Annotated in this window: 42 protein-coding genes, 4 tRNA genes and 3 pseudogenes (2 of these 49 only partly in view); 23 read left to right on the top strand and 26 right to left on the bottom strand. The window is 74.3% G+C overall.

Annotated elements, in window-relative coordinates; genetic code table 11:
* Positions 1-99: the 5' end (the start) of a 3-oxoacid CoA-transferase subunit B gene (locus RMN57_RS15035; RefSeq protein WP_313763905.1), read on the bottom strand. Its footprint begins 639 nt before the window's first position; the window shows 99 of its 738 coding nt (coding positions 1-99); the start codon lies at positions 97-99; its stop codon lies off the left edge, out of view.
* Positions 100-103: 4 nt separating this feature from the next.
* Positions 104-865, bottom strand: a complete 762-nt coding sequence (locus tag RMN57_RS15030) for a CoA transferase subunit A (protein ID WP_313763904.1) — start codon at positions 863-865, stop codon at positions 104-106.
* 445 nt (positions 866-1,310) lie between these two features.
* On the opposite strand from RMN57_RS15030, the gene RMN57_RS15025 reads away from it, so the two are divergent.
* The 6 genes from RMN57_RS15025 (at position 1,311) to RMN57_RS15000 (ending at position 7,197) form a co-directional block, all read left to right on the top strand.
* Positions 1,311-2,585 (top strand): substrate-binding domain-containing protein, encoded by a 1,275-nt coding sequence (locus tag RMN57_RS15025; protein WP_313763903.1) that lies wholly within the window; start codon positions 1,311-1,313, stop codon positions 2,583-2,585.
* Between the two features lie 5 nt (positions 2,586-2,590).
* Positions 2,591-3,367, top strand: a complete 777-nt coding sequence (locus tag RMN57_RS15020) for an ABC transporter ATP-binding protein (protein ID WP_313763902.1) — start codon at positions 2,591-2,593, stop codon at positions 3,365-3,367.
* Between the two features lie 41 nt (positions 3,368-3,408).
* Entirely contained in the window at positions 3,409-4,158 is a 750-nt protein-coding gene (locus RMN57_RS15015; RefSeq protein ID WP_313767831.1) for an ABC transporter ATP-binding protein, read from the top strand.
* The gene (locus RMN57_RS15010; protein ID WP_313763901.1) at positions 4,158-5,024 is read left to right on the top strand and encodes a branched-chain amino acid ABC transporter permease; all 867 of its coding nucleotides are present in this window, start codon (positions 4,158-4,160) and stop codon (positions 5,022-5,024) included. The genes RMN57_RS15015 and RMN57_RS15010 overlap by 1 nt, the downstream gene beginning before the upstream one ends.
* A 164-nt stretch (positions 5,025-5,188) precedes the next feature.
* The gene (locus tag RMN57_RS15005) at positions 5,189-6,280 is read left to right on the top strand and encodes a branched-chain amino acid ABC transporter permease (RefSeq protein WP_313763900.1); all 1,092 of its coding nucleotides are present in this window, start codon (positions 5,189-5,191) and stop codon (positions 6,278-6,280) included.
* Positions 6,277-7,197, top strand: coding sequence for an alpha/beta hydrolase (locus RMN57_RS15000; protein ID WP_313763899.1), 921 nt, complete (start codon positions 6,277-6,279; stop codon positions 7,195-7,197). The genes RMN57_RS15005 and RMN57_RS15000 overlap by 4 nt, the downstream gene beginning before the upstream one ends.
* Before the next feature lie 109 nt (positions 7,198-7,306).
* Here the strand turns inward: RMN57_RS15000 and RMN57_RS14995 are convergent, their stop codons facing one another.
* Both RMN57_RS14995 and RMN57_RS14990 read right to left on the bottom strand, forming a co-directional pair.
* Entirely contained in the window at positions 7,307-8,599 is a 1,293-nt protein-coding gene (locus tag RMN57_RS14995; protein WP_313763898.1) for a hypothetical protein, read from the bottom strand.
* Positions 8,600-8,914: 315 nt separating this feature from the next.
* Complete coding sequence (locus tag RMN57_RS14990; RefSeq protein ID WP_313763897.1) at positions 8,915-9,511, bottom strand: VTT domain-containing protein; 597 nt, start codon at positions 9,509-9,511, stop codon at positions 8,915-8,917.
* A gap of 526 nt (positions 9,512-10,037) precedes the next feature.
* Between RMN57_RS14990 and RMN57_RS14985 the strand changes: the two genes are divergently transcribed.
* A complete protein-coding gene (locus RMN57_RS14985; RefSeq protein ID WP_313763896.1) occupies positions 10,038-11,138 on the top strand; it encodes an LLM class flavin-dependent oxidoreductase in 1,101 nt (366 codons plus the stop codon).
* Between the two features lie 142 nt (positions 11,139-11,280).
* On the opposite strand, the gene RMN57_RS14980 is transcribed toward RMN57_RS14985, so the two are convergent.
* Positions 11,281-13,569: an EAL domain-containing protein gene (locus tag RMN57_RS14980; RefSeq protein ID WP_313763895.1), complete on the bottom strand. Its 2,289-nt coding sequence runs from the start codon at positions 13,567-13,569 to the stop codon at positions 11,281-11,283.
* A 392-nt stretch (positions 13,570-13,961) separates the two neighbouring features.
* Positions 13,962-14,387, bottom strand: coding sequence for an OsmC family protein (locus RMN57_RS14975; protein WP_313763894.1), 426 nt, complete (start codon positions 14,385-14,387; stop codon positions 13,962-13,964).
* Between the two features lie 239 nt (positions 14,388-14,626).
* Here RMN57_RS14975 and RMN57_RS14970 point away from each other — a divergent pair, with 239 nt between their 5' ends.
* On the top strand, positions 14,627-14,989 hold the full coding sequence (locus tag RMN57_RS14970) for a chorismate mutase (protein ID WP_313763893.1): 363 nt from the start codon (positions 14,627-14,629) through the stop codon (positions 14,987-14,989).
* A 475-nt stretch (positions 14,990-15,464) separates the two neighbouring features.
* Complete coding sequence (gene lepB / locus RMN57_RS14965) at positions 15,465-16,292, top strand: signal peptidase I (RefSeq protein WP_313763892.1); 828 nt, start codon at positions 15,465-15,467, stop codon at positions 16,290-16,292.
* Here the strand turns inward: lepB and RMN57_RS14960 are convergent.
* From RMN57_RS14960 to RMN57_RS14950, 3 genes are all read right to left on the bottom strand, one after another.
* On the bottom strand, positions 16,255-17,403 hold the full coding sequence (locus tag RMN57_RS14960; RefSeq protein WP_313763891.1) for an EamA family transporter: 1,149 nt from the start codon (positions 17,401-17,403) through the stop codon (positions 16,255-16,257). The two genes, lepB and RMN57_RS14960, sit on opposite strands and share 38 nt — an antisense overlap.
* A 231-nt stretch (positions 17,404-17,634) precedes the next feature.
* Complete coding sequence (locus RMN57_RS14955; RefSeq protein ID WP_313763890.1) at positions 17,635-20,112, bottom strand: transglycosylase domain-containing protein; 2,478 nt, start codon at positions 20,110-20,112, stop codon at positions 17,635-17,637.
* 224 nt (positions 20,113-20,336) lie between these two features.
* Positions 20,337-20,410, bottom strand: a tRNA-Lys gene (locus RMN57_RS14950).
* Positions 20,411-20,597: 187 nt separating this feature from the next.
* On the opposite strand from RMN57_RS14950, the pseudogene RMN57_RS14945 reads away from it, so the two are divergent.
* Together RMN57_RS14945 and RMN57_RS14940 are read left to right on the top strand one after the other, a co-directional pair.
* Positions 20,598-21,362: pseudogene (locus RMN57_RS14945) on the top strand (DUF998 domain-containing protein); the annotation flags it as partial.
* 197 nt (positions 21,363-21,559) lie between these two features.
* Positions 21,560-22,480 (top strand): alpha/beta hydrolase, encoded by a 921-nt coding sequence (locus RMN57_RS14940; protein ID WP_313763889.1) that lies wholly within the window; start codon positions 21,560-21,562, stop codon positions 22,478-22,480.
* Positions 22,481-22,606: 126 nt separating this feature from the next.
* Here the strand turns inward: RMN57_RS14940 and RMN57_RS14935 are convergent, their stop codons facing one another.
* The 5 genes and pseudogenes from RMN57_RS14935 to RMN57_RS14915 all read right to left on the bottom strand — a co-directional run bounded on the left by RMN57_RS14935 (position 22,607) and on the right by RMN57_RS14915 (position 28,169).
* On the bottom strand, positions 22,607-23,449 hold the full coding sequence (locus tag RMN57_RS14935) for a GPP34 family phosphoprotein (RefSeq protein ID WP_313763888.1): 843 nt from the start codon (positions 23,447-23,449) through the stop codon (positions 22,607-22,609).
* A 118-nt stretch (positions 23,450-23,567) separates the two neighbouring features.
* Positions 23,568-23,641: transfer RNA gene (locus tag RMN57_RS14930), tRNA-Lys, on the bottom strand.
* A gap of 170 nt (positions 23,642-23,811) precedes the next feature.
* Positions 23,812-26,040, bottom strand: a complete 2,229-nt coding sequence (locus RMN57_RS14925; protein WP_313763887.1) for an ABC transporter ATP-binding protein — start codon at positions 26,038-26,040, stop codon at positions 23,812-23,814.
* 215 nt (positions 26,041-26,255) lie between these two features.
* Positions 26,256-27,173 (bottom strand): annotated as a pseudogene (locus RMN57_RS14920) (ABC transporter permease); the annotation flags it as partial.
* Positions 27,174-27,188: 15 nt separating this feature from the next.
* Positions 27,189-28,169, bottom strand: a complete 981-nt coding sequence (locus tag RMN57_RS14915; RefSeq protein WP_313763886.1) for an ABC transporter permease — start codon at positions 28,167-28,169, stop codon at positions 27,189-27,191.
* A 316-nt stretch (positions 28,170-28,485) separates the two neighbouring features.
* On the opposite strand from RMN57_RS14915, the gene RMN57_RS14910 reads away from it, so the two are divergent.
* Positions 28,486-30,192 (top strand): ABC transporter family substrate-binding protein, encoded by a 1,707-nt coding sequence (locus RMN57_RS14910; protein WP_313763885.1) that lies wholly within the window; start codon positions 28,486-28,488, stop codon positions 30,190-30,192.
* A 545-nt stretch (positions 30,193-30,737) separates the two neighbouring features.
* A complete protein-coding gene (locus RMN57_RS14905) occupies positions 30,738-31,928 on the top strand; it encodes a low temperature requirement protein A (protein ID WP_313763884.1) in 1,191 nt (396 codons plus the stop codon).
* A gap of 104 nt (positions 31,929-32,032) precedes the next feature.
* Here the strand turns inward: RMN57_RS14905 and RMN57_RS14900 are convergent.
* Positions 32,033-32,992, bottom strand: a pseudogene (locus RMN57_RS14900) (LysR family transcriptional regulator); the annotation flags it as partial.
* A 222-nt stretch (positions 32,993-33,214) separates the two neighbouring features.
* On the opposite strand from RMN57_RS14900, the gene snpA (RMN57_RS14895) reads away from it, so the two are divergent.
* The 4 genes from snpA (RMN57_RS14895) (at position 33,215) to RMN57_RS14880 (ending at position 37,700) form a co-directional block, all read left to right on the top strand.
* Positions 33,215-33,862: a snapalysin gene (gene snpA / locus RMN57_RS14895; RefSeq protein ID WP_313763883.1), complete on the top strand. Its 648-nt coding sequence runs from the start codon at positions 33,215-33,217 to the stop codon at positions 33,860-33,862.
* A gap of 91 nt (positions 33,863-33,953) precedes the next feature.
* Positions 33,954-34,571 (top strand): snapalysin, encoded by a 618-nt coding sequence (gene snpA / locus RMN57_RS14890; RefSeq protein WP_380233964.1) that lies wholly within the window; start codon positions 33,954-33,956, stop codon positions 34,569-34,571.
* A 224-nt stretch (positions 34,572-34,795) separates the two neighbouring features.
* On the top strand, positions 34,796-35,455 hold the full coding sequence (locus RMN57_RS14885; RefSeq protein ID WP_313763882.1) for a pentapeptide repeat-containing protein: 660 nt from the start codon (positions 34,796-34,798) through the stop codon (positions 35,453-35,455).
* 166 nt (positions 35,456-35,621) lie between these two features.
* Positions 35,622-37,700 carry a phosphocholine-specific phospholipase C gene (locus RMN57_RS14880; protein ID WP_313763881.1) on the top strand — a complete coding sequence of 693 codons (2,079 nt, stop codon included), beginning with the start codon at positions 35,622-35,624 and terminating at the stop codon, positions 37,698-37,700.
* A 114-nt stretch (positions 37,701-37,814) separates the two neighbouring features.
* On the opposite strand, the gene RMN57_RS14875 is transcribed toward RMN57_RS14880, so the two are convergent.
* Complete coding sequence (locus RMN57_RS14875; protein ID WP_313763880.1) at positions 37,815-38,621, bottom strand: phosphoribosyl-dephospho-CoA transferase MdcG domain-containing protein; 807 nt, start codon at positions 38,619-38,621, stop codon at positions 37,815-37,817.
* A 276-nt stretch (positions 38,622-38,897) separates the two neighbouring features.
* Here RMN57_RS14875 and RMN57_RS14870 point away from each other — a divergent pair, with 276 nt between their 5' ends.
* The gene (locus tag RMN57_RS14870; protein ID WP_313763879.1) at positions 38,898-39,164 is read left to right on the top strand and encodes a hypothetical protein; all 267 of its coding nucleotides are present in this window, start codon (positions 38,898-38,900) and stop codon (positions 39,162-39,164) included.
* Between the two features lie 155 nt (positions 39,165-39,319).
* On the opposite strand, the gene RMN57_RS14865 is transcribed toward RMN57_RS14870, so the two are convergent.
* The gene (locus RMN57_RS14865; RefSeq protein WP_313763878.1) at positions 39,320-42,562 is read right to left on the bottom strand and encodes a S41 family peptidase; all 3,243 of its coding nucleotides are present in this window, start codon (positions 42,560-42,562) and stop codon (positions 39,320-39,322) included.
* A gap of 366 nt (positions 42,563-42,928) precedes the next feature.
* Here RMN57_RS14865 and RMN57_RS14860 point away from each other — a divergent pair, with 366 nt between their 5' ends.
* Positions 42,929-44,479 carry a carbohydrate binding domain-containing protein gene (locus RMN57_RS14860; protein ID WP_313767829.1) on the top strand — a complete coding sequence of 517 codons (1,551 nt, stop codon included), beginning with the start codon at positions 42,929-42,931 and terminating at the stop codon, positions 44,477-44,479.
* Between the two features lie 122 nt (positions 44,480-44,601).
* On the opposite strand, the gene RMN57_RS14855 is transcribed toward RMN57_RS14860, so the two are convergent.
* The gene (locus tag RMN57_RS14855; RefSeq protein WP_313763877.1) at positions 44,602-44,964 is read right to left on the bottom strand and encodes a MerR family transcriptional regulator; all 363 of its coding nucleotides are present in this window, start codon (positions 44,962-44,964) and stop codon (positions 44,602-44,604) included.
* Positions 44,965-45,098: 134 nt separating this feature from the next.
* Here RMN57_RS14855 and hemC point away from each other — a divergent pair, with 134 nt between their 5' ends.
* Complete coding sequence (gene hemC, locus RMN57_RS14850) at positions 45,099-46,034, top strand: hydroxymethylbilane synthase (RefSeq protein WP_313763876.1); 936 nt, start codon at positions 45,099-45,101, stop codon at positions 46,032-46,034.
* A gap of 104 nt (positions 46,035-46,138) precedes the next feature.
* Here the strand turns inward: hemC and RMN57_RS14845 are convergent.
* Together RMN57_RS14845 and RMN57_RS14840 are read right to left on the bottom strand one after the other, a co-directional pair.
* Positions 46,139-46,212: transfer RNA gene (locus RMN57_RS14845), tRNA-Lys, on the bottom strand.
* 64 nt (positions 46,213-46,276) lie between these two features.
* Complete coding sequence (locus RMN57_RS14840; protein ID WP_313763875.1) at positions 46,277-47,185, bottom strand: NADP-dependent oxidoreductase; 909 nt, start codon at positions 47,183-47,185, stop codon at positions 46,277-46,279.
* A gap of 262 nt (positions 47,186-47,447) precedes the next feature.
* On the opposite strand from RMN57_RS14840, the gene RMN57_RS14835 reads away from it, so the two are divergent.
* On the top strand, positions 47,448-49,031 hold the full coding sequence (locus tag RMN57_RS14835) for a Na+/H+ antiporter (protein ID WP_313763874.1): 1,584 nt from the start codon (positions 47,448-47,450) through the stop codon (positions 49,029-49,031).
* A 201-nt stretch (positions 49,032-49,232) separates the two neighbouring features.
* Complete coding sequence (gene pgi, locus RMN57_RS14830; RefSeq protein WP_313763873.1) at positions 49,233-50,897, top strand: glucose-6-phosphate isomerase; 1,665 nt, start codon at positions 49,233-49,235, stop codon at positions 50,895-50,897.
* Between the two features lie 217 nt (positions 50,898-51,114).
* Here the strand turns inward: pgi and RMN57_RS14825 are convergent.
* The 6 genes from RMN57_RS14825 to RMN57_RS14800 all read right to left on the bottom strand — a co-directional run bounded on the left by RMN57_RS14825 (position 51,115) and on the right by RMN57_RS14800 (position 57,145).
* Positions 51,115-51,188: transfer RNA gene (locus RMN57_RS14825), tRNA-Lys, on the bottom strand.
* A 97-nt stretch (positions 51,189-51,285) separates the two neighbouring features.
* On the bottom strand, positions 51,286-51,837 hold the full coding sequence (locus tag RMN57_RS14820) for a bifunctional DNA primase/polymerase (RefSeq protein WP_313763872.1): 552 nt from the start codon (positions 51,835-51,837) through the stop codon (positions 51,286-51,288).
* A gap of 143 nt (positions 51,838-51,980) precedes the next feature.
* Positions 51,981-52,385: a hypothetical protein gene (locus RMN57_RS14815; RefSeq protein WP_313763871.1), complete on the bottom strand. Its 405-nt coding sequence runs from the start codon at positions 52,383-52,385 to the stop codon at positions 51,981-51,983.
* A 392-nt stretch (positions 52,386-52,777) separates the two neighbouring features.
* The gene (locus RMN57_RS14810) at positions 52,778-54,166 is read right to left on the bottom strand and encodes an AAA family ATPase (protein ID WP_380233957.1); all 1,389 of its coding nucleotides are present in this window, start codon (positions 54,164-54,166) and stop codon (positions 52,778-52,780) included.
* A gap of 7 nt (positions 54,167-54,173) precedes the next feature.
* Complete coding sequence (locus RMN57_RS14805; protein WP_313763870.1) at positions 54,174-55,823, bottom strand: hypothetical protein; 1,650 nt, start codon at positions 55,821-55,823, stop codon at positions 54,174-54,176.
* Positions 55,820-57,145 carry a hypothetical protein gene (locus RMN57_RS14800; RefSeq protein ID WP_313763869.1) on the bottom strand — a complete coding sequence of 442 codons (1,326 nt, stop codon included), beginning with the start codon at positions 57,143-57,145 and terminating at the stop codon, positions 55,820-55,822. The genes RMN57_RS14805 and RMN57_RS14800 overlap by 4 nt, the downstream gene beginning before the upstream one ends.
* A gap of 372 nt (positions 57,146-57,517) precedes the next feature.
* On the opposite strand from RMN57_RS14800, the gene RMN57_RS14795 reads away from it, so the two are divergent.
* Positions 57,518-57,671: the beginning of a histidine phosphatase family protein gene (locus RMN57_RS14795; RefSeq protein ID WP_313763868.1), read on the top strand. 497 nt of this gene lie beyond the right edge of the window; 154 of the gene's 651 nt are visible here — the first part of the coding sequence; its start codon is at positions 57,518-57,520; its stop codon lies beyond the right edge, outside the window.

The raw sequence follows: 57,671 nt of genomic DNA, 5'->3' as shown, positions 1-57,671 counted from the left end.
CACGGCGAAAGGCGTCGAGTCCGTGGTGTCGGTGGTGATGCCGCTGGTGGTGGTGCCGGTGGTGGTGCCAGTGGTGACCGTCGGGGCGGTGGTGGACATGGCGTCAGGCCTCCTGGGGTGCGGTGCGGACGGTACGGCGCTCGATCCGGCGGTCCCCGGGATCCGCCGCGACCACGCGGTCGACGTACACGCCGGGCAGGTGGACGGCGTCCGGGCCCAGCTCGCCCGGCTCGACGATCCGGTCCGCCTCGACCACGGTGACCCGGCCGGCCATGGCGCAGAGCGGATTGAAGTTCCGGGCGGCGGCGTGGAAGACGCAGTTGCCGTGCCGGTCCGCGACCTCCGCGCGGACGAGGGCGAAGTCGGCCGTGATGGCCTCCTCCAGCAGGTAGCGGCGGCCGCCGAACTCGCGGACCTCCTTCGGCGGCGAGGCGAGCGCCACCGAACCGTCCGCCCCGTACCGCCAGGGCAGTCCGCCCTCCTCGACCTGCGTGCCCACCCCGGCCGGGGTGAAGAAGGCGGGGATGCCGGCGCCGCCGGACCGCAGCCGCTCGGCGAGCGTGCCCTGTGGGGTCAGCTCCACCTCCAGCTCGCCGGAGAGGTACTGACGGGCGAACTCCTTGTTCTCGCCGACGTAGGAGGAGGTCATCCGGGCGATCCGCCCGGCCTGGAGCAGCAGGCCGAGCCCCCAGTCGTCGACCCCGCAGTTGTTGGAGACCACCCGCAGTCCGGCGGCGCCCGTGTCGACCAGGGCACTGATCAGCGTGCTGGGGATGCCGCAGAGGCCGAAGCCGCCGACGGCCAGCACGGCGCCGTCGGGAATGTCCCCGACCGCGGTGGCGGCGGAGTCCAGGACCTTGTCCAAGGGGTCACCTCGTGAGGGGGAGTCGGTGGGATCGGTGGGAGGTGGGTGCGGGGCGCGTGGGGTGCTCGGGGTGCACAGGGCGCGTGGGGTGCGCGGGTGGTCGGGATGCGCGGGGCGCGTGGGCTGGCGGGCGTGGTGGGACGGCCGTGCCACCGAGTGCGGCCGCCGGTACCCCGGCCGCCGCGGCGACCGCCGCCGCCCGGGCCCCTCCACCGTCGCCGGGCGCGGGTGGGCCGTGCCATGGCGGGGCGCGCCACGCGCAGGTCCGTGGGCATGGCGACCGCCCACACGCACGACCTCCCGAGGGGCCACCGACCCAGCGGTATGGCGGCCGCAGCCACATCCACGCGGGCTGATACGTCCCCCCGGCACATGTCGCGGCCTACGTGCCGCCCCTACGGTTCCGGCATCCACCCCCCGCAGCCCCCCTCAGGAGTCGGTCACCATGCGCAGCTCGACAGCCCCCACCAGGACCGCCTCCGGCGCCTCCGTAGGCGCGGCCGGGGCAGCCGGCCCGGCGCGCAGGCTCGCCGCCCTCGCGGCCTGCGTCCTCCTCGCGGCCGGCTGCGCCGAGGCCGGCACCGCGGGAACGAACGCGGCCGACGGCGGCGGTGCCAAGAGCCCGGTCAAGGTCGGCCTGGTGTACTCCAGGACCGGGCCGCTGGCCGCCTACGGCAAGCAGTACCTGGAGGGCTTCAAGGCCGGGCTGAGCTACGCGACCAAGGGCAGCGGCGCGGTCGACGGGCACCGGATCGAGATCGAGGAGCAGGACGACGCCGGCGACCCGGCCAAGGCGGTCTCGGCCGCCAAGGATCTCATCGGCAAGGGCCACAAGATCCTGGCCGGCTCGACCGCCTCGGGCGTCGCCCTCCAGGTCGGCCCGATCGCCGCCCAGAACAAGGTGCTCTTCATCAGCGGCCCGGCCGCCGCCGACAAGGTCACCGGCCTGAACAAGTACACCTTCCGCTCCGGCCGCCAGTCGTACCAGGACATCAGGACGGCGGCCTCCTTCATCGGCGACGCCAAGGGCAGCAAGGTGACCGTGCTCGCCCAGGACAACGCCTTCGGGCAGGCCAACGTGGCCGCCGTCAAAGCGGTCCTCGGAGCCCAGGGCGCCACGGTGGACGCCGTCCTCGCCCCGCCGAGCGCGACCGACCTGACACCCTTCGCCACCCAGGCCAGGACGGCCAAGCCCGACCTGCTCTTCGTCGCCTGGGCCGGCGACACCTCGGCCGCCCTGTGGACGGCGCTGAACCAGCAGGACGTGTTCGCCGAGACCAAGGTGGTCACCGGCCTGGACCTCGCCGCCTCCTACCCGCTCTTCGGTCCCGCCGGCGAGAAGATCTCCTTCCTGAACCACTACTTCGGCGGCGCCGCCGGCACCCCGGTGGAGAAGGCCATGGACGAGGCCGTCACCGCCGCCGGCGGCAAGTCCGACATCTTCACCCCGGACGGCTTCACCGCCGCCCAGCTGATCGTGCACGCCGTCGAGGCCAACCACGGCTCGGCTGACGACACCTCGGCCCTGGTGAAGGCGCTCGAAGGCTGGAGCTTCGACGGTGTGAAGGGGCGCACCACGGTGCGGGCCGAGGACCACGCCCTGCTGCAGCCCATGTTCCAGGTCAAGCTGACCGGCAACGGGGCCGCCGCCAGGCCCTCGGTGGCACGCACCCTCACCGCGGACGAGGTGGCGCCCCCGGTCACCCCGATGGCGGGGTGACCGCGGTGCCCCGTCCTGCCTCGCCCGTCGTGGCCACGCCGGTGCTGCGCCTCACCGGCCTCGGCTGGTCCGTCCGCGGAGTGCCGATCGTCGAGGACGTCTCCTTCTCGGTAGGGGAGGGCGAGTTCATCGCCTTCATCGGGCCCAACGGTGCCGGGAAGACCTCCCTGTTCAATCTGATCTCCGGCATCTGCCCGGCGAGTGCCGGGAGCCTCGAACTCGACGGCGCCGACATCACCGCCGAGTCCGTCCACGCCCGGGCGCGGCGCGGGCTCGGACGGACCTTCCAGACCTCCTCGCTCTGGCCGGCGACGACGGTGGCCGACCACGTCCGCCTGGCCGCGCAGGCCGCAGCCGGCCCGCGGGCCTCGTACCGGATCTGGCGCCGCGCCGACCGCTACGCGGACCAGGTGGCCGAGACCCTGGCGCGCACCGAACTCGCCCACCGGGCCGACACCCCGGCGAGCGCGCTCTCCCACGGGGAGAAGCGCAAGCTCGAACTCGCCGTCCTGCTGGTCTCCGACCCCCGGCTCATCCTGCTGGACGAGCCGATGGCCGGGGTCAGCGCGGAGGAGGTACCGGCCCTCACCGAGCTGATCCGCTCGGTGCACCGGGACCTCGGCCGCACCGTCCTGATGGTCGAGCACCACATGGACGTCCTGCTCGGCCTGGCCGACCGCGTGGCCGTGATGCACCACGGCACGCTGCTCGCCCTGGACACCCCGGACGCGGTGATGGCGGACGCCACCGTGCAGCAGGCCTACCTGGGCGAGGCGCTGTGAAGGGCTCTCCCCTGGACGGCGCCACCGTGAACGCATCTCCGATCCCTGCCGCTGCGCTCCTCTCGGTCCGTGATCTGCGGGTGGTCATCGACGGGCTGCACATCCTGCACGGGGTCGACCTCGACGTGGCGCCGACCGGGGTCACCGCGCTGCTGGGGCGCAACGGCGCCGGCAAGACCACCACCGTCAAGGCGGTGATGGGTCTCGTACCGCGCACCGGAAGCGTCCGCTTCGCGGGTACCGAACTGGTCTCCCTCCCGACGCATCTGGTGGTCCGCCAGGGCATCGGCTACGCCCCGGAGGACCGCGGGATCTTCGCCGGCCTCACGGTCGCCGAGAACCTGCGGCTCGCCGAGCGTGACCGCGACGCCGAGCCGGCCTACCACCTCGTCCATGAACTCTTCCCCGAACTCAAGCAGCGAGCCGGACAGTTGGCCGGAACCCTCTCGGGCGGCCAGCAGCAGATGGTGGCCATCGGCCGGACCCTGCTCAACCGGAACAGGCTGATCATCGCCGACGAGCCCACCAAGGGCCTGGCGCCGAAGATCGTCGCCGAGGTCGCCGACGTGCTGGCGCGGGCGGCCGAGGCCGTGCCCGTCCTCCTGGTCGAGCAGAACCTCGCCCTGGTCCGCCGGCTTGCCGGCACCTGCGCCGTCCTGGCCGACGGCCGCACCGCCCACCGGGGTGACACCGCCGAGCTGTTGGCCGACGAGGACGCCGCCCGCCGCCTGCTGGGCGTCGGCGGCCGCCGCCCCGGCCCCCCTGCCGTCACCGAGGAGGTGAACCCCTGATGGACACCGTCGTCCTCCTTTCCTGTACCGGACTCGGTCTGGGTGCGCTGTACTTCCTGGTGGCCTCCGGCCTGTCGTTGATCTTCGGCCTGATGGACGTGCTCAACTTCGCGCACGGCGCCCTGCTCTCGGTCGGCGCCTACGCGACCTGGTGGGCGGGCACCGAGGCCGGCCTCTCCTTCTGGCTCGCCGTGCCGTTCGGCACGCTGGTCGGAACGGCTGCCGCCGTCCTTCTGGAGCTCTTCCTGATCCGGCCGCTCTACAGCCGGCCGCGGGACCAGATCCTCGCCACCGTCGGCGTCGGACTGGCCGTGCCCGCCCTCCTGATGGGCGTCTGGGGCGCGGACGCCCGCCCCTTCCCCCAGCCGGCCCTGCTCTCCGGCACCTGGCACGTGCTGGGTGCGACCGTCCCGGTCAACCGCTTCGTACTCGTGGCCGCGGCCGGGTTGCTGCTGCTCGCTCTCCGGTTGTTCCTGGCCCGCACCCGCTACGGGCTGATCGTCCGGGCCGGCGTCGAGGACCGGGCGATGGTCACGGCGCTCGGCATCGACGTCCGCAGGGCGTTCACCCTCGTCTTCGCCATCGGCGGTGCCGCCGCCGCGCTCGGCGGTGCCCTCGGCGGCCTCTACTTCGGTTCGGTCAATCCCGGCCAGGGGACCGGGCTGCTCATCTTCGCCTTCGTCGTCGTCGTGATGGGCGGCATGGGCTCCGTCACCGGTGCCGCCGTCGCCTCCGTCTGCGTCGGCCTGGTCCAGCAGTTCGCCAACTACTACACCACCGCGGGACTCGGCGACCTCTCGGTCGTCGTCCTGCTGGCCGTTCTCCTCCTGGTGCGGCCGCGCGGACTCACCGGGAGGCTCGCGTGAGCACCGACACCTCGGACACGAGCACCGGTGGCACCGCCGCCGACCGCGCTGACGCAACCTCAGCACAGCGGACCGACAACGGAACCGGAATTCTCCCCGGACGGGTGATCGAGGCGGGAGTGATCACTCGAACTGGTGATTCATCGGCGCAGCGCTCGACATTCGTGCACGGATCACTACGCTGGTGGCCGATCGCCCTGCTGATCCTGCTCCTTGTCATCCCCTACAGTGCGCTTCCCGTCCCGGGACTGCTCGACGGACCGCTCGGCAGCCCGGGAAGCCTCCAACTCATCGCCCTGTGCCTGCTCTACGGGGCCCTCGCCACCGGTTACGACCTCCTGCTCGGGCGGACCGGACTGCTCTCCTTCGGCCACGCGCTCTACTTCGCGACCGGCCTCTACGCCACCAACCTCGGCATGCTGGAGCTCGGACTGCCGTTCGCCGCGGCGGCCGCCTTCGGTGTCGCCTGTGCCGTCGCGCTGGCCCTGCTGCTGGGCTCGGTCAGCCTCCGCGTCACCGGCATCGGGTTCTCCATGGTCACCCTCGCCTTCGCCCAGGCCGGGTCGATCCTCGTCCAGCGCAACCCCGGCGGCATCACCGGCGGGGAGGAGGGCCGGTCGGCGCCGGCCGGGCGGCTGCCCTCCGCGCTCCTGGGCATCGAGAACACCGCGAACCTCTACTGGATCGCCCTCGCCTACCTGGTGCTCACCCTCGCCGCCGTGCACTGGGCCGTCGGATCGCCGATCGGGCGGGTCTGGCAGGGCATCAAGGAGAACGAGCGCCGGGTGGAGGTGCTCGGGCTCCGTCCGTACGGCTACAAGCTGGTCGCCTTCGTCCTCGCCGGAGCCCTCGCGGCCGTGGGCGGGGTGGTCTACCTCCTGCTGACCGGCGGCGCCACTCCCCAGGCCGCCACCTCCGACGCCACCCTCTCGCTCCTGGTGATGGTGGTGCTCGGCGGCTCCGGCACGCGCTGGGGTCCGCTGCTCGGCGGTGTCCTCTACACCTGGGCCGGCCACCGCCTGGGCGACCTCGCCAACTCCGCGGCCGTCGCGGACCTGCCCGCCGTCCTGCGGGTACCGCTCTCCCAGCCGCTGTTCCTGCTCGGCGGCCTCTTCGTCGCCGTCGTCTACCTGCTGCCCGGCGGCCTGGCCCGGCTGCCGGCCCGCATCCGCGCCGCCCGATCCGTCCGCTCGGCCCGGTCCGCCGGCCCGGTCGGTGCGACGGGCGCCCGTCCCACCGGAGGGAGCCCCGCATGAGCCCGTCCATGAGCCCGTCCGTCCCGCAGCCCGAGCAGCTGACGGTCCCCGTCCCCGGTGGGGACCTGGCCGTGCTCCGCTGGCCCGCCGCCGCCCCGGCGGCGCCGACCGTCGTGGCGGTGCACGGCATCACCGCCAACGCCCTCGCCTGGTTCGAGGTGGCCCGCACGCTCGCGGGCCGGGCGACCCTGCTCGCGCCCGACCTGCGCGGGCGCGGGGCCAGCCGTGCGGTCGGCGGGCCGTACGGACTGGCCCGGCACGCCGACGACGTGGCCGCCCTGATCACCGCGCTCGACCTGGGGCCGACGGTCGTGGCCGGGCACTCGATGGGTGCCTGGATCACCGCGCTGACCGCGGTCCGCCACCCCGGGCTGGTCAGCCGGGTGCTGCTGGTCGACGGTGCGGTCAGCTTCCCGCTGCCCGAGGGCGTCGGTGAGGACGACGCGCTGGCCGCGGTGCTCGGCCCGGCGCTGGCCCGGCTGTCGATGACCTTCCCGGACCGTGCCGCCTACCGGGCGTTCTGGCGGCAGCACCCGGCCTTCGCCGCCGACTGGTCGGACGAGATCGACGCGTACACCCAGCGCGACCTCGTCGGTGTCGAGCCCGAGTTGCACTCCGCCTGCGTGCTGGAGGCGGTCCGGACCGACGGCGCCCAGGTGCTCCTGGACCGGGAGGCGGCGGCCGCCGTTCACCTGCTGCCCTGCCCCGGTGAACTGCTCTGGGCCGAGCGCGGGCTGTTCGACGAGCCGCAGGCGCTCTACGACGAGCAGCGGATCGCCCGGGCGGGGCTCGATCCGGGCCGGGTGGTCTCGGCCTCGCTCGTCCCGGACACCAACCACTACTCGATCCTCTGGGGCCGGACCGGAGCCGAGGCCGTGGTGCGGCGGCTGCTCGAAGCCGGCTCCGCCGCCGGATAGCGGTCGGCCCCGGTCGGGCGCCGGTCGCCCCAAGTCGGGCGGCGGCAGCCCGACCGGGGGCCGGCACCCGCCGCGGCCGGTGCGGTGGCCCCGCCGGTGTCCCGCCGTCTCAGCCGGCCGTGCCGAGGAAGGACTGCCACCCGCCGCTCGGCGCCTGCCCCACGTTCAGCGACCGAAGCTTGCGCAGGGTCGACTGGTCCTGCACCTCCAGCCAGTCGACCAGCTGCCGGAACGACACCAGCCGCACCTCGGGCTTGTCCGCGATGGTCTTGAGGGTCTCCTCGACGGCGTCCATGTAGATGCCGCCGTTCCACTGCTCGAAGTGGTTTCCGATGAAGAACGGCGCCCGGTTGCCGTTGTAGGCGCGGTCGAACCCGGCGAGGTAGGAGTCCCGGGCCTGGGTGCGCCAGTCGTTGTACTTGGCCGGGTCGCCCTTGGTGCCGCCGGGCGACTGGTTGGCGAGGATGTTGTAGTCCATCGAGAGCACCTGGAAGGTGTGGCCCGGGAACGGGATGCTCTGCAGCGGGAAGTCCCAGATCTTGCCGTCCTGCACCTTCTGCGGCCAGATCTGCTGACCGCCGGAGGAGCTGGCGTCGTACTTCCACCCCATCTTGACGGCGGTCGGCAGTAGCGCCTTCTGGCCCTCCAGGCACGGGGTGCGGCCGCCGACCAGCTCCTTCTTGTAGTCGAAGGGCAACGGGTCGACGTCGGTGAAACCGGTGTTGGTCCGCCACTGGGTGACGAAGGAGATCGCCTGGTCGATCTCGCTCTGCCAGTCCTCCGGCGTCCACTTGTTGACGCCGTTGCCGTCCGGGCGGGTCGAGCAGAAGTGCCCGTTGAAGTGCGTGCCGATCTCGTGGCCGGCCAGCCAGGCCTGGCTGATCAGCTTGAGCGTGGTCTTGACCGCGCCGTCCGAGAGGTAGGGGATGTCGGACGCGCCCACCGAGTGCTTCGGCGGGTGGTAGAGCTCCGACTTGCCCTTGGGCAGGGCGTAGATCCCGGAGAGGAAGAAGGTCATCGAGGCCTTGTGCTCCTCCGCCAGCTTGAGGAAGCGGGGGAACTGGCCGTCGTCGGTGCCGCCGGCACCGTCCCAGGAGAACACCACGAACTGCGGCGGCCGCTCGCCGGGCTTGAGCTTCTCCGGCTTGGGCTGCTTGGGCTGGGGACCGGTGTCGGAGGTGGAACCGTCTCCGATCGGAGTCCCCTTGGGTATGCCGGTGCCGGGGCCGGCGGTGCCCGGCTCACCGGTGCCGGTGCCGGTGCCGCTGCTGCCTCCCGAGCTCGGTGTGGTCCCGGAGTCGGATCCGGCCGTCGATCCACCGCTGGAACACGCCGCCACAGCACCGAGGGCCACGGTCGCGGCGGTGGCGCTGAGCACGGTCCTGCGCGAGATGCTGGTCATGGTCTCCCCTGGGTGCCGCGCTGGCCGGGTGTCGGTGGCGCCGAACGGCCCTACCGGTCAAATCGGGCAACTGATGATTATTCCGCCAATAGGATGTCATGAGGACGTAGCGGCACCAAGGGTGCCCGAGGTCCGTCCCACGTCAATACGCGGATCGGGAGCATTCGGGCTGCGGCAATCGGCGTTCTGTTGCCGTCCTGTGACGCTCGGCGCCTGTCGGCGTTTCACCTCGGATCGTTCACCGGGCGGTCGCCGGCGGTGGTCCGGCGACCGCCGCCCGTTCGTCGCCGGCTCGCCGGGCGCGCTACCGGTGTGTCAGAGAGCGGCGAGCCGGCGGTTGCGGCGGACGATCCGGGCGATGGCGGTGCTGACCGCCGTGGCGGCCGTGCAGGAGACCGCGAGGCTCAGCCAGGCGGTGTCGAACCAGTGGCTGTTGAGCCAGCCCAGCGTCACGATGTACGCGGCCCAGACCAGAGCGGCCACCGCCGACCAGCGCAGGAAGCGGTGCGGGTGGCCGGGGGAGTGGCCGATGGCCAGGTCGAGGACGGTCCGGCCGGCGGGCACGAACCGTGCCACCACCACCATCGCGGCCGCCGCCCCGGTGGTCCGCTCGTTGAGCGCCTGCTGGACCCGCGCCACACTCGCCGCCAACTTCGGGCGGTGTTCGAGCCGCCGCTGCACCGACGGGGCGCCGCGCCGGGCCAGCCGGAGCAGCAGCAGGTCGCCCAGGAAGGACGCCAGCGCCACGCCGAGGCCGAGCAGCACCGGCGCGCCGTCTATCTGCGACGTCTTGAGCACGGCCAGGATGACCAGCGTCCCGCTGGGGATGAAGGGGAGGAACGCGTCCCCGAGTACGGCGCAGAGCGCCAGGGCGCAGATCCATGAGGACCCGATCACCGCCGCGATGTCCACGACCTTTACTCCCTCCAAGCTGCCCGGAGGAGCAGACGCTGCAGGGGTCAACGCTAGCGCCTCGACTTTTCATGCCATGAAGCACCCCGGGTGTGCGGCGCCTCACAATGGCGCGAGCCCCTGGGGCGGGGTGCCGCTCCAGGGGCTCACGGGGATCGATCGGCGCTGGTCCAGCCCGACGACCTTGCTGGCGAGGCGAATCCGGTTGGCTGATCCGCTCTGGGAACCAGCCTGCCGGACGCCGCCCGCAGATCGCGAGACCTGCGGCTGGCGACTTCCCGCGCTGGCGTGAAGTCGCCACGCGTGTCCGCCCGCTGGCTCTGAGTCATCCGAACGGTCGGTAGGCGGCCCGCCGCGCACCGGAGCGGACCGCCGAGAAAGCAGCGAACTCCCGGGAACACCGGGAGTGATGGCGTGGTTGTCCTCCGTTGGCAGCCGCGGCCCCCGGCCATCGGCGCGGTCGCTCACGGCTGCCGACAGGACCACCACTACGCGAGCGACCAGGACTGCCAGGAGGGCGGACGGTATGACCACCGAGGAGCAGCAGAACAGCGGGCCCGAGCCGCAGGACACCACGGCGATACGGGGCGCCGTCCGCGGCACGGCGCCGGCACCGCTCTCCATCCTGGACCTGGCCACCGTCGGCGTCGGATACACCCCGGCGGAGGCCCTGGCCGCGACCACCCGGCTGGCCCGCAGCGCCGAGGAGTGGGGCTACCACCGGTTCTGGGTCGCCGAGCACCACGGCATGCAGGGTGTCGCCAGCTCCAACCCGGCCGTCCTGCTGGCCCATCTCGGTGCCCACACCACGACGCTGCGGCTCGGCTCCGGCGGCGTCATGCTGCCCAACCACGCCCCGCTGACCATCGCCGAGCAGTTCGGCCTGCTGGAGGCCCTGCACCCCGGGCGCATCGACCTCGGGCTCGGCCGGGCTCCGGGGACGGACCCCGCGACCGCCCGCGCGCTGCGGCGCGGCCTCGCCGAGGGCGCCGACGACTTCCCGCAGCAGCTCGCCGAGCTGACCCACTTCCTCGACGGCGACTTCCCGGCCGGCCACCCGTACGCGCGGCTGACGGCCGTCCCCCAGGGCGACGGGCGGCCGCCGATCTGGCTGCTCGGCTCCTCCGGCTTCAGCGCGCAGCTGGCCGGGCGGCTGGGCCTGCCGTTCGCATTCGCCCACCACTTCAGCAGCGCCAACACCCTCCCGGCGCTCGACCTCTACCGCTCCTCGTTCCGGCCCTCCGCGGTGCTCGACGAGCCGTACGCCCTGATCGGCGTGGGCGCCGTCGCGGCGGACGACGAGGCGGCCGCCCGCCGACTGGCGCGCTCGGTGGCGCTGGGAATGCTCCGGGTGCGGCGCGGGAACCCGACCCCGATCCCCACCCCCGAGGAGGCCGAGTCCTACCCGTACAGCCCGGTCGAGGCCGACTTCGTCTCCGAGTGGATGGGCAACATGGTCATCGGCTCGCCCGGTGAGGTGGCCGACGGCCTGGAGGCCCTGCGCAAGCGGACCGGCGTGGACGAGCTGATGGTCACCTCGCACATCCACGGCCACGAGGCGCGGCACCGCTCGTACGGCCTGATCGCCGAGGCCTACGGGCTGACCACCGGGGCTGCCACGGCCTGAGCCCGGCCGCGGTGCGGGGCTCGGCACCTCCGGGCCCCGCACCGGGCTCCGGCCCGCGGACGGCCCGGGCCCCGTCCGGGCACGAGCCGCCGGCCCGGGGTGACTGCGCCGCGCCGGTGGAGGCCTCCCGCGCGGGCCGCGCCTACCGGCTCTCCGCCCCGAGGCGGTTCTCCCGGAGTATGGCCGCGACGCGCTCGGCCTCGCCGGGCCGGGCGAAGTACCAGCCCTGGGCGGTGTCGCAGCCGGTCAGCCGCAGCCGCTCGGCCTGGGCGGCGCTCTCGATGCCCTCGGCGGTGACGGTCAGGCCCAGGGTGTGGGCCAACTGCACCATGGCGCCGACGATCTGCTCGTCGGCGTCGCTTCGCCGGGAGCTGAGCGCGGCGAGTTCGGGCCGTCCGGCCGGAGCCGGGTCGCGGAACCCCTCGATGAAGGTGCCGTCCAGCTTCAGCACGTGCACCGGCAGCCGGGAGAGGTAGGCCAGGTTGGAGTAGCCGGTGCCGAAGTCGTCGATGGCGATCCGGACGCCCATGTCGGCGAGGGCCTGCAGCGCCTGGAGCGGTCGCCCGCCGGGGCCGAGCAGCGCGCTCTCGGTGATCTCCAACTGCAGCAGCCGGGCCGGCAGGCCGGTGCTCTCGAGCGCCTGGGCCACGTCGGCGACGACGTCGGAGTCCCAGATCTGGCGGGCGGCCAGATTGACGCTCACGAAGGTCTCGGTGTCGGGGAATTCGGTCAGCCAGCGCTTGGCCTGGCGGCAGGACTCCTCCAGGACCCACTTGCCGAGCGGCACGATCGCGCCGGACTCCTCGGCGAGCGGGATGAAGCGGTCCGGCGAGAGCGTCCCGTAGCGGGGGTGGCGCCAGCGGACCAGGGCCTCCGCGCCGTGCACCGCCCCGTCGGCGAGACCGACCAGGGGCTGGTACTCGATGGTGAATTCGCCGCGCTCCAGCGCCGGTCGGAGCGCCGTGGCGAGCAGCTGGCGGGTCAGCTGGTGGGCACCGCGGTCCGGGTCGTAGAGCGTCCACCGGGCCCGGCCGTCCGCCTTCGACCAGTAGAGGGTCGCGTCGGCGTCCTTGACCAGATCGGTCGGCGTGGTCTCGTGCACGGACCGCTCGACGACGCCGACGCTGGCCGTCACCACCAGTCGGTGCCCGGCCACGTCGAAGGGACGTTCCAACGCCTCCAGGATCCGGGCGGCCAGCGCCGTGAGCTGGTCGCTGCCCTGACTGTCGGTCACCAGGACGGCGAACTCGTCGCCGCCCATCCGCGCCACCAGGCGGGCTCCGGGCTCGGAGAACCCGCGCCGCAGCCGGGTGGCGACGGCGATCAGCAGCTGATCGCCGATGTGGTGGCCGAGCGTCTCGTTGATCGCGGCGAACCCGTCGAGGTCCAGGTAACAGACGCCCACCCGGCGTTCGCCGGCCGTGCCGCCCGCACCCGCCTGTGCGTCCGCGCCGGTCGGCCCGCCCTCGACCGGCCGCCCGCCCTCGACCGGCTGCGCGGCGGGGACCGCAGCGGGGTCGGCGACCGTCACCGCGCCGTGGTCCGCAACGTCGAGCGCGACGTCGCCCGCAACCGGGCCGGCGATCGCGAGGCAGGCGGCGTCGAGGCGCTCGAAGAACAGGGTCCGGTTCGGCAGCCGCGTCAGCGGGTCGTGCAGGGCCTGGTACTCCAGGCGGTCGCCGAGCCGCCGCTGCTCGGTGATGTCCTCGACCATGGCGAGGGTGTAGAGCGGGTTGCCGGAGCCGTCCCGGATCAGCGAGATGGTCACCTTGCTCCAGACCGTGCGCCCCTCACGGTGCTTGAGCTGCTTCTCCACCCGCAGCCGCTCCCGCTTGCCGCGGACCAGCTCCGGGAAGAGCCGGTCCGGCATCCCGTCCGGGTCGACCACCTCGTGGATGTGCGTGCGGACCAGATCGCCGGACGTGCAGCCGATAAGGGCGGCGAAGGCGGGGTTGACCTCGATGATCCGGTCGTCGGGGTCGATCAGGGCCATCCCGATGCCTGCGTCGCAGAAGGCTGCCCGGAAACGGGACTCACTGGCGCTCAGGGCGGCGAGCAGGGGGTCGTTCCCCCCGGTCGGCAGCCCGGCCCCGTCGGTCGGCCGGTGCGAGCCGGTGGCGAGCGGGGCGGAGCAGGTCGGGCAGAGCAACGGGTCGGTGCCGACCGGACCGCCGGCCACGCCGACCGCGGCGGCGTCGTGGGTGCCGCGGAGGTCGAGAGCGCCGATGACGCCGTCGATGCCGAGTGCGCCGTCGATGCCGGGGATGCCGTCGACGCCACGCGAGTCGTCCAGGGCGAGACCGGTGGTGCCGTCGGCGGTGGCGCCGTCGGCCGGACGGCGGAGCGGGGACAACCGGTGGCCGTGCTGGTGCGGTTCCTCGTGCCGCACGCCCGAGTGGTGTGCGTCGGCCCCCTCGTTCTGGCCCGGCACGGCATACTCCCGTCCGCTGCTGACGCTTGATGCTTGACGCTGGTCCGGCCGATCGCCCGGGACTGCTGCGGCCGGCTCCCGCACTCTGTCGAGGTCCTCGCAGTCCGGTGGAACGCTCGCGTGGAACGTCCGCGTGGGACCCGCGTGAAGAACAGGGCGCTGCGGCCGATCATAAGACGCGGCGGCAACGCGCGGTGACCGCCGCCAGGGTGATTCGCCCGCTTTCAGACCCTGTGCGGTGATACATGCAGACGCCCCCGGTACACATCACATGATGTGCGCCAGGGGCGTGTGCCTCCGCCGTGCGCCCTCAGGCGCTGGCCGAGCGCCGGGACGCGCCGCGTCCGGGCCTGGCCCGGCCCGAACGGACGGGGCGTCGGGGCGTCGGAGCGTCAGGCCAGCTTGGCCGTCAGGGTGATGGTCGTGCCGGTGAGGGCCTTGCTGACCGGGCAGTTCGCCTTGGCGTCCTCGGCGGCCTTCACGAAGCCGGCCTCGTCGAGGCCGGGCACGTCGCCGGTGACGGTCAGGTGAATGCCCGTGATGCCGGTCCCGGGCTGGAAGGTGACGTCGGCCTGGGTGTCCAGCTTGGCGGGCGGGTTGCCCGCGCCGGCCAGGGCGTGCGAGAGGGCCATCGAAAAGCACGCGGAGTGGGCGGCCGCGATGAGTTCCTCGGGGCTGGTCCTGCCGTTCGGCTCCTCGGCGCGGGACGCCCAGGTGACCGGGTACTCGCCGATGCCGGACGAGGCGAGGGTCACCCGGCCCTTGCCGTCGAGCAGGTTGCCTTCCCAGGCGGTGCGTGCGGTGCGGGTGGTTGCCACGATCGGTACCTCCATCACTGAGGGACAGCTGATTCGTCACTTCCGGCCATGCCGCGCACCAGCCTACGGGCAGGCCGCCGCCGCGGGCGGCACACCGGTCCGCGGGTTGTCCGGATCGTGGGACGGCTGGGCCGAATGGTGCGGTTCTGCGACGTGTGCCCTGTTAGATTTGCCCGGGCCTGATCCCCGGCCCGCCGACGGCCGGGCGCCCATCACCAGAGAGCCGCGGAGCCGCCCCGATGACGGATCACCCCACGACCCCCGATGCCGGATCGCTCGACGGGATCGACGAGGCCGTACGCGCCGAGCTGACCAGCCTGCGCGAGAGCATCGACAACATCGACGCCGCGGTGGTCCACATGCTCGCGGAGCGCTTCAAGGCGACCCAGCGGGTCGGTCGGCTCAAGGCCGAGCACAAGCTGCCGGCGGCGGACCCGGCGCGGGAGCGGGACCAGATCAAGCGACTGCGGGAGCTGGCCGCCGGGGCGCACCTGGACCCGGTCTTCGCGGAGAGCTTCCTCAACTTCATCATCGCCGAGGTCATCCGGCACCACGAGAAGATCGCCAGCGACACCGTGACAGGCCAGAACGAGCCGGTCTGACTCTGCGCCGCGCCGGGCGGAAGACCGTTCCGGCGAATCCCGGGAGATCATCTCCAGACTCGTCGCCACCGCGCCGGGCCGGCCCGGCCGCCGTTCCGGGCGTCGCCCCGCCCGCCGGGCGCCCGCGCCGGGTGGCTGCCGGCCCGGGTGCCCGCGCGCCGGTCCGGCCCCCGGCCGCGCACGCCCACCGCTGCCGCGCCGCACCCCCGGACCCGTCCGCTCTCGCGCCCCTGTTCGCGCCCTCTTCCGCGCTCCCGGCCGTGCTCCCACCGGCGGCGGCTCGTTCATTGCGGCTCCGCCCGCCGTACCCTGGGTGGCATTGCCCTGAGCGCCGTCCCCCGACCGCCTCACGCCCGTCGCCTCCCCCGCGGCGGTGTCGGCGGTCGTGTCGGCCGCGGGTAAATGCCCGATTTCGTGAGGCTTCGCCGGTGGCGTAGCGTGCAGGTTTCCCGGCCGGAGAGGTGGAGCAGCGACGATGGCGGTGAACCTGCCCGACACGGACAGTGATGCCGGGGTCGGTCCGGTCCCGGCTGCGGGCGCCGGCCACGGCGGCCGCGCAGCGGCCCGGCGGGCGCGCTCGCGGAAGGCGGGCAAGGCGGGCAATGCGGAGAAGGCCGGCCGCGGTCCGGGCAGGGGGCTCCGGGTCCGGCGGGCGGGACGCCGCCAGCGGCCGTGGTGGGTCGAGATCCCCCTGATGGCGGCGGTCGGCCTGGTGGTCGCGCTGCTGATCAAGACGTGCCTGTTCCAGGTCTTCACCATCCCCTCCGGGTCGATGGAGAACACGCTGCGGATCGGCGACCGGGTCGGGGTGAACAAGCTCGCCCCGCTCACCGGCTGGGAGCCGGAGCCCGGCCAGCCGGTGGTGTTCAAGGACCCGGGCGACTGGCTGCCGCCGCAGCCGACCGACGGGAACCCGATCACCCGCGCGCTGAGCTCCGCGCTCGGCTTCATCGGCCTGGTGCCGCCGAAGGACGACAACTACCTGGTCAAGCGGGTCATCGCGACCGGCGGCCAGACCGTCCAGTGCTCGGGGACCACGCTCACCGTCAACGGGGCGAAGGTGGACGAGCCGTACCTCCACCCCGGGGACGACTCCTGCGCGGGGCTGGACTTCGGTCCGGTGACCGTGCCCGAGGGCTACGTCTGGGTGGAGGGCGACCACCGGAGCGACTCCGCCGACTCCCGGTACCACCAGCGCGGGCCGGGCGGCGGCGCCGTGCCGGTGGACAACGTGGTCGGACCAGTCTCGGGCGTCGTGTGGCCGCTCAACCACCTCGACTGGTTCGGCTGGGTCGGCCGCTGACTCCGGGCCCGGCGACCGCACGGTCCTCGGCGCCCGCCTGCCCGGCGGCCCGGGTCAGCCGCTCGCCCAGCGCCGCGGCCCCGGCGAGGTCCGCGGCGACGGAGCGGTCGTCCGCAGACCGGACGTCCGCAGGCCGGTCGTCCGCCACACCACCGCCCGCCGACCCGGCGGCTTCGGGTGCGGCTGCGGGCTTGCCGGCCTGGGCCGCGAAGGCGCCGGCCAGGACGAGCAGGCCGCCGGCCATCTGCGGCAGGCCGAGGTGCTCGCCGAGCAGGATCCAGGCGAGGACGGTGGCGACCACCGCCTCCAGGTTGGCGACCACCCCGGCGACCGGGGGCGACAGGTGCCGGACGGCGATCACGCCGGTCAGGTAGGCGAGCACGGTCGCGATCAGGACCATCCAGGCGGCCGGGAGGAGCGCCGGGATCGTGTGCCCGTTCATCAGGACGTCGCCGCCGAGCACGCCCCAGTCGGCGGTCCAGGGGCGGGTGAACGCGGTCAGCAGGACCGCGCCGATCAGCAGGCCGTAGGCGCTCACGGCGAGGGGGTCGATCGGGCGCTCGCCGCGGCTGCCGGCGTCGGCCAGGACGAAGTAGCCCACCTGGCAGTAGGCCGCACCGAGGGCGAAGACGACGCCCAGGGCGTCGAAGCTCAAGCCGTTCCAGACCTCGACCACGCAGGCCAGACCGGCCACGGCGACGCCGGCGCCGATCGCCGAGCCCCGGCTGATCGGCCTGCGCTGGACGAACCGCACGTAGCCGATGAGCAGCGGCGGTCCGAGGTACTCGATGAGCAGGGCGACGCCGACCGGGATCCGGGCGATGGCGGCGAAGTAGCAGGCCTGGACGCCGGCCACGGCGAGCAGGCCGAAGCCCAGCAGCAGGCCGGGCCGCCGGAGCACCGCGTCGCGGTGGCGGTAGGCGAGGGGGAGCAGGACCACGGCGGCGCCGGTCACCCGGAGCCAGACCACGTGCAGCGGTGAGAGACCGGCCTCGATCAGGGGCTTGGCGGCGGTGCCGGAGCCTCCGAAGGCGAAGGCGGAGACCAGCGCCAGGGTGAGTCCGAGGGTTTTGGCCGACGACCGGCCGAGTGGGGGGTTTGAGCTGTGCACCGAGGCATTGTGACAGTCATGTCATCGGTTCGGTAAGGCGCCATTCCGTCATTTGGTCCTGCCTCCAACTGTGCGCGACGGCAGGTTCACGCACACCGGCCGATCGGCTAAAGGTTGCCCACCGACCAGCCATCGCCCGACGGGTCACCGCCCCGCCCCCGACCAGCCGGCCCCCGACCAGCCGGCCCCCGACCAGCCGGCCCCCGACCCGACGGACCACCCCCCGGCGGGCTACTGCCCGGCCGACCCGACCGCGGCGTCGGAGCCACCGCCCGACCCGGTGCCGCCCGTCGGCTGCGGCGCCGTGGTGGGTCCGGTCGTCGGGGCGCTGGTCGGCCCGGTGGTCGGTACCGGTGGCTTGGTGGGCCGGACCGTCGGCTGTGACGTCGGCTGCGAGCTGGGCTGGGCCGTCGGCTGCTGGGTGGGCCCGCCGGTCGTGCCGCCGTCGCCGGGGCGCGAGCCGTTCCGCCCGTTCGACGAACCGGGGCCGCCCGAGCCGGACCGGGAGGACCCGTCGCCCGAGCCGTTCGGCGAGGCGCCGGAGCCCGGCCCGCTACCGGAGCCGCCCGGGGAGGCCGGAGTCGAAGCCGGCCCGGACGGGGTCGCCGAGCCGTCCGAGCCGCTCGACGAGGGGCCGTCCGACCAGGTGTCGTCCCTGCCCGAGGGCGAGGCGAAGTCGGTTACCGGCTTGCCCTTCAGCGCGGCCTTCATGTAGCTGGTCCAGATCTGCGCCGGGTACTGGCCGCCCGCCGCGCCGTCGATGCCGCCGGTGCCGCTGAGACTGACCTGGGCGCCGGTGCCCGGGTCCTGGCCGAACAGGGCGACCGAGGTCACCAGCTCGGGGGTGTACCCGACGAACCAGACCGACTTCTGGTCGTCGGTCGTCCCGGTTTTGCCGGCCACCGGGCGACCCAGGGCCTTCGCGCGCCAGCCGGTGCCGCCGGGGTCGCTCACCACGCCCTCCAGCATGGCCGTCACCCTGCGCGCGGTGTCCTCGCCGATCGCCTGGGTGGCCTTGTGGGCGGGCAGCTGGAGGGCCTCGCCCTCGCGGTCCACCGACTGGACCAGCCAGGGGGTGATCTGTTTGCCGCCGTTGTCCAGCGTCGCGTAGACGCCGGCCAGGTCGAGGACGCTCGGGGTGGCGGTGCCGAGCGGGATGGACGGCAGCGGGTCGAGCCCGGGGGTGTTGCCGGGCAGACCGAGCGCGACGGCGGTGTCGCGCACCTTCTGCAGGCCGGTGTCCTGGGCGAGCTGGGCGAACGCCGAGTTCACCGACCAGTCGGTGGCCTGCTGCAGGGTGATCTGGCCGTAGTTCTTGTCGCCCTCGTTCGGCGGCGCGTACGCGGTGCCCTTGCCGCCGCGGACCTTGCGGCCGCTGGTGCCGTCGTAGACCGTGCGCGGGGTGATGGTCTGGCCGGACTGGGTCTTGGCGTTGTTCTCCAGCGCCGCGGCCAGCGCGATGGCCTTGAAGGTGGAGCCGGCCTGGTAGTCCCGCCGGGTCGCGTTGTCGATGTAGTGCTTGGTGTAGTCGACGCCGCCGTAGAGGGCGACCACCGCACCGGTCTTCGGGTCGACGGAGACGGCGCCGGCCTGGGCGGCGGCGTCCTTCTTCCGCTTGTCCGGGTTCAGGGTGTCGTGCAGCTGGGCCTGGACGGCGTCCTGGAGGGCCGACTGGCGCCCCGGGTCGAGGGTCAGCTTGATCGTGTAGCCGCCCTTGGCCAGCTCGGACTCGGTGATGATCCGGTTGGCGGTCAGGTACTCGGTGGCCGCGTTGACCAGGTAACCGGCCTGGCCGGACAGGCCCAGCTGGGCCTGCGGGTCCCGGACCTCGGGGAAGGTGGTGGCGGCCCGCTCCTCGGCGGAGAGCCAGCCCTCCTTCACCATGCCGTCCAGCACGTAGTTCCAGCGGTTGACCGCGTTCTGCTTGCCCGCCGGGGTCGCGGTCGCCACGTCGTAGGCGCTCGGCGCGTTCAGCAGGGCGGCCAGGTAGGCGCCCTGGGCGGGGGTGAGCGCGGACGCGTCGACGCCGAAGTACTGCTGGGCGGCGGCCTGGATCCCGTAGGCGCCACGCCCGTAGTAGGAGGTGTTGAGGTAGCCCGAGAGGACGTCGTCCTTGGTCTCGGTGGCGTCCACCTTGATCGCGATGAATAGTTCCTGCACCTTGCGGCTGATGGACTGCTTCTGGCTCAGGTACGTGTTCTTCACGTACTGCTGGGTGATGGTGGATCCGCCCTGGGTGCCCTCGCCCTTGACCGTGTTGACGGCGGCACGGACCAGGCCCTGCACGTTGACCGCGCCCTCGTGGTAGAAGTTGCGGTCCTCGGCGGCCAGCGCGGCGTGCTGCGCGGCGGGGGAGACCTTGTCCAGCGGGACGTTCTGCCGGTTGGTCTGGCCGGTCCGGGCGATCACCGAGCCGTCCTGGTAGAGCCAGGTGTTGCTCTGGGCGGTCGCGGCGGCGTGCGCGTCCGGCACCTTCACCAGGGCGATCCCCAGCGCGAACAGGCCGATGCCGAGCAGCAGCGCGGTGACGAGACCGCCCAGCGTCATCCGCCAGGTCGGGACCATCCGGCGCCAACCGGTGCGCTTCGGGCGGCGGGGCCCGGTGCCGCCGGTCCCGTCGGCCGGGCTCCCGCCGGAACGCTTCAGGCGCTTGACCGGGCGGAGGCGGACGGACGGCGTGCGACGGCCGCTCTGGGTGTTTCGGGACAAAACGGCGGCCTTTCCTGCGGGCGGACCGTACCGGCCTGCACAGCGGGGGACTTCGGCGGTCGGGATCGATCGTCCCGTTTCCGGTTGTACAGCCCAAAACGCACCGATCGGGGCGATTGGCTCCACCGCGGCGGCAAGCGAGACCGACATCACACACAAATCGGACGCCGAAGGGCAAAAAGTTGGGGAGCCTCCCGCTACTGCGAGAGGCTCCCCAGTGTCTGTGCGCCGCCAGGGACTCGAACCCCGGACCCGCTGATTAAGAGTCAGCTGCTCTAACCAACTGAGCTAGCGGCGCCTGCTGACCTGGAAAACAATACACGGTTCGGAGGGGTGGCTCGCACCATTGGAGCGGCGTGCGGGGTCGGGAGCCGCGCCGGACGCCCGTTTCCGCCCGGTTGGGGCGGAGTTTTCCGGCGGTTAGGGTGGGAAACGTGCCCAGCTCCGACCCCGGCCGCCGGACGGCCCGGCTCGCCGTCGCCGCCCTGCTGCTCAGCGCGGTCGCGTACACCGCGTGGGTGCTGGAGGTGGTGCTGAGCACCGGCCTCGACCCGGTCCAGGCGTACATCAGCGAACTCGCCGCCGAGGACCAGGCGCTGGGCGGGCTCTTCCGGGGCACCGACCTGGTCGCGGGGCTGGCGGTCCTGGCCGCGGCCGGCACGGCACTGATCGCCGGCCCGGCCTCCCCGCAGTTCACGCGAACCGATCCGACCGCCGATCCGACCGCCGATCCGGGCGCCGGCCGAAGTGCCGGCGCGCCCGCCGACCCGCCCGCCGGTCCGGGCGCCGTCCGACCCTCGGCCGAGCTGCGGGGCGCCGCCCGGCGCCGGCCCTGGGCGGTCGCCGGCTGGGTGGCGCTCGCTGTCTTCGGCGCCGCCACTGCCGCCGACTCCCGGCTGCCGCTGAGCTGCGCCCCCACCAGCGACGAGATGTGCGCGGCCCGCGAGACCGCGGGCCTGGTACCGGCCACCCACACCGCACACGCCGTGACCAGCAGCCTCGCCATGTTCGGGGCACTCGGCGGCCTGATCGCCCTGACCGTCGCCGCCCGCCGCTACGGCTGGTGGCCGCCGGTCCGCCGGTACGGACCCTGGCTGCTGGCGGGCGAGCTGCTGGCCACGGGCTGGAGCATCGCCGCGATCGCCGCGTTCGAGGCCGGGCGCGGCACCTGGTCGCTCGGCGTGGGCCAACGGCTCCAGGTGCTCCTGGTCGCGCTCTGGCTCGGCGTGCTGGCCACGGGTATCGCGCGGGCGGCCCCGGGCGGTCGGACGCCGGTGGCCGGGCGCACTCCCGGGCACATCCCCGCACGGGTCGGAACCACCGGGCAGACGCCGGCGGGCGAGCCGACCGGGACGGGCGAGATGACTGGGACGGGCGCGACCGGCACAGCAGGTAGGGCAGGCGTGGCAGGGGCCGCGGACGGGACGGGCGAAGGGGTGGAACCGCGATGACCGGTTCGGGGGAGTCGGGGCAGCAGGGCGCCGGCGGGCGGTCGGGCGCCGGGGGAGCGCCGGCCACGGTGGCGTTCCTGCACGTCGGCGGCACACCGCTGCACGTACGGACCGAGGGCAGCGGCCCGGTCGTCCTGCTCGCCGGCGGGCTCGGCAGCAGCTGGTTCGACTGGGATCTCGTCGTCCCCTTCCTCACCCCCTACCGCACGGTGGTCCGCTTCGACCGGCCCGGCTACGGGCTGAGCGGTTCGGAGCCGGCCGACCGCCCCGGTCCGACCGTCGTCGGAGAGGCGGAGCGCATCCGCGCCGTGCTGGACGGGATCGGGGTGACCGGGCCGTGCACGGTGGTGGGCCACTCGCTGGCGGGCTTCCACGTCGAGGCCTTCGCCCGGCTGAACCCGGAGCGGACGGCCGGGCTGGTCCTGCTGGACGGCAGCGTCGAGTCGTCGCCGCACCCCTGGCCGGCGCCGGAGCTGCGAGACCTGGCGGCCCGGACGGTCGCGGGCGTGGCGACGGCCTTCGCGGTGCCGTACCTCCTCGGGCCGACCGTGCGGCGGCTGGTCGCCCGGGCCGCGACCGTGCGCCGTGAGGACCTCGCCCCGCGACCGCTGGTCCGGCACTGCTACCGGACCGGGCGGGCCCTGCGCGCGGTGCTCCGGGAGAACACCCGGTACCTGGACGTGGCCGCCGAGCTGGACGAACTGCGCGGCGTGGTGCCGCTGCCGGAGGAGCTGCCGATCACGGTGCTCGCCGCCGACGACGGGTGCCGCACCCGCCGCACCGAGGAGTGGCTGGACCGGCAGCGGGGGCTCGCCGCGTTGCTCGGGGCCGACTTCCGGACCACGGCCCCGGCGGGGCACCTGCTGATGTTCGACCGCCCGGACGCGGTGGCCTCGGCCATCCTCGACACCCGCTGAGCGCCGCCGGTACCGCTGCGCCGCCGCCCGCGCCGCGAGGTCGCCGTGCAACTGCCCGCCCGTGCAGCCGCCCGCGGTGCACCCGCCCGCCGTCAGGTCGACTTCCCGCCGGTCGGGCGGCGCGGCTCAGGAGGCCGTGCTCGCCGACATCGCCGAGATCGCGCGTCGGACCGCCCGGGGGACCGGCAGCTCGTTGGCCAGTCGGCGCGCGGCGCGCCGGGTGGGGGCGCCGGCCGGGCCGGGGTAGAGCCGACGGTGCAGCCCCGCCGCGTAGATCAGCCCGGCCAGCTGACGGTCCCGGTCGGCCGTCTGACGGTCCTGCGCGGCCGACCGGCCGTCCTGATCGGCCGGCTGACGATCCCCGTCGGCCGCGTCGGTGGACGTCCCGGCCGCATCGGACGCCTCGCCGCCGGCGGCGGGCGGAGCGTCGGCAGGAGCTGCAGCCACATCGGCGGACGGGGCGGAGGAAGCGGCGGCCGCGACGGGCGATGCCGTCGGGGCCGGCCCGGCGTCGTCGGCGGCCAGTGTGGCGGCCACCCGGGCCGCGATCTCCTGCCCGATCCCCGGCGGCACCGCCGTGTAGCGCCGGTACGGCAGGCCGAGGAAGCTCCGCCGGTCGACGGTGAGGACACCCTCGGCGGTCAGCCGGTCGAGGAACAGCTGCTGCGTCGGCTTGCGCGGGATCCGGCGCATGGCCAGGTCGAGACCGAGCCGGTGCTTGCGCTTGCCGGTCTCCTCCAGCCGGGCGAGCACCCCGGCCGCGATCTCGTCGTGGGAGCCGAGGGGCTGGAAGCCGGTGATCCGCCGGCCGTCGACGGTGATCGCTCCGCCGAGCTGCAGTTCGGCGAGGACGCTGCCGGGGACGGCCCAGTAGAAGGCGGACTGCGGGATCCGGAGCCGGCCGCGCACCGGTTCGGCACAGAGCAGCAGCAGCTCCTCCGGCAGCGGGCGGGTGTCGAGCGGTGCCATGGACGGAACCCCCAGCATTCGCGGACGGGCGCGTGGGGCCGCGCCGTCCTCGCAACCTACCGTGCCCGGAACCGCCTCAGGCCGTCCACCGGAGTGGACGGCCTGAGACCTTGCCATGTGCGCCGCCAGGGACTCGAACCCCGGACCCGCTGATTAAGAGTCAGCTGCTCTAACCAACTGAGCTAGCGGCGCCTGCTGACCCGGAAGACATTACACGGGGTCGGGCCGATCCGCAGAATCGCGACCGAGGGGGCACTCTCGGTGACCGGCGGCGCGCCCTCGCAGCGGTCCGGTCAGCCCGGGGCCGCACCTGCCCAGGGCCGACCGGACCGGGCTGAACCGACCCGGGCCGACCAGACCGGTCACTCCGGGAAGTGGCACGCCGCCTGGTGGTCCGCGCCCGGTGCGGGCCCGGTCAGCGCCGGGGCCTCGTTCTCGCAGCGGCCCCTGGACCCGGCGTCGAGCCCGGCGTAGACCGGGCACCGGCCGCGGAACCGGCAGCCGGTGTGCCGCGTGGTGGGCGAGGGCGGGTCGCCGGCCAGCAGGATCCGGTTGCGGGCCCGCTCGGCGGCCGGGTCCGGGAGCGGGACGGCGGAGAGCAGCGCACGCGTGTACGGGTGGCGCGGGCGGTCGAAGACGGCGGAGACCTCGCCGTGCTCGACGGTCCGGCCGAGGTACATCACGCTGACCCGGTCGGCGAGGTGCCGGATCACGGACAGGTCGTGCGAGACGAAGAGGTAGGAGAGGCCCAGCTCCGCCTTGAGCGACTGGAGCAGGTTGAGCACGCCCGCCTGGATGGAGACGTCCAGCGCGGAGACCGGCTCGTCCAGGACGAGCAGCTCCGGCCGGACGGCCAGTGCGCGGGCGATCGAGATCCGCTGCCGCTGCCCGCCGGAGAACTGGTGGGGGTAGCGGACGGCGTGGGCCGGGTCGAGGCCGACCTGCCGGAGCAGTTCGGGCACCCGACGGGCGATCTCCTCCCGGGCGGTGTGCTGGGCGCGCAGCGGTTCGGCGACGATGTCGCCGACCGGCATCCGCGGGTCGAGGCTGGCCATCGGGTCCTGGAAGACGATCTGCAGCCGGGCGCGCATCCGGTGGGCCTCGGCCCGGGAGAGCGCGGAGGCGTCCTGCCCGAGCAGTTCGATCCGGCCGGACTCGGGGGCGGCCAGCCGCAGCAGCTCGAACAGGGTGGTGGACTTGCCCGAGCCGGACTCGCCGACCAGGCCGAGCGTCTCGCCCTGCCGGATGTCCAGCTCGACGCCGTCCACCGCGTGGACCTCGCCGATCCGGCGCTTGAAGACGGTGCCCTTGACCAGCGGGAAGGTCTTGGTCAGGCCGCTGACGGCGAGCACCGGCGCACGCTCCTCGCGCGGCACGGGGACCGCGGCGGGCGGTACCGGCGGCACGGGGTAGACCTCGCTCGGTGCGGGGCGCCGCTCGGCCAGCTCGCCGGCCCGGACGCACGCCGCCAGATGCCCGTCCGCACCGCCTGCCCGGCCCGCGCCCCCGGCCTCGCCCGTCCCCGCGGCGGCGTCCGTCCCCACGACCCCGGCCGCGTCCGTACCCGCGACGGCGTCCGTACCCGCACCCCCGGCCGCGTCCACGACCCCGACCGCGTCCGAACTCCCGAGCTCCGCCCCGCCGGTGAGCGCGGGCTCGGCCGTCCGGCAGCGCTCCTCCACCAGCGGGCAGCGGTCGGCGAACGGGCAGCCGGCCGGCAGCTCGGCCATCGGTGCCGGCACGCCGGGGATCGGGACGAGCGGACCGCCCCGGCCGTCCAGCCGGGGCACGGCGCCGATCAGCCCGAGCGTGTACGGGTGGCGGGGCGCGGTGAACAGCTCGTCCACCCCGGCCGTTTCGACCACCCGGCCCGCGTACATCACGGCGACCCGGTCGGCCATCCCGGCGATGACGCCGAGGTCGTGGCTGACCAGGACGAGCGCGGCGCCGGTCTCCCGCTGGGCGGTGCGCAGCACGTCGAGCACCTGCGCCTGGATGGTGACGTCCAGGGCGGTGGTGGGCTCGTCGGCGAGCAGGATGTCGGGGTCGTTGGCGATGGCCATGGCGATCATCGCGCGCTGGCGCATGCCGCCGGAGAACTCGTGCGGGAAGCTGTCGAGCGCCCGCTCGGGCGCCGCGATGCCGACCAGGTCGAGCAGTTCGGCGGCGCGCGCGCGTGCGGCGGCCCGGTCGAGCGACTGGTGGATGCGCAGCGCCTCGACGATCTGGTCGCCGATCCGGTAGACGGGGGTGAAGGCGGAGAGCGGGTCCTGGAAGACCATGGCGACCCGGCGGCCGCGGACGGCGGCGAGTTCGCGGCCGGGCAGGCCGACCAGCTCGCGGCCGTCCAGTCGGACCGAGCCGCGCACCCGTGCGGTGCCGGGGAGCAGGCCGAGCACGGACAGTGCCGTGACGGACTTCCCGGAGCCGGATTCGCCGACGATGCCCAGGGTTTCGCCGCGCCGCAGGGTGAGGTCGACGCCGCGGACGGCGGGGACGGTGGTGCCGCGCGGGCCGGCGAAGTCGACCCGCAGGTCGCGGACGTCCAGCAGCGGGGCGGTGGTCGGCGGGGTTTCGACGGTGGTGGTCACTGGCTGCCACCCTTCCTGCGGGCCGAACGGTCGGTGCCGGGTGAAGTGGTCGAACCGGTCGAACCGGGTGAACCGGTCGGACCAGTTGAACCGGTCGAACCGGCTGAGCCGGGCGAACCCGGTGAACCGGCCGGAGCGGTGTGCGCCGAACCGGCGTCGCCCGCACCGCCCCGCAGTGCCCGCTTCCGGGCCCGGCGCGGGCCGCGCCGGGTGCGGGCCGCGTCGACGGTGGGGTCGAGGGCGTCGCGCAGTCCGTCCCCGATCAGGTTGACCGCCAGGACGAAGAGCACCAGCAGCCCGGCGGCGAAGTAGAACAGCCACGGGAAGACCGGGGCGTCGTTGGTGCCGGCGGCGAGCAGCGTGCCGAGCGAGACGTCGGGCGCCTTGACGCCGAAGCCGAAGTAGGAGAGCGCGGTCTCGCTCATCACGGCGCCGCCGACGGCGATGGTGGCGTCGATGATGAGGAAGGACGCGACGTTCGGCAGGATGTGCCGGGTGATGATCCGCAGCGGCCGCACGCCCATGAACCGGGCCGCGCGGACGAATTCGCGGTCGCGCAGCGAGATGGTCATCGAGCGCACCACCCGGGCGGTGATCATCCAGTTGAAGAGGGCCAGCAGCAGGACGAAGGCGAGCCAGCCGGCACCCTTCAGCCGGGGCGAGATGATGGTGATGACCAGGAAGCTGGGGAAGACCAGCATGAGGTCCACCACGAACATCAGGATCCGGTCGGTCCAGCCGCCGAAGTAGCCGGCGCAGGCGCCGAACAGCGAGGCCAGCACGGTCGAGAACAGCGCCACCAGCAGCCCGATGACCAGGGACTTCTGCAGTCCGCGGACGGTCTGCGCGAAGACGTCCTGGCCCACCCCGTTGGTGCCGAACCAGTGGGTGGTGGAGGGCGGTTGGCGCAGTGCGGTGTAGTCGGGGGCGGCGTAGTCCCAGGGGGTGAGGTACTGGCCGCCGAAGGCGAGGACGAACAGCAGCAGGACGACGACGGCGCCGGCCACCGCCCAGCGGGCGGCGAGCAGGCGGGCGAGGACGAGCCGCCCCCGGCCGGCCGCCTCGGGGGCGGGGCCGGCGGCGGGGTCCGGGGCGGGTACGGGCGCGGAGGGCTCCGCGGCGACGGTGGTCACGGCAGTCTCCTCCGGTCAGGACCGCACGCGCGGGTCGAGGGCGGCGTGCAGGGTGTCGGCGAGGAAGCCGGAGGCGAGGACGACCACCGCGGCGAACAGGTTGACGGCGACCACGGAGTTGACGTCCTGTTCGTTGATGGACTGGATGAACCACTCGCCCATGCCGTGCCAGCCGAAGATGGTCTCGGTGAAGGCGGCGCCGGTGAAGATGCCGAGGAAGCTGTAGGCGAACATCGTCGACATCGGGATCACGGCGGTCCGCAGCCCGTGCTTGACCAGGGCGCGGCCGCGGGTGAGGCCCTTGGCCTCGGCGGTGCGCAGGTAGTCCGAGCCGAGCACGTCGAGCATGGTGCCGCGCTGGTAGCGGCTGTAGGTGGCGAGGCCGCCGAGGGCCAGCGAGAGGGTGGGCAGCAGCAGGTGCAGCGCCCAGTCGGCGAGGTGGGCGCCGATGCCGCCGGTCAGGCCGGGGGTCTCGTACCCGGTGAAGGGCACGACCTCGTGGCCGGCGACGTCCTTGGCGGCGATGGCGCCGTTCTTGAGGAACAGCGCCACCAGGAAGACCGGGGTGGAGAGCAGGACGAACGAGAATACGGTGAGCAGCCGGTCGGAGATGCGGTACTGGCGCACCGCGCTCCAGGCGCCGGCGGCGACGCCGAGGGCCATGCCGAGCAGGCTGCCGAGGAGTAGCAGCCGCAGCGAGACCCAGACCCTGCGGCGGAAGTCGTCCGTCACCGGGGTGTCGTGGATGGTGCGGCCGAGGTCCCCGTGGAGCAGGTCGCCGGCCCAGCGGCCGAAGCGCTCGACGACGGGGGTACGGTCGTTCAGGTTGAGGTCGTCGAGCTGCCGCTCGACCGACGCGGCGGCCGGGCGCGGCACTTTGGCCTCGAAGTAGGTGCGGGGCCGGAGCGCGGTGGCGGAGAGGGCGTACGCCAGGAAGACGGCGACGATCAGCAGGACGGCGTAGTAGCTGAATCGTTTCGCCAGATAGCGGAGCATCAGCGGCCGCCCGGGGTGGGGGCGGGCCCGACGCGTCTGGTCGGCATCGGTGGGTGGCCTTCGGTCGGTGGCCCGGTTCGGGCCGGGTGGAGAGAGGTGCAGGTCAGGAGTCTGGCACCGGCGCACGGCCGGGGTGTTGCGGGCGTGTTGCCGCCCGTTGCTTTTGGATCAGGCGTGAGCTACTCCCCCTGGTACAGGATCTGATCGACTGTTACGTTCGCTCCTCGGGCACCGACTTGGCTGCCCACGTTCAAGCCTCGCCACACCTCGCGACGCCCAACCCTCGCCACATTCCGGATCTTTCTGGGGGACCCTCATGGACGCATCCACCGCCACGCCCGTCCGCCGTCTCGGTCGGGCCGCCGCCCTCGCCCTCGCCGCCGCGCTGGCGGCAACCGCGTGCAGCTCGGGCGGCGGCTCCGCCGACAACGTCACCAAGAGCGAGCCGCCGAGACAGGGCGCGATCGACATCAACCCCAAGCCGGTGGACCAGCTGAAGGACGGCGGCGAGGTCAAGTTCCCGCTGTACCAGTGGATCACCCAGTGGAACCCGTACCAGGTGGACGGCCGCTACGGCGACGCGGTCGAGATCATGCGGGCGCTGGAGCCCAACCTGTTCACCACCGACGAGTCGGGCACCTTCAAGCCGGTCACCGACTACCTGCTGGAGGCGAAGGTCACCTCCACCTCCCCGCAGGTGGTCACCTACAAGCTCAACCCGAAGGCCAAGTGGTCGGACGGGAAGCCGCTCGGCTACCTGGACTTCAAGGCGGACTGGGAGGCCACCGGCGGCAAGAAGGACGGCTACAACATCGCCGACTCCGCCGGCTACGAGCTGATCTCCGGCGTGGAGCAGGGCGCGGACCCGACCGAGGTCAAGGTCACCTTCTCGGAGCCGTACGCCGACTGGCAGAACCTGTTCCGCCCGCTGATCCCGGCGGCCGGCATCGCCACGGCCGACGACTTCAACAAGGGCTGGGTGGAGAAGATCCCGATCACCGCCGGCGCGCTGAAGGTCGGTACGGCGGACAAGACCGCCCAGGCCCTCACGCTGGTCCCGGACCCGAACTGGTGGGGCGCGAAGCCCAAGGCCGACAAGATCACCTTCCGGGTGATGTCGCAGTCGGCGACCACCCAGGCCTTCCTCAACAACGAGATCGACTTCGCCGCGGCGGGCACCGCGACGGCGTACGGGCAGCTCAAGGACGCCAAGGAGGCGGTGATCCGGACCGCCAGCCCGTGGGACGAGGTGCACATCTCCTTCGGCGGCGGCGGCGCGCTGGCCGACCAGAAGGTGCGCCAGGCGCTCGGCAAGGCGCTGGACCGCTCCGCGCTGATCAAGATCGCCAACAACGGTGTGCCGGTGGAGTTCAAGCCGCTGGGCAACCACATCTTCATGCCCAACCAGACCGGCTACCAGGACAACTCGGGCGAGTGGGCGAAGTTCGACCTGGCCGCCGCCAAGAAGGCGCTGGACGAGGCGGGTTGGAAGGACGCCGGCAGCGGGCAGCCGCGGACCAAGGACGGCCAGTCGCTGACCCTGCACTGGGTGCTCAACGACGCCACCCCGCAGGCGCAGCTCGACCTGGCCACCGCCGCCCAGGCGATGTGGCTGGCGGCCGGCGTCAAGGTCGAGCTCGACAAGGTCCCGAGCAACGACTTCTTCACCAAGTACGTCAATCCTGGCAAGTTCGACGTCGCGAGCTGGCGCAACACCGACTCGTTCCCGCTCTCCAGCAGCCTGGGCAACTTCCGCCTCCCGCAGGGCGACAACGTCTTCGGCAACTTCTCCAAGCTGGGCACGCCGGAGATCGACGGCCTGCTCAAGAAGGCGGCGGGCACCATCGACCCGGTGGAGGCGGCGAAGCTCTACAACCAGGCGGACGCCAGGATCTGGGAGCTCGGCCACACCGTCGAGCTGTACCAGCGGCCGACGGTGGTGGCGGCCCGCAAGGGCCTGGCCAACTACGGCGCGTTCGGCCTGGCCGGCGTCGACTACGCCAAGGTCGGCTGGGAGAAGTGACCGGCGCCGGGGCGGCTCCGGCGGTCCGGGCGGCCTCGTTCGGCAGGTCCGCGTAGACGTCCACGGTGCTACGGCGCCAACGGTGGAGGGGGCGGCACGGCAGGCGCTGGCGAGCAGCGCGGTGATCACGAGGCCGGTGGTGCGGACGCGGGGGAACGGCTCTGCCGCCCCCGCCGTCCCGCCGCCGGCCTTGACCTTCCGCGTTGCCCGCAGGCCGCCCGTGTCGTGGGGTCGCTCCCGGACCCGCTCGCCTCCAACCGGGGAAGAATCTAGCGGGGGATCCGGGCCGCCGCGCCGTACGGCGCGGGCGCGCCCGGAAACCCGTCCCGCTGTCACCCGGTTCGCGCACCAGGGCGTCAACTCTCGCTGACGGAAGGGCATATCGGCGAAAGACGGACGCGAAGCATCGCTTCAAAGCGCCGCTAAGGGCGTGTTCCGCGACCGCGCGCCGGTGCGTGCGCCCGGCCCGCGCCGCTGCCAGGATGCGCGGGACGGCGCAGCACGCCGTCCGGCAGCCCGCCGTCCCGCAGCCCGGAGACCCGACCATGAGCAGCGAACCCGCCGCGGCCCCCCGCCGCCCTCACCCCGTCGACCGGCGCGCGGTGCGCCCGATGGTCCCGCGCAGCCGGGACGAGCCGCACCGGGTGGCCACGCCGCTGGAGCTGTTCTTCGACCTCTGCTTCGTGGTCGCCGTCGGCCAGGCCGGCCGGGAGCTGGCCCACGACCTCGCCGCCGGGCACTACGGCGACGGGCTGAGGGGGTACGTCTTCGCGTTCTTCGCGATCTGGTGGGCCTGGATGAACTTCACTTGGTTCGCCTCGGCGTACGACTGCGACGACGTCCCCTACCGGGTCACCACGCTGGTGCAGATCGCCGGTGTGCTGATCCTCGCGGCCGGCGTGCCCAGGATGTTCGCCGATCAGGACCTGACGCTCTCGGTGGTCGGGTACGTGGTGATGCGCCTGGCCATGGTCACCCAGTGGCTGCGCGCGGCGGCCGGGGAGGAGGGTGCTGCGCGCGGGGTGGCCCTGCGGTACGCGGTCGGGATCACGCTCTGCCAGATCGGTTGGGTCGTGGTGCTGCTGCTGCCGGAGTCGGTCCGGTCGTACGTGATCCCGCTCGGCATCCTGGCCGAGCTGTCCGTGCCGGTGATCGCCGAGCTGCGGCTGCGCACCAGCTGGCACCCGCACCACATCGCCGAACGCTACGGCCTGTTCACCCTGATCGTGCTGGGGGAGACGGTGGCGGCGGCGACCGTCGCGGTGCAGTCGGCGGTGGACGAGCACGAGGGGCTCGGCCGGCTGCTGCCGGTCGCCGCCGGAGGCCTGCTGATCTGTTTCTCGGCCTGGTGGATCTACTTCGCCCGCGAGGTCCACGAGCACCTGCGCTCCAACCGGCAGGCCTTCCTCTGGGGCTACGGCCACTACGTGGTGTACGGGTCGGCGGCGGCGATCGGCGCGGGGCTGGAGGTCGCGGTCGAGTCGGCGGTGTACAAGGCGCACATCTCCGAGACCGCCGCCACCGCGACGGTGACCGTGCCGACGGCGGTCTACCTGTTCACCGTCTGGCTGCTGCACGCCCGGCACGCCAAGACCGGGGTCGAGCAGGCGCTGCTGCCGGTCGCCTCGCTGGCGGTGCTGGCGTGCACCGCGGCCGGCGGCTCGGGCGTCCTGGTGGCCGGCCTGGTGAGCGCGGCCACGGTGGCGGTGGGCGTCACGCTGCACGCCCGCGGCTGACCGGCGGCGGGGAGGGGCTCCCGCGGCTGACCGGCGGTGGGGAGGGGCTCCCGCGGCTGCCCGTCGCGGGGGTCCTCCTGGTGGCCGGGGCCCAGCAGGTGCTGGAGGGCGTGGTCGTGCCGGGCGAGCCAGGCCCGGTAGGCCGGGTTGCCGCGGGCCAGGTCCAGGTAGGCGGCGCGCAGCTCGCCGTAGAGGATCTCCAGCGCGGGCGGGCCGAGCGCCCGCGGCCGCCAGGCGAGCAGCAGCCGGACGGCCAGCGGGTCGCCGTGCACCGGCCGGACGACCGTGCCGGGCCCCGGTGCCGAGGTCGGCTGGCAGGGGCGGACGGCCTCGCCGGAGGCGACCAGCTCGGCGGCGGTGGCGTTGTCGCGCACCTGCACCACCCGGGGGTTGAGCCCGGCCTCGGCGAAGACCCGGCGCATGGCCGCGTACTCGTGGTCGGCGGTCGGGTCGACCATCCAGGTGTCCTCGGCGAGGTCGGCCAGGTGGACCACCGACCGGGCGGCGGCCGGGTGGCCGGCGGCCAGGGCGACGAACTGCGGCTCGCGGGCCAGCAGCACCCGGTGCTCGGCGTCGGACGGCACCCGGAGCGGGAATCCCTCGCTCTCGTGCACGAAGGCCACGTCCAGCTGGTCGGCGGCGACCATCCGCAGCAGGGCGTTGGCGGAGATGTCGATGTGGATGGTGGTGTCCGTCTCCGGCAGCCGCTCGTGCACCCGGCGCAGCCAGGCCGCCACCGCCCGGCTGCCGACGCTGCCGATCCGCAGCCGGCGGGAGCGCTCGCCGCCGGCCGACTCGCGGGCCTCCTGCCGCGCGGCGGCGACCAGCGCGGTCATCTCGGCGATCACGGGCCGGGCCCGGGACAGCACCGAGTGGCCCAGCGCGGTCGGCAGGCTGCCGGTCTGCTCACGGGTGAACAGCCGGCCCCCGATGGTGCGTTCGATGCGGCGCAGCTGGGTGGTGAGGGAGGGCTGGGTCATCCCGAGTTGCCGCGCGGCCTTGCGGAGGCTGCCGGTGTCGGCGATGGCGCACAGCACCCGCAGGTGTCTCACGTCGAGCTCCATTTCGGGAGCTTAACGGGCGAATGGGTTGTGACGCCAGGGACATGACAGACCGTCGGGCGGGTCCGGAGCCCCGCCGGACGGCGGGGATTGGTCCGCGTTATCGCCGGTTGACATCATCCGCCGGGCCGCCGACCTGGCCGAAGCTCTGGGGCAGCAAACCTTCGTCCGATGCCCGCGACCGGCCCCCACCGCCGCGGTGCACCCCCGAATCGGAGCCCCCACATGACGCGCATCCCGCGGATGCTCTCCGCTGCCGTCGGCCTGGCGCTCGCCGCCGGACTGGCCGCGCTGCCCACCACGGCCTCGGCCGCACCCGCCGACCCGTCCGCCGCCGGCGCCCAGCACTACACCCCCTCGGCGTCGGCCCAGCGGAGCAACGGGAAGGCCGACAACCAGGCCTTCTACGAGGCGGTGATGAAGTCGGCGCGGGCCAAGCAGGCCGCGGCGCCGTTCCTCAAGGCCGTCGTGGTGACCTACGACCCCAGCAACGCGCCGTCCTTCTCCGGGGAGATAGCCCGGGCCGCGCAGATCTGGAACGGCTCGGTCGCCAACGTGAAGCTCCAGGCCGGCTCCAACGCCGACTTCTCCTACTACGAGGGCGACGACCCGGGCAACGGCTCGTACGCGAGCACCGACGGGCACGGCCGCGGCTACATCTTCCTCGACTACACGCAGAACCAGGAGTACGACTCCCTGCGCGTCACGGCGCACGAGACCGGGCACGTCCTGGGCCTGCCCGACCACTACTCGGGCCCGTGCAGCGAGCTGATGTCCGGCGGCGGCCCCGGCCCGTCCTGCACCAACCCCTACCCGAACAGCGCTGAGCGCAGCCGGGTCAACTCCCTCTGGCGGTACGGCCTCGCGGGCTGACCCGCGCCGCTCCGCCCCGCAGTACCGGTTCCCCCTTTCCCTCCGTCACCGCGGTCCCCCATGGCCGCGCCCCCGCGAACAGGAGCCCCACGTGAACCGCATCGCCCGTACGCTGTCCGCCGCCCTCGGCCTGGCCCTCGCCGCCGGCGTGGCGGTCCTGCCGACCGCCGCCACGGCCGCTCCGGCCACCCAGGGCTACACCGCGAACGGCTACGCAGGCTCGGCCGCCGAGGACGCGGACAACCAGGCGTTCTACGAGGCCGTCATGAAGTCGGCGCTCGCCAAGCAGGCCGCGGCGCCGCTCCTCAAGGCCGTCGTGGTGACCTACGACGCCAGCAGCGCGCCGACCTTCCGCAACCAGATAGCCCAGAGCGCGCAGATCTGGAACGGCTCGGTCGCCAACGTGAAGCTCCAGGCCGGCTCCAACGCCGACTTCCGCTACTACGAGGGCAACGACTCGCGCGGCTCGTACGCGAGCACCGACGGGCACGGCCGCGGCTACATCTTCCTCGACTACGCGCAGAACCGCCGGTACAACTCGACCCGGGTCACCGCCCACGAGACCGGGCACGTGCTGGGCCTGCCGGACCACTACTCGGGCCCGTGCAGCGAGCTGATGTCGGGCGGTGGACCGGGCACCTCCTGCACCAACCCGTACCCGAACTCCGCGGAGCGCAGCCGGGTGAACTCCCTCTGGGCCCGCGGCTGATCCCGCGCGACACCGGCCCGGCCGCTCCCTCCCCCCCGGGAGCGGCCGGGCCCCCGCCGTCCGCCACCCGGGCGGCGCACCCCGGGAGCAGTGCACCTCGCGCAGTGCACCCCGTGAGCGGCGCGCCTCATGAGCGGTGCACCCCGTGAGCAGCCTGACTGTCGGTGCCGCGTGGGAGCATCCGGGCGAGGAGCCGTACCCCCCGACCGCGAGGTGCCACCGCCATGCCGCTCTCCGTCCCCGACCGCCTGACCGACCTGCCGTACGCCCACCTGCTGACCCCGCACGCCGGCGGCGCGCTGCGCAGCGACGAGCGCTACGACACCGTGCACTTCGACGGCGGCGAGCACCGCGACGTGTCGGCGGCCGGCGCCGTCTTCCTGGAGTGCGCCTTCACCGGCGTCGCGCTCGACGGGGTCCGGCTGCGCCAGGCCCGCTTCACCGAGGTCTGGGCGCAGGCCGGCCGCTGGGTGGGCTGCGACCTCAGCGAGAGCGAGTGGCAGGACAGCGCGTTCACCGGCGGTGTGCTGGCCGGTGTCGCGGCCCACGGCTCGGCGCTGCGCCGCACGGTCTTCCGCGGCTGCAAGCTGGAGGCGGTCAACCTGCGGGCCGCCGTCCTGCGGGACGTGGTCTTCGAGGACTGCCTGCTGCGGGACGTCGACTTCGGCGACGCCAAGCTCACCGACGTGTCCTTCCCCGGCTCGACCCTGGAGGAGGTCCGGCTGCGCGGCGCCAAGCTCACCAGGGCCGACCTGCGCGGCGCCGCCCGCCTCGGCCTGCCCGACGGCCACCAGGGCCTGCGCGGCGCGGTCATCAGCTCCACCCAGCTCCTGGAGCTCGCTCCCCAGTTCGCCCACGCCCTGGGGATCACCGTGAAGGACTGAGGCACCCGCGTTCAGCCGGCCGTCGCTCGGTGACGGCGGGGCGAACAGTCCGCCAACCCTGCTCCGGCCCCCTGGTGGGGTGCTCCGGGCGGGTGGATGATGCTGCGCGATCGATGGGCCCCAACTTGTGTGCACAACATCGCCAGTGAAGGGACGGGCTGGGCTGATGGCCGAGCTGAGTCGTAGGAAGTTCGTCGCGCTGTCCGGAGCGGCCGCGGCCGGCCTGGCCGTGGCCGGCACCACCGGTGCCGGGGCGGCGCCGGGTGCGCCCGAGTCCGCGTCCGCGCCGTCGGCGGCGCTGTCGCAGACCGGCACCATCGCGGACGCGAAGCACATCGTGATCCTGATGCAGGAGAACCGCAGCTTCGACCACTACTTCGGCATGCTGCGCGGGGTGCGCGGCTTCGCCGACCGCAGCGCGATCCAGATCGCCGGCGGCTACAGCGTCTTCAACCAGCCCAACGGGCTGGGCCGCCAGTACCCGTGGCAGTTCAGCCTCACCAAGCCCGCCGGCGGGGCCGACCCGCAGCGGCTGGCGCAGTGCAACGGCGACCTCGCGCACGGCTGGAACGACCAGCACACCGCCTGGAACGGCGGCAAGCTGGACTCCTGGGTCCTCGCCAAGGGCAACGTGCGCACCCTGGGCTTCCTCACCCGCCAGGACATCCCGTTCCACTACGCGCTCGCCGAGAACTGGACCGTCTGCGACGCCTACTTCTGCTCCGTCATCAGCGCCACCGGCCCCAACCGCACCTACCACTGGTCCGGCCAGATCGACCCGGACGGCAAGGCGGGCGGCCCGGCGTACGACGGCGGCGACGAGAAGGGCCTGCGCTGGCAGACCTACGCCGAGGCGCTGGAGAACGCCGGCGTGAGCTGGAAGGTCTACCAGAACGCGGCCGACAACTACGGCGACAACGCCCTCGCCTACTTCACCCAGTTCGCGAACGCCCCGGCCGGCAGCCCGCTCGCCGTCAAGGGCATGGGCTCCGTCCCCAAGGTCACCGGCCGCACCCCGGACGACATCGTCGCCGCGATCAAGGCCGACGTGCTGAACGGCACCCTCCCGCAGGTCTCCTGGATCGTCCCCAACCAGGAGGTCTCCGAGCACCCGTACGCCACCCCGGCCGACGGCGCGCACTTCGTCCACAACGTGATCGACGCGCTCAACGCCGACCCGGACGTCTTCAACTCCAGCGTCCTCTTCCTCAACTACGACGAGAACGACGGTTTCTTCGACCACGTCCCGCCGCCGGCCGCCCCGGCCGGCACCCCCGGCGAGTTCTACGGCGGGAAGAACATCGGCCTGGGCTTCCGCGTCCCGATGATCGCCATCTCGCCCTGGAGCCGCGGCGGCTGGGTCAACTCCGAGGTCTTCGACCACACCTCGGTGCTCCGCTTCCTGGAGAAGTGGACGGCCGCCATCGGCAGGCCGGCCGCCTGCCCCAACATCAGCGACTGGCGCCGCCGGGTCTGCGGCGACCTCACTGGTCTGTTCGACTTCGCCAACCCGGTGTACGGCCTCCCGGCGCTGCCCAACACCGACGCCACGATCGGCCTGTCGACCTGCGGTCCGCTGCCCAACCCCGCCCCGGTGGACAACCGGCTGCCCGTCCAGGAGGCCGGCACCCGCCAGGCCCGCGCCCTGCCCTACCAGCCGAACGCCAACCTGGACCGGCTGGAGTTCGGCTCCGCCGGCGCGATCAAGGTCTGGCTGAAGATGGCCAACGAGGGCCCGCAGGCGCAGAAGTCGGCCCACTTCGCGGCCTACGCCAACGCCTACCGCAGCGGCGGCCCCTGGCAGTACACCGTCGACCCGGGCGGCAACCAGAGCGACTTCTTCAACTGCGGCCTCGGCTTCGGCAGCGGCCCGTACGACCTCTCCGTGGTCGGCCCCAACCGCTTCCTGCGCCGCTTCAAGGGCGACGCCAACAAGGCGGGGAAGAACGCCTCGGTCACCGCGAGCTACGCGGTCGAGCCGGGCACCGGGAAGCTCGCGGTGTACTTCAGGCTGGCCAACGCCGGCAGCACGCCGATGACCTTCACCATCGCCTCGAACAACTACCGCAACGACGGACCCTGGACGTACCAGGTGCCGGCCGGCGGCAGCGTCAGCGACTACTTCAACGCCGTCGCCTACACCAACGGCTGGTACGACTTCACCATCACGGTGGACGCCGAAGCCGGCTGGTCGCAGCGGTTCACCGGCCACCTGGAGACCGGGGCGCCCAGCATCAGCGGCTGACACCCGTCGGGCGGGTGCCGCACGCCGGGCGGCACCACGGCACACCGGGCGGCGCCACGGACGGCGGGGCGGCAGGCCCGGACGGCCCGTCCGGGCCTGCGCCAGGCCCGTCCGTCAGGGCAGGCACCACCGGCGGCCCCGGGGGAACCACGGATCGTGGACCTCCCGGGGCCCGTCCGGCGTCAGCAGCGTGAGGGTCGGCGCCCCGGCCGCGTACTCGGCGAGCAGCACCGCGCCGTACCGGGTCTCCAGCTCCGCCTGCACCGGGACGGGCAACCGGCCGAGGGCCCGCCGCAGCAGCAGCGCGTCCCGCCGGCTCACCGGCTGCGGGGCGCGCAGCACCAGCCGCAGCGGACTCAGCGGCCCGGCCACCGGGACGCCCGTGCCCAGTTCGTAGCCGACCGCGCCGATCGGCCCCCAGGCCAGCCGGTGCTCCGCGACCAGCCGCCCGGCCGCCGGCAGCGCCGCGAGCGCCGGGACCGCCGCGACCCGTCCGGGCGGCAGCAGCTCCTCCCGGCCGACCAGCTGCTCGGGCCGCAGCGTACGGGCCACCGCCGACCGGGGCGCCAGCGCGTCCAGCCGCCGGCCGCGCTCCGCGCCGCGCACCGTCACCGGCAGCCACTGCTCCGGCGCGGCCGAGACGTCCCGGGTGCAGCGCACCGGGTGCGGGGTGTCCGCCGGCCCGCCGACCACGGCGGGCGCCCGGCCGACCGTCACCCACGGGTGCACCCGCAGCACCGCGCGGGCCCATTCCGGCAGTTCGCCGCCGCCGACCGGCCGCAGCGAGCCGGGGCACTGCATCAGCAGCAGGTCGTGCGGGCCGGCCAGCCGCCCGTCGAGGGCGGCCAGCGGGCCGACCAGGCGGCGCGCACCGCCGTGGTGGTCCTCCGGCGCGGTGCGGTGGGCGGGGGCGACGGTCACGGCAGGCCTCCAACGGTCACGGGGACTCCGGGGACGGCGCGGATCGGGACCGGCCGACGCCTCCCACCCTCCGCCGCCGGTCCGCCGCCCGCCACGGCCGTTGGACGCCCACCGCCCGGGACCTTGGGCCCGTTTTCAAATCCCCCCTCCGCGGGGCGACGCCGGTCCCCGGGGCCCGACCGCGCCGGGGCCGGCGCCCCGCCCCGCCCAGCGGATGCGCCCGTGGGACACCGGTGTGAGAGTGGGGGCAGCCCGGAATTCGTCCGAGGAGGAGTCATGGGCATCTTCGACAGGTTCCGCCACAAGGCGCACCACGCCGACGAGGAGGCCAGGTCCTCCCTCGGCGGGAGCCACGAGCAGGACACCACCGCGATGACGGACGCCGCCCAGCGCGCCGCCCTCGCCCACGACGAGGCCGCCGACGCGTTCGGCGCCGAGACCGAGAAGGCCCGGGAGGCCCGGGCGTCCGCGGACGTCACCGAGCGGCAGGCCGAGCAGCGCGCCCGGGAGGACATGACGGCCGAGGGTGACCCCTGGGACTGACGTCCCGCACGCATCGCACGGCGGCGGGCGCATCCGGAGAAACGGACGCGCCCGTCGCCGCTGCTGCCCCACTGCAGCCCGCGCGGCCGCCCGGCCCACCGCCCGCACCGGTCCGCCTGCGCGGCCGCCCGGTTCACCCGAGTGGGCGCGCCCGTTCACCCGTCCGGCGGGCCGGTCCACCCGCGTGGCGGAAGCTGCGGCCGGCGCAGGTCCGGGCGCGGCGTGTCCTCCGGCGGCGGGACGGCGGCCGGGGCGTCCTCCAACAGGTCCAGCGCCAGCCGCACCGCGGTCACCAGCTCGGGGTGGAGCCCCCGGGCCCAGTCCTGCGGGCTGCGCAGCACGTGCACGTCCGGCTCCGCACCGTGGTTCTCCACCGACCAGCCGAGCCCGCCGGTGAACCAGGAGGCGTTCTTCGGCACGGAGATCTGCGTCCCGTCGCCGAGGGTGTGCCGCCCGGTCATGCCGACCACCCCGCCCCAGGTGCGGTTGCCCACCACCGGGCCCAGCCCGAGCAGCTTGATCGCGGTGATGATGACGTCGCCGTCCGAGCTGGTGGCCTCGTCGGCGAGGGCCACCACCGGCCCGCGCGGCGCGTCCCGGGGCCACCGGACCGGGTGCCGGCCCCGGCTGAAGTCCCAGGCCAGCACCCGCCGGGTGAGCTTCTCCAGCACCAGCTCCGACACGTTGCCGCCGGCATTGCCACGCACGTCCAGCACCAGCGCGGGCTTGTCGAGCTCGCGCCGGACGTCCCGGTTGAACTGCGCCCACCCGGAGCCGCCGAGGTCGGGGATGTGCAGGTAGCCGCACCGGCCGTCGCTGAACTCCCGGACCAGCGAGCGCCGCTTGGCCACCCAGTCCTGGTAGCGGATGGGCCGCTCGTCGGTCAGCGGGGTCACCGCGATCCGGCGGACCGCCCCGTCCGGACCGCCGGTGCGCAGGGTGAGCTCGACGGTGGTGCCGCCGGTGCCGACCAGCAGCGGCGACGGGCCGCGGACCGGGTCCAGCGGGCGCCCGGCCACCGCCAGCAGCTCGTCCCCGTTCCGGACCCCGTGGGTGGCGAGCGGGGCGCGGGCCCGCGGGTCGGAGGACTCGCCGGGCAGGATGCGGTCGACCAGCCAGCGCCCGTCGGAGGTGCGGTGCGCGTTGGCGCCGAGCAGGCCGAGCGGCTGCTGCGCCAGTGCCGGGCCCTCGCCGCGCCGGGACGGGGTGACGTAGGCGTGCGAGGTGCCCAGCTCGCCGAGCAGCTCGCGGAGCAGGTCGGCGAAGTCGTCCGGGCTCGCGATCCGCGCCAGCAGCGGCTCGTACTGGGCCACCAGCGCGGGCCAGTCCAGGCCGGACATCCCGGCGTCCCAGAACTGGTCCCGGACGATCCGGGCGGCCTCGCGGTACGCCTGGCGCCACTCGGCGGCCGGGTGCACGGTGTGGGTGATCCGGCGCAGGTCCACGCTGGTGGACGCGGAGGGCGCGGTGACCGGGACGATCCGCAGGGTGCCCGCCGCGTAGACGGCCACCGAGCCGCCGTCGCCGGAGACGGCGTAGCCGTCCAGCTTGTCGGCGAGCGTGCTGCGGCTGCCCCGGGCCAGGTCGAAGTACTCCAGTGACGGGCGGCCCGAGGTGTCGTCCGGGTTGGTGAAGGTCTGCCCGAGGGTGCCGGAGATGGGCCAGCGCAGCCAGACCAGACCGCCGCGCACGGCGTCGGTGGCCGAGTACTTGGAGGCGATCACCGGGAACGGGGTCAGCCGGTCCCCGATGCCCTCGGGGTCGACCTCCACGGTGCCGTCGCCGCCGCCGTCGCCGTGCGGGGCGCCGTCCTCGGCGGAGGCGGAGAACGGCGAGGGGGTGTCGGCGGAGAGCGGCACGAGGTAGGGCCGGCAGCCGAGCGGGAACGAGAGGTCGCCGGTGTGCACGTCGTGGACCGGGTCGAAGCCGCGCCAGGAGAGGAAGGCCAGGTAGCGGCCGTCCCGGGTGAACACCGGCTGCTCGTCCTCGAACCGGCCGTCGGTGACCTCGGTGACCGGCGCCTCCCCGTCGGCGCGGGTGAGCCGGATCCGGCGCAGCGAGCGGCCGGCGGCCGGCTGGGACCAGGCGATCCAGTGCGAGTCGGGGGAGAACCGGGCGCTGGAGACGGGCCCGTGGCCGGAGGCGGCCAGTTCGCGCACGGCGCCGTCGGCGGTGGCGAGCAGCAGCAGCCGCCCGTCGGAGGTGGCGGCGGCCAGGTGGGCGCCGTCGGGGGAGGCGGTCAGCTCCAGGACCCGGCCGAGCCGGCCGGCCGCCAGCACCCGGTGCCCGTGCTGGGCCGGGGTGGCCTGGTGGCCGGGCAGCGGGACGATCTCGACGGCGTCCTCGCCCTCGGCGTCGGTGATCCAGGCGGCCTCGCCGGTGTGCCCGAGCACCACCGGCAGCCGGGTGCGGACGCCCGGGGTGTCGGCGAGCGCCCGCGCGGGGCCGTCGCGGTGGGTCAGCCAGTACTGGCTGCCGCGCACGGTGATCACCCCGGCGCGGCCGGTCTGGTCGCAGGCGAGGTCCTTGACGTGCGAGGCGGCGCTCACCAGGTACGGCCGCCGGCCGGCCCGCGCGCCCCCGAGCGGGACGCGCAGCCGGCGCGGGCCCGGCGCGTCCAGGCTCTCCAGCAGCCAGAGGTCGCCGCCGTGCTGGTAGACGATCCGGGTGCCGTCGCTGGCGGCCTCGCGGGCGTAGTAGGAGGCGTGGTCGGTGTGCCGGCGCAGGTCGGTGCCGTCGGGGCGGCAGGAGTACAGGTTGCCGATCCCCTCGTGGTCGGAGAGGAAGGCGACCCGGTCGCCCTCGGCCGCGGTGACCGGCATGGGGGAGGCGAGGTGGCCGCGGTGGCCGGCCAGGATCCGCTCGCCGTCGACCCAGAGCCGCCCGACGGCGCCGCCCCGGTAGCGCTTCCAGGCGGCGGGCTCGTGCGGGGCGGCGCCGGTGAGCAGCACGGTGTGCGAGCGGTTCATCTGGGCGTCGCCGACCGGGCCCCAGGGCATCCGGCGCCCGGGCGCGCCGTCCGGCGGCAGGGCGTGCGCCCAGGTGTAGTGGCCGAATGGCTCGTGGAACGAGGTGACGGCGAGGAGTTCGCCGTCGGGCAGCCAGCCGCGCAGCCGGGTGTCCTGGCTGCCCCAGTGGGTCAGCCGGGTGGCCGCGCCGCCGCCGACCGGCGCGGTCCAGACCTCCGGGGTCGGGCTCTGCCAGGCGGTCCAGCCGAGGGTGCCGCCGTCGGGCGAGAGCCGGGGGTGGCTGACCCGGGTGCGGTCGCAGCTGACCCGCCAGGCGCGGCCGACGGTGCCGTCCGGGTCGAGCGGGGCCACCCAGACGTCGTCCTCGGCGGCGAACGCCAGCAGGTCCCCGCGCAGGTGGGGGTAGCGGAGGTAGCCGGGCGAGGTCACCTCTCCATGGTTCGACGGGGTGTCACGCCCGGCAACCGGACGCCGGGCCGGGACCGGCCGGGGCCGGTCCGGACCATTGACACCGCACCGGCGGATCCACTTCAGTGGTCTAGTCCAACTAGGGTGCGCGGTCGGGCCGGACCCCCACTGGCGCGTACCTCCGGCGTGCCCCCGGACGTCCCCCACGATCCGCGCTTCCGCAGGAGCCCCCGCATGCGCAGAACACCCCTACCCGGCGCCGGTGACCCGCCCGCCGGGGCCTCGCCCGCCGGTGACTCGCCCGCCGGCGCCTCGCCCGCTCGTCACCGCCGCAGCCCCCGCACCCTGGTCGCCGCCGGTACCGCCTCGGCCGTGGCCGCCGCCACGATGGTCGGCCTGACCCTCGGCCTGGCGCCCGCCGCCTCGGCCGGTGAGTTCCTGGTCAACGGCGGCTTCGAGAGCGGCGCCCTGAACCCCTGGAGCTGCGGCGCAGCCGGCAGCGTCGTCACCGGCCAGGCCCACGGCGGTGGTCACGCCCTCGCCGGAGCCGCCTCGGCGGGCGACAACGCCCAGTGCACGCAGACCGTGACGGTCGCCCCCAACACCACCTACACGCTCAGCGGGTGGGTGAAGGGCTCCTACGTCTACCTCGGTGTGACCGGTGGCGCCTCCACCTGGACGCCCGGCACCGGCGGCGCCTACCAGAAGCTCAGCGTCGGCTTCACGACCGGTGCCACCCAGACCAGCGTCACCGTCTACACCCACGGCTGGTACGGCCAGGGCACCTACTACGCGGACGACCTCTCCCTGGACGGCCCGGGCGCGCCCTCGCCCACCGTCACCCCGACGGTCACCCCGACCGCGACGCCGACCGTCACCCCGACGGTCACCCCGACCGCGACCCCCACCGCGCCGCCGTCCGGCGGCCACGCCCTGGTCGGCTACCTGCACGCCAGCTTCGCCAACGGAGCCGGCTACACCCGGATGGCCGACGTCCCGGACTCCTGGGACTTCATCAACCTCTCCTTCGGCGAGCCGACCTCCGTCACCTCCGGCGACATCCGCTTCAACCGTTGCCCGGCCACCGAGTGCCCGACCGTGGAGTCCGACGCCGGCTTCAAGGCCGCGATCGCCGCCAAGCGCGCCAAGGGCAAGAAGGTCCTGATCTCGATCGGCGGCCAGAACGGCCAGGTCCAGCTCACCACCACCGCCGCCCGTGACGCCTTCGTCGGCTCGGTCTCGGCGATCATCGACAAGTGGGGCCTGGACGGGCTCGACATCGACTTCGAGGGCCACTCGCTGTCCCTGCAGACCGGCGACACCGACTTCAAGAACCCGACCAGCCCGGTCGTGGTCAACCTGATCTCCGCGCTCAAGACGCTCAAGGCCAGGTACGGGCCCGGCTTCGTCCTCACCATGGCGCCGGAGACCTTCTTCGTCCAACTCGGCTACCAGTACTACGGATCCGGCCCCTGGGGCGGCCAGGACCCGCGCGCCGGCGCCTACCTGCCGGTGATCCACGCCCTGCGCGACGACCTCACCCTGCTGCACGTCCAGGACTACAACTCCGGCTCCATCATGGGCCTGGACAACCAGTACCACTCGATGGGCGGGGCCGACTTCCACGTCGCGATGACCGACATGCTGCTCAAGGGCTTCCCGGTCGCGGGCAACACCGCCAACGTGTTCCCGCCGCTGCCCGCCGGCAAGGTGGCCATCGGCATGCCGGCCACCACCAGCGCGGGCAACGGCTACGTCGCCCCGGCCGAGGTCGACAAGGCGCTGGACTGCCTGACCAGGCTGGCGAACTGCGGCGGCTACGTCCCCAGGGCCGGCGCCCAGCCCGACCTGCGCGGGCTGATGACCTGGTCCATCAACTGGGACCAGTTCGGCGGCCGGGAGTTCTCCCGGAACTTCGACGGCTACTTCCGCCGCTGACGGATCCGCCGCCGTTCCACGACCGGCCGCTCCGCCGCCGTTCCACCACCGACCGCTCCGCCGGGTGCCGGGCGTGTCCGGGGGGCCTGGCCCCGGGCGCACCGTACGGTACCCGGCGGAGCTCACGCCCCGACGCGCACCGCCGCCAGGTAGTCGGCGATGGCGTCCCGGTTGCGGGTGAGGCACTGGATCCGCCGCGTCATGCTGGTGAGCTCGTGCTCCAGCGTGGCGAGCATCTCCGGGGTGGCGTCCGCGAAGTGGATGGTCCGGGGCTTGCTCAGGCAGGGCAGGATCTGCTTGATGATCCTGGTCGGCAGCCCGGCGTCGAGCAGGCCCCGGATCTGCAGCACCCGGTCGACCGAGGGCTCGTCGTACGTGCGGTAGCCGTTGGCGCAGCGCTCGGAGAAGATCAGACCCTGTTCCTCGTAGTAGCGCAGCAGCCGCCGGGACGTTCCGGTCCGCTCCGCGAGCTCCCCGATCTGCATGTGGCCCACCTCACCGCCGGTCGCGTACGGCCCTGACACCAGTGTGCGGTTTCGAGCATAGCCGCGGCGGCGGCACGGCGGCCCACGATCCGGGCAGCGCGGGAGCGCAGCGCCTGACGGTCTATCATCCGGTCATGGCAACCGCAGAGTTGATCCGCATCGTCTCCCGCTCCTCGCCGATGGCCCTGGCCCAGGTCGAACGGGTCCGCGCCGAGCTGGCCGCCCTGCACCCGCAGGTGCGGACCGAGGTGGTCCCGGTGACCACCTCCGGGGACCGCTGGATGGGCGACCTCGCGCGGCTCGGCGGCAAGGGCGCCTTCACCAAGGAGGTCGACGCGGCCCTGCTGGCCGGCGAGGCGGACCTCGCGGTGCACTGCCTCAAGGACGTACCGGCCGACCGCCCGCTGCCCGCCGGGACCGTCTTCGCCGCCTACCTGCGCCGCGACGACATCCGCGACGCCCTCGTCCACCCCGGCGGCCTGACCCTGGACGAGCTGCCGCCCGGAGCCCGGATCGGCACCTCCTCGGTCCGGCGCCGGGCCCAGCTCGCCGCCTCCCACCCGCACCTGGAGTGCGTGCCGATGCGCGGCAACGCCAACAGCCGACTGGCCAAGCTGGCGGCCGGCGAGGCGGACGCCCTGCTGCTCGCGGTCTCCGGGCTGGAGCGGATCGGCGAGCCGGACCGGATCACCGAGATCCTCCCGCCGGAGACGATGTGCCCGCCGATCGGCGCCGGCATCCTCGCCCTGCAGTGCCGCGAGGACGACGCGGCCACCATCGAGGCGGTCGCCGGTCTCGGTGACCACCCCACCTGGCGCGAGGCGAGCGCCGAGCGGATGTTCCTGCACGTCCTGCAGGGCCACTGCAACTCGCCGATCGCCGGCTACGCCAAGGCCGAGCCGGACGGCCGGCTCTCGCTGCGCGGCCGGGTCTTCTCCCCGGACGGCAAGCAGGTCCTGGACGCCCACGAGTGGGCCGGCTCGCTCACCCCGGAGGACCTCGGCACCGCGACCGCCCTGGCGCTGAAGCGGCAGGGGGCGTCCGAGCTGATCGCCGCCATCCCGCACTGAGTCCACCGGAGCCGCCCCCGGGGTCCAGCCCGGGGGCGGTCGGCCGGGGTGCCCGGAAACGCCGGAAGGCCCTTCGCTCTCGCGAAGGGCCTTCCGGCTGTCTGTGCGCCGCCAGGGACTCGAACCCCGGACCCGCTGATTAAGAGTCAGCTGCTCTAACCAACTGAGCTAGCGGCGCCTGCTGACGTGGAGAACATTACCCGGTCACCAGCGGAAACACACAATCGGCCCGGCCGGCCCGCTCAGGGCGTGAGCACGACCTTGCCCCGGACGTGCCCGGTGCCGACCATCCGGTGCGCGTCCGCGGCCCGCTCCAGCGGGAAGGCCGCGGCGATCTCCACCCGGAGGCCGCCCGCCTCCCAGAGCTCCACCAGCTCGGTCAGCCGGGCCGCCGACCGCTGCGTCCGCAGCTGCCGCAGGCCGAGCCGCGCGGCGGTGGCGTGGTCGGTGACGGTGCCGATCCGGTCCCGGTCGGCCACCAGCTCGACGGACGCCTCCAGCGCGCCGCGCCCGGCCGCGTCGAAGGCGGCGTCCACGCCGTGCGGCGCCACCGCCCGCACCCGCTCGACCAGGCCCTCGCCGTACGCGACCGGGACCGCACCCAGCTCCCGCAGGTAGTCGTGGTTGCGCGCGCTCGCGGTGCCGATCACCGTGGCACCCCAGGCGCGGGCCAGCTGGACGGCGGCCGTGCCGACCCCGCCGGAGGCGCCGTGCACCAGCACGGTGTCGCCGCGGCCCACCTTCAGCTCGGTCAGGGCGGTGTGCGCGGTCTGGCCGGAGGCGGAGAGCGCGCCCGCCTGCTCCCACGGCATCGCGGCCGGCTTGGCGACCAGGTGCGCGCCGTCCACCGTGACGAACTCGGCGTGCCCGTCGAGGAGGCGGAAGCCCAGCACCTCGTCGCCGACCTCCCAGCCGAAACTGCCCGCCCCGAGCTGGTCGACCACCCCGGCGAACTCGTTGCCCGGCACCACCGGCGGCTCCAGCCGGGTGCCCGGCGGGCTCCAGCCCTCCCGGACGGCGAGGTCGACGGGCTGCACCCCGGCCGCACGGACCCGGACCCGCACTTCGCCCGGCCCAGCGGCGGGGGTGGGCACCTCGGCCACCCGCAACACCTCGGGGCCGCCGAACCGGGGGACGGTCACTGCCTTCATCGACTTCCTGCCTGTCTGTCGGGCCGCTGATCGGTCCTTTCGATGATCAGACTTCAAGCGCGCTTGAGGTCAAGCGCCGTCCGGCGTGTTGCGGCAGTTGGGCGCATTGTCAGATTTATCCTGAACGGCGGCCGGTGCCGTGCGCTCCGGCCGCCCCGGTCCGTCCACCGGTCCGCGGCCGTCCGCCGGTTCGCCCCGGCCCGGCCGCCCCGGTCCGTCCACCGGGCCGCCCCGGTCCGTCCGCCACCGAGAGGAACCTCCCGTGGGCCAGCTGCCCCTGCTCTTCCTGGTGCTGCTCGCCTCCGTGGTGACCATGCCGCTCGCCCGGCGGAGCGGCGTGCCGCAACCCGTGCTGATGACCCTGCTCGGCATCGTCATGGCACTCGTCCCGCAGATCCCGGACATCGCCCTCGACCCCGATCTGATCCTGCCGCTGGTCCTGCCGCCGCTGATCTTCGCCGTCGCGCGGCGCTCCTCGGTCCGCTACTTCCGAGCCAACATCCGCTCGATCCTGCTGCTCGCGGTCGCCCTGGTGGTGGTCACCACCGCGGCCGTCGCCGGGGCCGTGCACTGGCTGCTGCCGACGCTGCCGATCGCGGCCGCCGTCGCGGTCGGCGCACTGGTCTCACCGCCCGACCCGGTCGCCGCCGTCGCGGTGGCCGGCAGCGTCGGCCTGCCCCGCCGGCTGGTGGCGATCCTGGAGAGCGAGGGACTCTTCAACGACGTCACCGCGATCGTGATCTACTCGCTGGCCATCGAAGCGGTGGTCGGCGGCGACTTCTCGGCCGAGAACGCCGTGCTGCGCTTCGTGCTCTCGGCCGTCCTCGCCGTCGTCATCGGCGTCGCGCTCGGCTGGGCCAACGCCAGGATCGCCTCCTACCTGGAGGACCCGACCCAGCAGGTCGCGCTCAACCTGCTGGTCCCGTTCGCCGCGTACACCCTGGCCGAGGAGATCCACGGCTCCGGCGTGCTGGCCGTCGTGGTCTGCGGGCTCTACCTCGCCGAGCGGGCCGCCGACGCCGATGCCGTCTCGTACCGGCTCGTCGGCAACGCCTTCTGGGAGATCGTGGAGATCCTGATCACCGGCGTGGCCTTCGGCCTGATCGGGCTGGAGCTGGCCACCGTCCTCAAGGAGGCGGGCGACGGCTGGACCGCCATGATCGGCGACGCGGCGGCGGTCATCGGGGTCGTGGTGCTGGTCCGGCTGCTCTGGCTGCTCCCGGCCGGCTGGGTCTCCAGGAGGCTGCGCTCGGGGGACGAGGAGGACACCCCGATCAGCTGGCAGGAGAGCGTGGTGCTCTGGTGGTCCGGGATGCGCGGGGTGGCCACCGTCGCGCTGGCCCTGGCCGTCCCGCTCACCCTGGACTCCGGCGAGGCCTTCCCGGAGCGCGGCCGGCTGGTCTTCATCGCCTTCAGCGTCGTCCTCTTCACCCTGCTGGTCCAGGGCCTGACGCTGCCCTGGCTGGCCAAGCGGCTCCACCTGGACATCGACCACGACCGGCACGAGCAGGCCGTCCGCCAGCTCTGGTGGCGGGCCGCCAAGGCCGGGCTGGAGCGGCTGGGCGAACTGGAGGAACTCGACCGGCTGCCCGCGGAGGTGGCCGACCGGCTGCGGGACCGTCAGCACGACCGGCTGGCCCGCCTCTGCCCGGAGAAGTACGCCGAGGAGGAGGCGGCCGAGGCGAAGCAGCGGCTCAGCCAGTGGCGGGCCGCGCACAGCGTCGAGCAGGAGATGATCGCCGCCTCCCGGCGCGAGATGCTGGCCGCCCGCAGCGAGCTCGGCGCCGACCCCGAGCTGGTCGACCAGGTGCTGCGGGGGCTGGACCTGCGCTCCGAACGGAAGTGACGCGCCGTCCGCCCGGGCTCCGGCCGCCGCCGACGGAGCGTCCGCGAACGGAATGTGCGCGGGTGGTCCCCGCGTTGCATAGGCTGACTCCGGGCAGGCCGTCAAAGGAGTCGGCGCACCACCAGTACCCGCTCGACCTCGCGAAACCCTCACCGCCTGGCCCTGCCGGTATCTGCACCCAGATGAATCGAGGAGCCACCGATGTCGGAGACCCGTGCCGACGCCCGTACCCCGCTGGACCGCACCCCGCAGTGGGCCGCCCTCGGCAAGCACCGGGAGGAGCTGGGCGACACGCACCTGCGCGAGCTGTTCGCCGCCGACCCGGAGCGCGGCCGGCGCTACACCCTCCAGGTCGGCGACCTGCACGTGGACTACGCCAAGCAGCTGATCACGGACGAGACCCTGGCCCTGCTGCGCGAGCTCGCCGCGGCCACCGGCGTGGCCGAGCTGCGGGACGCCATGTTCCGCGGCGAGAAGATCAACAACACCGAGCACCGCGCCGTCCTGCACACCGCGCTGCGCGCCCCCCGCGACGCCGTGATCGAGGTGGACGGCGAGAACGTCGTGCCGGCCGTCCACGCGGTCCTCGACAAGATGGCGGCCTTCGCCGAGCAGGTCCGCGGCGGGCAGTGGCGCGGTCACACCGGCAAGCGGATCCGGGCCGTCGTCAACATCGGCATCGGCGGCTCCGACCTCGGTCCCGCCATGGCCTACGAGGTGCTGCGCTCCTACACCGCCCGCGACCTCGACGTCCGCTTCGTCTCCAACGTGGACGGCGCCGACCTGCACGAGGCCGTCCGCGACCTCGACCCGGCCGAGACGCTGTTCATCGTCGCCTCCAAGACCTTCACCACGATCGAGACCATCACCAACGCGGTCTCCGCCCGTGACTGGCTGCTCACCGGCCTCGGCGGCGCCGGCAGCGAGGCCGTCGCCAAGCACTTCGTGGCGCTCTCCACCAACGCCGAGGGCGTCGCCGACTTCGGCATCGACACCGCCAACATGTTCGAGTTCTGGGACTGGGTGGGCGGCCGCTACTCCTTCGACTCGGCGATCGGCCTCTCGCTGATGATCGCCATCGGCCCGGACGCCTTCCGCGAGATGCTGGACGGCTTCCACCTGGTGGACGAGCACTTCCGCACCGCGCCCGCCGAGCAGAACGTGCCGCTCCTGCTCGGCCTGCTCGGGGTCTGGTACGGCGCGTTCTTCGACGCCCAGGCGCACGCGGTGCTGCCGTACTCGCACTACCTGTCGAAGTTCACCGCTTACCTCCAGCAGCTGGACATGGAGTCCAACGGCAAGTCCGTGACCCGCGACGGCACGCCGGTGACCTGGCAGACCGGCCCGGTGGTCTGGGGCACCCCCGGCACCAACGGCCAGCACGCCTACTACCAGCTGCTGCACCAGGGCACCAAGGTCGTCCCGGCCGACTTCATCGGCTTCGCCGCGCCGGTCGCGGACCTGCTGCCCGGCCTGGTCGCCCAGCACGACCTGCTGCTCGCCAACTTCTTCGCCCAGACCCAGGCGCTGGCGTTCGGCAAGACCCCGGAGGAGGTCGCCGCGGAGGGCGTGCCGGCCGAGCTGGTGCCGCACAAGACCTTCCGGGGCAACCACCCGACCACCACCATCCTGGCCGCCGAGCTGACCCCGTCGGTGCTCGGCCAGCTGGTCGCGCTGTACGAGCACAAGGTCTTCGTCCAGGGTGCGATCTGGAACATCGACTCCTTCGACCAGTGGGGCGTCGAGCTCGGCAAGGTGCTCGCCAAGCGGATCGAGCCGGTGCTGCTGACCGGTGAGGGCGCCGACGCGCTGGACAGCTCCACCGCGGAGCTGGTCGCCCGCTACCGGGCGCTGCGCGGGCGCTGAGCCCGTTCGACGCGGGCCGTCCGCTCCGGCGGGCGGCCCGTGTCGGCGCTTCCGGGTGGTGCCCGCGGGTGGTGCCCGCGGGTGGTGCCCGCCCGGTGCGCCCGCGGTGGTCCCGGGTGGGCGCCCGCGGTGGTCCCGGGTGGGCGCCCGCTGCCGTCGGAGAAGCCGGAAACGCCGGAAGGCCCTTCGCTCTCGCGAAGGGCCTTCCGGCTGTCTGTGCGCCGCCAGGGACTCGAACCCCGGACCCGCTGATTAAGAGTCAGCTGCTCTAACCAACTGAGCTAGCGGCGCCTGCTGACAGAGAAGACTCTAGCAGCGGCCCGGGGTGCAGCCAAAATCGAATACCCGGCGGCCCCACGGACGCCGGTCCCGGCCGGTCCCGGCGGGCTCAGCAGGACGGCACGGCCACCGGCTCGGCCCGGTCGGCCGGCTCGCGGCTGGCCCGGACGCAGGCCCAGAGCACCACCGAGGCGCCCGGCAGCCAGGGGTCCCGCTCCTCCGGCGCGACGATCCACCGGCCGGAGCCCAGGCCGGGGGAGTCCGGGCTGTTCACCATCCGCTGGACCGGCGGGACGGTCACCGCGTCGCCCAGGCCGTGGCAGAGCAGCGGCGGGACGTCCCGGGCCCACTCCTCCCAGGCCAGCAGCCGGCGCAGCCGGGGCGCCGTGCCGGGCTGGACGAACAGCAGGGTGCGCCCCCGGTAGGCCGCGACCGGGCCGCAGCCGGGCCCGGAGGTCCACAGCTCGTCCAGCACCCGGCGGCCGAACAGCGCCGGCATGCTGATCACGTCGAAGGTGCGCCCGCAGGGCAGCACCGAGGGCGCCCACGGGCGCGACTCCCAGAGGGCGCGCATGCTGCGCGGGTACTCGCTGGCGGAGGCCAGCCAGGCCTCCCCGGCCACGGTGACGTACTCCACCGACTGATGCGTCCAGATGTCCACGGACAGCAGCCTGCGGGGTCCGGGGCGCGGCCGGGAGGGAAAGCGCGGTTTGCCGGACAGCTTGCGGGGGAGCGGCGTACCCTGCCCCGCGCATATGCCACTGGCGAGGCCGACCGTGGAGGGGCGGGGGCCGGAGGGGGCAGTCAGTCGTCGTGGCGGCGCGGCTGGAGCAGGCCCCGGCCGTACTCGATCATCTTGGCCGCGTAGTCCGCGGTCCAGTCCGCCCGCTCCGCGATCTCGGTCTCGGAGAGCGCGTCGAACCGGCGGGTGTCCGCCAGCTGCGCGGCCGCGACCGCCTGGAAGTCGGTCGCCCGCTCGGCCGCCGCACGGAAGGCCAGCGCCAACTCGGTGGAACGGCGCAGCAACTCCGCCGGGTCCTCGATCGACTCCAGGTCGAAGAAGCGCTCCGGCTCCGGCTCGGCGGCCTGCGGCTCGAACAGCAGCTGCGCGGGACGCCGGCGCGGGGCGGGCGCCTCGGCGCCTGCACCCGGACCGGCCGGCGCGGTCGAACCGCTCGGGTCGGACGCCTGGGCGTGGGAGTCGGGCATGGACGGACACCTCCAGGTGGTCGGTGGGGGCGGACGGCGGCTCCAGGGGACGCCGCCGCCCGGTCGTGGCCGTCGTCCATTGTCTCGCGGCGGCGGCCGGTAACGGAACGGTGCGCATCGGGGCGCTATTCCCGGCCGGTACGCCGGGGGCGTGCCCCGCACACCGAGCTCCGGCCCAGGGCGTCCGCGCCGGGGCCCGCCGTCACGGGTGGTGACGGGTGGTGGCTCGGCGTGCAGCCGGCGGGGCGGGGCCGCGCCCGGGGTGGGGCCGGACCGGGGCCGGGCCGACCGGGCGGGCAGCGCCCGGACGCGGCCGCGCGTACCTGAGCCCTCGTCCGGCCGGAGCCGCCGGCCGCGGCGCGCCGACCGGACCGGCCGGGCCCGCGCGCGGATCACCCCAGCCGGACGCGGTGCCCGGAGAGGTGCTGCAGCACCTGGTGGTTGGCCTCCCAGCCGTCCGGGAACGCGACCGAGACGCCCAACTGCACCGGCTCGGTGGACGGGTGTTCGTCCAACAGCTCGGCGATCCCCGCCCGGGCCACCACGATGCAGGCGTGCCGGTGCCGGGAGGCGAGCACGCAGAGCCGGCCGGTCTCCAGGTGGAAGGCGGTCGCGTCCGGCCGCCCGGAGAGCGGGTGCAGCACCACCGTGACGTCGTACTCCCGCCCCTGCAGCCGGTTGGCGGTGTCCACCGTCACGGCGGGCCCGGCGCTCGGATCGACCGGGACCCCGGCCCTGACCAGCGCCGCCCGGACGGCCGCCGCCTGGTCCCGGTGGGCGGTGCCGACCGCGATCCGCCCCGGGGTGAGCGGCGCCGACCCCTGCTCGGAGTGGGCCGTCAGGCCGCGTTCCAGCAGACGGCGGACGGTGGCGGCCACCGCGGCCACGGCCTGTGGATCGGTCCGGACGGTGTGCCGCGGCGGCAGCTCCAGCAGCGCCCAGCCGTGGTCGGCCGCCCGGTCGATCGCCGCGTCCAGCGCGGAGCCGTCCGGCCGCACCGAGGCGGTGAGCCGCCGCTCCCCCGGGCCGGTGCCGGAGCGGAACGGCGTGAACGGGTAGAACGCGTCCGAGATCAGTGGCGCCGCGCTGGCCGGAAGCCGCCAGGAGACCGGCAGCCGGTGCGGCTCGATCTGCGGGTTGTGCGCGAGGAGCGTCACCACCGCGCTGCTGGACGGGTCGTACGACAGGCCGGCCCACTGCTCGGTGCCGACCACGGTGAACGGGTCCAGCTGGCCCGGGTCCCCGACGAACAGGGCCCGCTCGAAGAGCCGGGCCACCGCGAGCAGGGCGTCCGAGCGCATCTGGTACGCCTCGTCGACGATCGCGTGCCGCCACGGCGCCTCGGCCTTCACCCACTGCCACTTCGCCGCGGTCGAGATCACCACGTCCAGCCCGACGAGGTCCGCCACCTTGTCGGAGGGCGTGACGTTGGCGTGCCGCAGCACCTCGGGCCCCGGCCGGGAGTCGGCGGCGTGCAGCCGGCCGATCGTCAACTCCGGCGCCTTCTCGGCGAGCCGGTCGACCAGGTCGTCCACCTGGCCGTTGGTCTGGGCGACGATCATCAGCCGCTCGCCGGAGTCGACCAGCTCCCGGGCGGCGCGCACCACCAGGGTCGACTTGCCGGCGCCCGGAGGCGAATCCACCACCACCCCGCGCGGCGCCCCGGGGGCCGGGCGGACGGTGGCCTCCAGGATGCGGGCCACCGCGGCGTCGGCGGCCGCGCCGGGGGAGGGGGCCTGCGCGGGGGCCGGGGCCGTGCCGGGACCCTGCTCGCTGCTCACTGCCGGATCACTCCCATTCCTCGAACACTGCTGACGCGGTGGCGGCCGGTCCCGCCGGCGCGGCGGCCGGCGTCCCGGTGCCGGGCGGCCCGCCGTGCGTCCACGGGGTGTCGTCCGGCTCGGGCAGCGGGGCGGACTGGCGGACCGTCAGCTCGAACAGGGTGAAGGTGACCGTCTCACCCGGCTCGGGAAGGCTGCCCGGCTCCGGCTCCTTCTTCCGGCCCATGCCGGAGAGCACCCGCAGCGTGATGGTGCCCGCGGCCGGGTCGACGCCCGCGATCACCGCCTTCTGCGCGGTCGGGCTTCCCCCCTCCGGCCGGGGTGACCCCCAGACCCGGTGGGCCTCCCGGCCGAGGTCGGCGTGCGGCCGGTCGGCGGTGCGGAGCGTCACCAGCGGCCGCGGCTTCGGCGAGCGGCCCGAGGTGTCGTAGTCCGGCACCACCTCGGTCACCACACCCGCGAACGCCTCGCCGGCCAGCCGGTGCTCGGCCATCGCCAGCGGATCGTCCAGCGCCTCCTGGACGTCCAGCCGGGCCTGCTCGCGCTCCCGCTGCGCCAGCTTCCGGGCCGCCGTCACGGCGTCGTCCTGCCGGGGCTGCGGCGGCTCGCCGGCCGCCAGCCGGTCCCGGTGGCCGGTGTAGGACCAGCGGTCGCCGGTCCAGCGCTCCTCCAGGTGCCCGGCGGGCGGCAGGGCGCGCAGCAGGTCCAGGCCGGTCCAGACGTCGTGCCAGGTCGGCAGCAGGACCTCCGCCAGCTCGGCGCGCAGAACGTCGACGGCGGCCCGGACGGCGGCCCGGGCCTGCTCGGCGGCCGCCGAGTCCGGCCGTTCCGCGTGCTGTTGCAGGGCCGCCACGGCGGCGTCGTAGCGGGTGATCGCCGGGCCGAGCACCAGCTCGTCGAAGCGCGGATCGGTGGCCGGACCGGCCGGCGGGTGGAGCAGTTGACCGCGGTCGTCCCGGGCGGACTCGGCGAGCTCGGCGGCCGCGGCGCCGGAGAGGCCGGGCGGCGGCGCGTGCCAGGCCAGCCGGGCGGCCAGGTGCTGGTCCTCCAGGTGGCTCTGCCCGGTCGCCCAGTGCCGCGCGAGCAGCCCGGTCATCGGCAGCAGCACGCTGGACCCCGGGACCTGCGCCCGGTCGGTGAGGTGGGTCAGCCAGCGGCCGAGCAGCGGCACCCGGGCCGGCGCCGGGTACGGACCCGGCTCGTCGTCCTCCACCGTGCGGCGGAACCTGGTCGAGCGGCCGATGAGCGCGAGATGGTGCACGCCCCCGCTGTTCGGCACGATCAGCTGCGGGGCGTCGGCGCAGAGCTCGCGGAAGACCTGGGTCTTCTCGCCGGTCTCCGGATCCTTCTCGGATCCCTCGATCTGCTCCACCTCGTCGCCGAAGGACTCCAGGTACGGCAGCAGCCCGGCGGCCAGCTCGGCCAGGAAGTCGAAGCGGAGCGTGCGGTTGAGCGGCTGCGGGACGACGTGCAGGCTGGGCGCCGACCGGTCGGTGCCGAGCAGGACGGCCAGCGGCGCGCCCGCCTCGCCCGCCGCGGTCAGCGGGACGACGACCATCGGGCGGTCGGAGAGGTGGCGGTGCCGGACGGTGGCCAGCCGCTCGGCGCGGCCGCTGCGGACGGCCTCCAGCCGGGCGAGGGTGCCGAGCAGGCTCATACGGCGGCCCCGGCGCCGACCGCCGCCGTGACGGGTACGGCCGGGTGGGCGGCTGCCGCGGGGGTGCGGCCCAGCGCCTCGGCGCGGAGCGCGGCGGCGTAGGCCAGGCGGGCGGCGGCCTCGTCGGCATCGGCCCAGGTGTCGTCGTCGGTGTCGTGGCCGTCGGTGTCGTGGCCGGTGGCGGGGCGGTCGGCGGTGGGGCGGGCGGCGTCGGCGGACTCGGCCGCGGCGAGCGCCGCGGTGACCGTCCGGATGCTGCCCAGCTCGCCGCGCACACCCCGGCCGAGCTGCTCCACCCGGTCGTCGCACCGGGCCTGGGCGCGGCAGTGGAAGCCCAGCTCGCACGAGGAGAGGCAGTCCGGGCTGTACGCGGCCGGAACCGAGGCGACCGAGCCGGTCAGCTCCTCGGCGGACCGGGCGGGCCTGCCGTCCTCGTCGGCCGCGAGGTCGAAGCCGGTCCCGGGCGGCAGCGACTCCAGCAGCCGGCCGATGCCGGTCATCCGGCTCAGCTGGCGGCGGGTGGTGGCCAGCTCCCGGCGGACGTCCACGGGCACCGCCGTCGGCCGGTTGCTGAAGTCCTTGGGGCAGACCAGCAGGACGCTCAGCCACGGGCTTCCCGGCAGCCGCTGCTCGGTGTACGGGTCCGGGTCGACCTCCCGGCCGGCCAGTGCGGCCGCCGTCTCCTGCAGCGCCAGGACGTAGACCGCGGCCTGACGGGCGGCGGCGCCGACCTTGGCCGGGTCCGCGCTGCCGTCCAGCACCGGGAAGGACTTGATCTCGACCACCGTGCACCGCCCGCCGTGCACCACCACGGCGTCCGGCTCCAGGTACGCGGTGCTGCCGGCCACCGTGAGCCGCAGCAGCGGGTGGTCGAGCAGCGTCCAGGCCGACGGGTCGGCGGCGGCCTCGGCCAGCGCGGCCGCCGTCCGCTCCGCCCGGACGGCCGGGCCGGAGCGGCGCAGCAGATCGGGGACGGTCAGCCGGGCACCGCCCTCCGCCGGGAGGCCGAGATGGCGCCGGAGCGGCTCCAGCAGCGCCGCGTAGCCGTCCTCCTTCAGCCGGGACTCGAAGATCACGCCGCGCGCGATGGCGAACGGGGACTGCCCGAACGGTGCGGGGCGGCCGAGCCGGGCGGCCAGGGCGGACTTGTCGACGCCGGCGGCGTCGAGCACGGCGCGGCGGTGGCAGCCCGGATTGGCGGCGAGCGCGGCGAGGGCGCGGGCGTTCAGGCTGCGCTGCGGTGCCGGACCGCGCAGCTCGGCGAGCCGTTGGGCGAGCGGCTCAGAGTGCCCGCTGGACGGGACGTTCGTCGAGACGTTCATGGTGCGGCCCAGTGTCGCATCCGGGTCCGACAATCCGGTCCGGTCCGGCGATTCGCGGCGATCTCCGGGCATCCGCGGGCGGGCCCGGGCATCGGTGGGCATCTGCGCGCATCGGCGTGCATCCGCGGGCGGGCCCGGGCATCCGTGGGCAGGGGTGGGCATCGGCGGCAGGCCTGGCGTCCAGGGGCACGCGCGGCGGTTCCCGGCCGTGCCCGGGGGCTCCGCCGGGTTGCCGGCCGCCCCGGCGGCGGCCGGGGCACCGGGGGCCGCCGGGCCCGGAATCGTGGCCGGTCGGCGGGTGGGGGATCATGGAGTACCGGTGCTCAATGGTGAGACCGCCCGTTGCCACCGCCCCGCCGCGAGGAGCCCCCCATGCCCGCCCGAATCGTTCTCGTCCGCCACGGTGAGACCGAGTGGTCGGCCACCGGCCAACACACCGGCCGAACCGACATCCCGCTGACCGGGGAGGGCCGCGCGATGGCCCGGGCGCTCGGCGCCCGGCTGGCCAAGGCGCCCTGGAACGGTC

Source organism: Kitasatospora sp. CM 4170 (assembly GCF_032110285.1).
Classification (GTDB): Bacteria; Actinomycetota; Actinomycetes; order Streptomycetales; family Streptomycetaceae; genus Kitasatospora; species Kitasatospora aburaviensis.
This window is presented reverse-complemented; position numbering and strand designations above follow the sequence as displayed.

Excerpts from the sequence above, each read along its gene's own strand:
- RMN57_RS15025 (WP_313763903.1), top strand. The coding sequence starts at position 1,311 with ATGCGCAGCTCGACAGCCCCCACCAGGACCGCCTCCGGCGCCTCCGTA.
- RMN57_RS15010 (WP_313763901.1), top strand. The coding sequence starts at position 4,158 with ATGGACACCGTCGTCCTCCTTTCCTGTACCGGACTCGGTCTGGGTGCG.
- RMN57_RS15000 (WP_313763899.1), top strand. The coding sequence starts at position 6,277 with ATGAGCCCGTCCATGAGCCCGTCCGTCCCGCAGCCCGAGCAGCTGACG.
- RMN57_RS14995 (WP_313763898.1), bottom strand. The coding sequence starts at position 8,599 with ATGACCAGCATCTCGCGCAGGACCGTGCTCAGCGCCACCGCCGCGACC.
- RMN57_RS14985 (WP_313763896.1), top strand. The coding sequence starts at position 10,038 with ATGACCACCGAGGAGCAGCAGAACAGCGGGCCCGAGCCGCAGGACACC.
- RMN57_RS14970 (WP_313763893.1), top strand. The coding sequence starts at position 14,627 with ATGACGGATCACCCCACGACCCCCGATGCCGGATCGCTCGACGGGATC.
- lepB (WP_313763892.1), top strand. The coding sequence starts at position 15,465 with ATGGCGGTGAACCTGCCCGACACGGACAGTGATGCCGGGGTCGGTCCG.
- RMN57_RS14940 (WP_313763889.1), top strand. The coding sequence starts at position 21,560 with ATGACCGGTTCGGGGGAGTCGGGGCAGCAGGGCGCCGGCGGGCGGTCG.
- RMN57_RS14935 (WP_313763888.1), bottom strand. The coding sequence starts at position 23,449 with ATGGCACCGCTCGACACCCGCCCGCTGCCGGAGGAGCTGCTGCTGCTC.
- RMN57_RS14915 (WP_313763886.1), bottom strand. The coding sequence starts at position 28,169 with ATGCTCCGCTATCTGGCGAAACGATTCAGCTACTACGCCGTCCTGCTG.
- RMN57_RS14910 (WP_313763885.1), top strand. The coding sequence starts at position 28,486 with ATGGACGCATCCACCGCCACGCCCGTCCGCCGTCTCGGTCGGGCCGCC.
- RMN57_RS14905 (WP_313763884.1), top strand. The coding sequence starts at position 30,738 with ATGAGCAGCGAACCCGCCGCGGCCCCCCGCCGCCCTCACCCCGTCGAC.
- snpA (WP_313763883.1), top strand. The coding sequence starts at position 33,215 with ATGACGCGCATCCCGCGGATGCTCTCCGCTGCCGTCGGCCTGGCGCTC.
- RMN57_RS14885 (WP_313763882.1), top strand. The coding sequence starts at position 34,796 with ATGCCGCTCTCCGTCCCCGACCGCCTGACCGACCTGCCGTACGCCCAC.
- RMN57_RS14880 (WP_313763881.1), top strand. The coding sequence starts at position 35,622 with ATGGCCGAGCTGAGTCGTAGGAAGTTCGTCGCGCTGTCCGGAGCGGCC.
- RMN57_RS14870 (WP_313763879.1), top strand. The coding sequence starts at position 38,898 with ATGGGCATCTTCGACAGGTTCCGCCACAAGGCGCACCACGCCGACGAG.
- RMN57_RS14860 (WP_313767829.1), top strand. The coding sequence starts at position 42,929 with ATGGTCGGCCTGACCCTCGGCCTGGCGCCCGCCGCCTCGGCCGGTGAG.
- RMN57_RS14855 (WP_313763877.1), bottom strand. The coding sequence starts at position 44,964 with ATGCAGATCGGGGAGCTCGCGGAGCGGACCGGAACGTCCCGGCGGCTG.
- hemC (WP_313763876.1), top strand. The coding sequence starts at position 45,099 with ATGGCAACCGCAGAGTTGATCCGCATCGTCTCCCGCTCCTCGCCGATG.
- RMN57_RS14840 (WP_313763875.1), bottom strand. The coding sequence starts at position 47,185 with ATGAAGGCAGTGACCGTCCCCCGGTTCGGCGGCCCCGAGGTGTTGCGG.
- pgi (WP_313763873.1), top strand. The coding sequence starts at position 49,233 with ATGTCGGAGACCCGTGCCGACGCCCGTACCCCGCTGGACCGCACCCCG.
- RMN57_RS14815 (WP_313763871.1), bottom strand. The coding sequence starts at position 52,385 with ATGCCCGACTCCCACGCCCAGGCGTCCGACCCGAGCGGTTCGACCGCG.
- RMN57_RS14805 (WP_313763870.1), bottom strand. The coding sequence starts at position 55,823 with ATGAGCCTGCTCGGCACCCTCGCCCGGCTGGAGGCCGTCCGCAGCGGC.
- RMN57_RS14800 (WP_313763869.1), bottom strand. The coding sequence starts at position 57,145 with ATGAACGTCTCGACGAACGTCCCGTCCAGCGGGCACTCTGAGCCGCTC.